Source organism: Pseudomonas sp. FR229a, from assembly GCF_030209115.1.
GTDB lineage: Bacteria > Pseudomonadota > Gammaproteobacteria > Pseudomonadales > Pseudomonadaceae > Aquipseudomonas > Aquipseudomonas moraviensis_A.
In genome coordinates, this window is sequence record NZ_JARVSP010000001.1 from 230,687 (window position 1) to 287,271 (window position 56,585).

The 56,585-nt window shown below is 60.1% G+C and carries 54 protein-coding genes (2 of these 54 running past the window's edge); 30 read left to right on the top strand and 24 right to left on the bottom strand.

What is annotated here, in order from left to right:
- Both pobA and QRN33_RS00970 read left to right on the top strand, forming a co-directional pair.
- Positions 1-1,097: the 3' portion of a 4-hydroxybenzoate 3-monooxygenase gene (gene pobA / locus QRN33_RS00965; protein WP_285406165.1), read on the top strand. Its footprint begins 97 nt before the window's first position; only the last 1,097 of its 1,194 coding nucleotides appear in the window; the start codon falls outside the window, past its left edge; the stop codon is at positions 1,095-1,097.
- 79 nt (positions 1,098-1,176) lie between these two features.
- Positions 1,177-2,694, top strand: coding sequence for an MDR family MFS transporter (locus QRN33_RS00970; RefSeq protein WP_285406167.1), 1,518 nt, complete (start codon positions 1,177-1,179; stop codon positions 2,692-2,694).
- A 124-nt stretch (positions 2,695-2,818) separates the two neighbouring features.
- Here QRN33_RS00970 and QRN33_RS00975 read toward each other — a convergent pair whose 3' ends face one another.
- The 4 genes from QRN33_RS00975 to QRN33_RS00990 all read right to left on the bottom strand — a co-directional run bounded on the left by QRN33_RS00975 (position 2,819) and on the right by QRN33_RS00990 (position 6,750).
- On the bottom strand, positions 2,819-3,667 hold the full coding sequence (locus QRN33_RS00975; protein WP_285406170.1) for a cache domain-containing protein: 849 nt from the start codon (positions 3,665-3,667) through the stop codon (positions 2,819-2,821).
- A 129-nt stretch (positions 3,668-3,796) separates the two neighbouring features.
- Positions 3,797-4,654 carry an ATPase gene (locus tag QRN33_RS00980; protein ID WP_285406173.1) on the bottom strand — a complete coding sequence of 286 codons (858 nt, stop codon included), beginning with the start codon at positions 4,652-4,654 and terminating at the stop codon, positions 3,797-3,799.
- Between the two features lie 116 nt (positions 4,655-4,770).
- The gene (locus tag QRN33_RS00985) at positions 4,771-5,763 is read right to left on the bottom strand and encodes an NAD-dependent epimerase/dehydratase family protein (protein WP_064365068.1); all 993 of its coding nucleotides are present in this window, start codon (positions 5,761-5,763) and stop codon (positions 4,771-4,773) included.
- A gap of 99 nt (positions 5,764-5,862) precedes the next feature.
- Complete coding sequence (locus QRN33_RS00990; protein WP_042607343.1) at positions 5,863-6,750, bottom strand: LysR family transcriptional regulator ArgP; 888 nt, start codon at positions 6,748-6,750, stop codon at positions 5,863-5,865.
- A 96-nt stretch (positions 6,751-6,846) separates the two neighbouring features.
- Between QRN33_RS00990 and QRN33_RS00995 the strand changes: the two genes are divergently transcribed.
- From QRN33_RS00995 to QRN33_RS01035, 9 genes are all read left to right on the top strand, one after another.
- Positions 6,847-7,449, top strand: a complete 603-nt coding sequence (locus QRN33_RS00995) for a LysE/ArgO family amino acid transporter (RefSeq protein ID WP_016773432.1) — start codon at positions 6,847-6,849, stop codon at positions 7,447-7,449.
- A 176-nt stretch (positions 7,450-7,625) separates the two neighbouring features.
- The gene (locus tag QRN33_RS01000) at positions 7,626-8,222 is read left to right on the top strand and encodes a superoxide dismutase (protein WP_016773431.1); all 597 of its coding nucleotides are present in this window, start codon (positions 7,626-7,628) and stop codon (positions 8,220-8,222) included.
- A 328-nt stretch (positions 8,223-8,550) separates the two neighbouring features.
- Positions 8,551-10,602, top strand: a complete 2,052-nt coding sequence (locus tag QRN33_RS01005) for a putative bifunctional diguanylate cyclase/phosphodiesterase (RefSeq protein ID WP_042607344.1) — start codon at positions 8,551-8,553, stop codon at positions 10,600-10,602.
- Between the two features lie 195 nt (positions 10,603-10,797).
- Positions 10,798-12,156, top strand: coding sequence for an imelysin family protein (locus QRN33_RS01010; protein ID WP_285406186.1), 1,359 nt, complete (start codon positions 10,798-10,800; stop codon positions 12,154-12,156).
- Positions 12,157-12,433: 277 nt separating this feature from the next.
- Positions 12,434-13,861, top strand: coding sequence for a di-heme oxidoreductase family protein (locus QRN33_RS01015; RefSeq protein ID WP_285406188.1), 1,428 nt, complete (start codon positions 12,434-12,436; stop codon positions 13,859-13,861).
- Between the two features lie 27 nt (positions 13,862-13,888).
- Positions 13,889-14,953, top strand: coding sequence for an imelysin family protein (locus tag QRN33_RS01020; protein WP_024014143.1), 1,065 nt, complete (start codon positions 13,889-13,891; stop codon positions 14,951-14,953).
- A gap of 14 nt (positions 14,954-14,967) precedes the next feature.
- Positions 14,968-16,068, top strand: coding sequence for a DUF1513 domain-containing protein (locus QRN33_RS01025; RefSeq protein WP_285406191.1), 1,101 nt, complete (start codon positions 14,968-14,970; stop codon positions 16,066-16,068).
- Positions 16,069-16,244: 176 nt separating this feature from the next.
- Positions 16,245-17,393 carry an efflux RND transporter periplasmic adaptor subunit gene (locus QRN33_RS01030; RefSeq protein ID WP_064365075.1) on the top strand — a complete coding sequence of 383 codons (1,149 nt, stop codon included), beginning with the start codon at positions 16,245-16,247 and terminating at the stop codon, positions 17,391-17,393.
- 13 nt (positions 17,394-17,406) lie between these two features.
- The gene (locus QRN33_RS01035) at positions 17,407-20,442 is read left to right on the top strand and encodes a multidrug efflux RND transporter permease subunit (RefSeq protein WP_285406194.1); all 3,036 of its coding nucleotides are present in this window, start codon (positions 17,407-17,409) and stop codon (positions 20,440-20,442) included.
- A gap of 159 nt (positions 20,443-20,601) precedes the next feature.
- Here QRN33_RS01035 and QRN33_RS01040 read toward each other — a convergent pair whose 3' ends face one another.
- The 5 genes from QRN33_RS01040 to colR all read right to left on the bottom strand — a co-directional run bounded on the left by QRN33_RS01040 (position 20,602) and on the right by colR (position 24,328).
- Positions 20,602-20,829: a hypothetical protein gene (locus QRN33_RS01040; RefSeq protein WP_042607350.1), complete on the bottom strand. Its 228-nt coding sequence runs from the start codon at positions 20,827-20,829 to the stop codon at positions 20,602-20,604.
- A gap of 2 nt (positions 20,830-20,831) precedes the next feature.
- Positions 20,832-21,548 carry a lipopolysaccharide kinase InaA family protein gene (locus tag QRN33_RS01045; RefSeq protein WP_042607351.1) on the bottom strand — a complete coding sequence of 239 codons (717 nt, stop codon included), beginning with the start codon at positions 21,546-21,548 and terminating at the stop codon, positions 20,832-20,834.
- A 3-nt stretch (positions 21,549-21,551) separates the two neighbouring features.
- Positions 21,552-22,220, bottom strand: coding sequence for a class I SAM-dependent methyltransferase (locus QRN33_RS01050; protein WP_042607352.1), 669 nt, complete (start codon positions 22,218-22,220; stop codon positions 21,552-21,554).
- A 151-nt stretch (positions 22,221-22,371) separates the two neighbouring features.
- Entirely contained in the window at positions 22,372-23,655 is a 1,284-nt protein-coding gene (locus QRN33_RS01055; RefSeq protein ID WP_042607353.1) for a sensor histidine kinase, read from the bottom strand.
- Positions 23,645-24,328, bottom strand: a complete 684-nt coding sequence (gene colR, locus QRN33_RS01060) for a two-component system response regulator ColR (protein ID WP_016773421.1) — start codon at positions 24,326-24,328, stop codon at positions 23,645-23,647. The genes QRN33_RS01055 and colR overlap by 11 nt, the downstream gene beginning before the upstream one ends.
- A 209-nt stretch (positions 24,329-24,537) precedes the next feature.
- On the opposite strand from colR, the gene QRN33_RS01065 reads away from it, so the two are divergent.
- Positions 24,538-25,281 carry a phosphatase PAP2 family protein gene (locus tag QRN33_RS01065; RefSeq protein WP_083353479.1) on the top strand — a complete coding sequence of 248 codons (744 nt, stop codon included), beginning with the start codon at positions 24,538-24,540 and terminating at the stop codon, positions 25,279-25,281.
- Between the two features lie 189 nt (positions 25,282-25,470).
- Here QRN33_RS01065 and groL read toward each other — a convergent pair whose 3' ends face one another.
- The 4 genes from groL to QRN33_RS01085 form a co-directional block, all read right to left on the bottom strand.
- Entirely contained in the window at positions 25,471-27,117 is a 1,647-nt protein-coding gene (gene groL / locus QRN33_RS01070) for a chaperonin GroEL (RefSeq protein WP_016773419.1), read from the bottom strand.
- Between the two features lie 50 nt (positions 27,118-27,167).
- Entirely contained in the window at positions 27,168-27,461 is a 294-nt protein-coding gene (locus QRN33_RS01075) for a co-chaperone GroES (protein WP_007916610.1), read from the bottom strand.
- A gap of 259 nt (positions 27,462-27,720) precedes the next feature.
- Positions 27,721-28,197, bottom strand: coding sequence for an FxsA family protein (locus tag QRN33_RS01080; RefSeq protein ID WP_016773418.1), 477 nt, complete (start codon positions 28,195-28,197; stop codon positions 27,721-27,723).
- 71 nt (positions 28,198-28,268) lie between these two features.
- Complete coding sequence (locus QRN33_RS01085) at positions 28,269-28,994, bottom strand: HugZ family pyridoxamine 5'-phosphate oxidase (protein ID WP_285406205.1); 726 nt, start codon at positions 28,992-28,994, stop codon at positions 28,269-28,271.
- A gap of 164 nt (positions 28,995-29,158) precedes the next feature.
- Here QRN33_RS01085 and QRN33_RS01090 point away from each other — a divergent pair, with 164 nt between their 5' ends.
- Positions 29,159-29,917, top strand: a complete 759-nt coding sequence (locus tag QRN33_RS01090) for an SDR family oxidoreductase (RefSeq protein WP_065616672.1) — start codon at positions 29,159-29,161, stop codon at positions 29,915-29,917.
- Positions 29,918-30,048: 131 nt separating this feature from the next.
- Here the strand turns inward: QRN33_RS01090 and apbC are convergent, their stop codons facing one another.
- Positions 30,049-31,143 (bottom strand): iron-sulfur cluster carrier protein ApbC, encoded by a 1,095-nt coding sequence (apbC, locus tag QRN33_RS01095; protein ID WP_064365081.1) that lies wholly within the window; start codon positions 31,141-31,143, stop codon positions 30,049-30,051.
- Between the two features lie 152 nt (positions 31,144-31,295).
- On the opposite strand from apbC, the gene metG reads away from it, so the two are divergent.
- The 8 genes from metG to QRN33_RS01135 all read left to right on the top strand — a co-directional run bounded on the left by metG (position 31,296) and on the right by QRN33_RS01135 (position 38,091).
- On the top strand, positions 31,296-33,347 hold the full coding sequence (gene metG / locus QRN33_RS01100) for a methionine--tRNA ligase (RefSeq protein WP_285406209.1): 2,052 nt from the start codon (positions 31,296-31,298) through the stop codon (positions 33,345-33,347).
- A gap of 113 nt (positions 33,348-33,460) precedes the next feature.
- Positions 33,461-34,030: an Rnf-Nqr domain containing protein gene (locus QRN33_RS01105; protein WP_285406211.1), complete on the top strand. Its 570-nt coding sequence runs from the start codon at positions 33,461-33,463 to the stop codon at positions 34,028-34,030.
- On the top strand, positions 34,027-35,031 hold the full coding sequence (rsxB, locus tag QRN33_RS01110) for an electron transport complex subunit RsxB (RefSeq protein ID WP_285406214.1): 1,005 nt from the start codon (positions 34,027-34,029) through the stop codon (positions 35,029-35,031). The genes QRN33_RS01105 and rsxB overlap by 4 nt, the downstream gene beginning before the upstream one ends.
- Positions 35,018-36,001 (top strand): RnfABCDGE type electron transport complex subunit D, encoded by a 984-nt coding sequence (locus QRN33_RS01115; protein ID WP_285406216.1) that lies wholly within the window; start codon positions 35,018-35,020, stop codon positions 35,999-36,001. The genes rsxB and QRN33_RS01115 overlap by 14 nt, the downstream gene beginning before the upstream one ends.
- On the top strand, positions 35,998-36,603 hold the full coding sequence (locus tag QRN33_RS01120; RefSeq protein ID WP_042607361.1) for an RnfABCDGE type electron transport complex subunit G: 606 nt from the start codon (positions 35,998-36,000) through the stop codon (positions 36,601-36,603). The genes QRN33_RS01115 and QRN33_RS01120 overlap by 4 nt, the downstream gene beginning before the upstream one ends.
- On the top strand, positions 36,600-37,172 hold the full coding sequence (locus tag QRN33_RS01125; RefSeq protein WP_285406221.1) for an Rnf-Nqr domain containing protein: 573 nt from the start codon (positions 36,600-36,602) through the stop codon (positions 37,170-37,172). Before QRN33_RS01120 ends, QRN33_RS01125 begins: the two co-directional genes overlap by 4 nt.
- Positions 37,169-37,807, top strand: a complete 639-nt coding sequence (gene nth, locus QRN33_RS01130) for an endonuclease III (RefSeq protein WP_016773410.1) — start codon at positions 37,169-37,171, stop codon at positions 37,805-37,807. The genes QRN33_RS01125 and nth overlap by 4 nt, the downstream gene beginning before the upstream one ends.
- 107 nt (positions 37,808-37,914) lie before the next feature.
- Positions 37,915-38,091 (top strand): PA3496 family putative envelope integrity protein, encoded by a 177-nt coding sequence (locus QRN33_RS01135; protein WP_285406225.1) that lies wholly within the window; start codon positions 37,915-37,917, stop codon positions 38,089-38,091.
- Between the two features lie 88 nt (positions 38,092-38,179).
- Here QRN33_RS01135 and QRN33_RS01140 read toward each other — a convergent pair whose 3' ends face one another.
- A complete protein-coding gene (locus tag QRN33_RS01140) occupies positions 38,180-38,806 on the bottom strand; it encodes a response regulator transcription factor (protein WP_064365088.1) in 627 nt (208 codons plus the stop codon).
- A 463-nt stretch (positions 38,807-39,269) separates the two neighbouring features.
- Between QRN33_RS01140 and QRN33_RS01145 the strand changes: the two genes are divergently transcribed.
- Complete coding sequence (locus QRN33_RS01145; protein WP_285406230.1) at positions 39,270-39,980, top strand: hypothetical protein; 711 nt, start codon at positions 39,270-39,272, stop codon at positions 39,978-39,980.
- Positions 39,981-40,102: 122 nt separating this feature from the next.
- On the opposite strand, the gene QRN33_RS01150 is transcribed toward QRN33_RS01145, so the two are convergent.
- Together QRN33_RS01150 and QRN33_RS01155 are read right to left on the bottom strand one after the other, a co-directional pair.
- Positions 40,103-41,320 carry an argininosuccinate synthase gene (locus QRN33_RS01150; RefSeq protein ID WP_011335737.1) on the bottom strand — a complete coding sequence of 406 codons (1,218 nt, stop codon included), beginning with the start codon at positions 41,318-41,320 and terminating at the stop codon, positions 40,103-40,105.
- A gap of 129 nt (positions 41,321-41,449) precedes the next feature.
- Entirely contained in the window at positions 41,450-42,364 is a 915-nt protein-coding gene (locus QRN33_RS01155) for a flagellar protein MotY (RefSeq protein WP_064365091.1), read from the bottom strand.
- Between the two features lie 160 nt (positions 42,365-42,524).
- Here QRN33_RS01155 and pyrC point away from each other — a divergent pair, with 160 nt between their 5' ends.
- Positions 42,525-43,571 carry a dihydroorotase gene (gene pyrC, locus QRN33_RS01160; protein ID WP_016773405.1) on the top strand — a complete coding sequence of 349 codons (1,047 nt, stop codon included), beginning with the start codon at positions 42,525-42,527 and terminating at the stop codon, positions 43,569-43,571.
- Positions 43,568-44,245: a ribonuclease T gene (rnt, locus tag QRN33_RS01165; RefSeq protein WP_016773404.1), complete on the top strand. Its 678-nt coding sequence runs from the start codon at positions 43,568-43,570 to the stop codon at positions 44,243-44,245. The genes pyrC and rnt overlap by 4 nt, the downstream gene beginning before the upstream one ends.
- A gap of 472 nt (positions 44,246-44,717) precedes the next feature.
- Here the strand turns inward: rnt and QRN33_RS01170 are convergent, their stop codons facing one another.
- Both QRN33_RS01170 and QRN33_RS01175 read right to left on the bottom strand, forming a co-directional pair.
- Positions 44,718-45,188, bottom strand: a complete 471-nt coding sequence (locus tag QRN33_RS01170; RefSeq protein ID WP_285406237.1) for a Panacea domain-containing protein — start codon at positions 45,186-45,188, stop codon at positions 44,718-44,720.
- A gap of 217 nt (positions 45,189-45,405) precedes the next feature.
- Complete coding sequence (locus QRN33_RS01175; RefSeq protein WP_042607367.1) at positions 45,406-46,008, bottom strand: peroxiredoxin; 603 nt, start codon at positions 46,006-46,008, stop codon at positions 45,406-45,408.
- A gap of 312 nt (positions 46,009-46,320) precedes the next feature.
- On the opposite strand from QRN33_RS01175, the gene QRN33_RS01180 reads away from it, so the two are divergent.
- Both QRN33_RS01180 and bfr read left to right on the top strand, forming a co-directional pair.
- Complete coding sequence (locus QRN33_RS01180; protein WP_003227725.1) at positions 46,321-46,539, top strand: bacterioferritin-associated ferredoxin; 219 nt, start codon at positions 46,321-46,323, stop codon at positions 46,537-46,539.
- A gap of 201 nt (positions 46,540-46,740) precedes the next feature.
- Entirely contained in the window at positions 46,741-47,214 is a 474-nt protein-coding gene (bfr, locus tag QRN33_RS01185) for a bacterioferritin (protein WP_042607368.1), read from the top strand.
- A 200-nt stretch (positions 47,215-47,414) separates the two neighbouring features.
- On the opposite strand, the gene grxD is transcribed toward bfr, so the two are convergent.
- The 3 genes from grxD to plzR all read right to left on the bottom strand — a co-directional run bounded on the left by grxD (position 47,415) and on the right by plzR (position 50,385).
- The gene (grxD, locus tag QRN33_RS01190) at positions 47,415-47,756 is read right to left on the bottom strand and encodes a Grx4 family monothiol glutaredoxin (RefSeq protein WP_016773402.1); all 342 of its coding nucleotides are present in this window, start codon (positions 47,754-47,756) and stop codon (positions 47,415-47,417) included.
- A 97-nt stretch (positions 47,757-47,853) separates the two neighbouring features.
- Positions 47,854-49,959 (bottom strand): molybdopterin oxidoreductase family protein, encoded by a 2,106-nt coding sequence (locus QRN33_RS01195; protein WP_285406243.1) that lies wholly within the window; start codon positions 49,957-49,959, stop codon positions 47,854-47,856.
- A gap of 135 nt (positions 49,960-50,094) precedes the next feature.
- Complete coding sequence (plzR, locus tag QRN33_RS01200) at positions 50,095-50,385, bottom strand: PlzR type 4 pili assembly inhibitor (RefSeq protein WP_042607370.1); 291 nt, start codon at positions 50,383-50,385, stop codon at positions 50,095-50,097.
- 405 nt (positions 50,386-50,790) lie between these two features.
- On the opposite strand from plzR, the gene argF reads away from it, so the two are divergent.
- Both argF and QRN33_RS01210 read left to right on the top strand, forming a co-directional pair.
- The gene (argF, locus tag QRN33_RS01205; protein WP_039758373.1) at positions 50,791-51,711 is read left to right on the top strand and encodes an ornithine carbamoyltransferase; all 921 of its coding nucleotides are present in this window, start codon (positions 50,791-50,793) and stop codon (positions 51,709-51,711) included.
- Complete coding sequence (locus QRN33_RS01210) at positions 51,708-52,817, top strand: ABC transporter ATP-binding protein (RefSeq protein ID WP_116658212.1); 1,110 nt, start codon at positions 51,708-51,710, stop codon at positions 52,815-52,817. The genes argF and QRN33_RS01210 overlap by 4 nt, the downstream gene beginning before the upstream one ends.
- Before the next feature lie 116 nt (positions 52,818-52,933).
- Here QRN33_RS01210 and QRN33_RS01215 read toward each other — a convergent pair whose 3' ends face one another.
- Both QRN33_RS01215 and ybaK read right to left on the bottom strand, forming a co-directional pair.
- The gene (locus QRN33_RS01215) at positions 52,934-53,716 is read right to left on the bottom strand and encodes a PhzF family phenazine biosynthesis protein (protein WP_285406255.1); all 783 of its coding nucleotides are present in this window, start codon (positions 53,714-53,716) and stop codon (positions 52,934-52,936) included.
- A gap of 99 nt (positions 53,717-53,815) precedes the next feature.
- Positions 53,816-54,286, bottom strand: coding sequence for a Cys-tRNA(Pro) deacylase (gene ybaK, locus QRN33_RS01220; RefSeq protein WP_042607373.1), 471 nt, complete (start codon positions 54,284-54,286; stop codon positions 53,816-53,818).
- 351 nt (positions 54,287-54,637) lie between these two features.
- Here ybaK and QRN33_RS01225 point away from each other — a divergent pair, with 351 nt between their 5' ends.
- Together QRN33_RS01225 and glpK are read left to right on the top strand one after the other, a co-directional pair.
- Positions 54,638-55,489, top strand: a complete 852-nt coding sequence (locus QRN33_RS01225; protein ID WP_285406260.1) for an MIP/aquaporin family protein — start codon at positions 54,638-54,640, stop codon at positions 55,487-55,489.
- 77 nt (positions 55,490-55,566) lie between these two features.
- Positions 55,567-56,585, top strand: the 5' portion of a protein-coding gene (gene glpK, locus QRN33_RS01230; protein WP_042607375.1) for a glycerol kinase GlpK. The gene runs 484 nt beyond the window's last position; only the first 1,019 of its 1,503 coding nucleotides appear in the window; it begins with the start codon at positions 55,567-55,569; the stop codon falls past the right edge of the window.

The window sequence follows — 56,585 nt, forward strand, 5'->3', positions numbered from 1 at the left end:
TCCTCGAACGCCAGACCCCTGATTACATTCTCGGACGCATCCGTGCCGGTGTGCTTGAACAAGGCATGGTAGAGCTGCTGCGTCAGGCCGGGGTCGGTCAGCGAATGGATGCCGAGGGCCTGATTCATGGCGGATTCGATCTGGCGCTGGACGGTCGTCAGGTGCACATCGACCTGCACGCGTTGACCGGTGGCAAAACCGTAATGGTCTACGGCCAGACCGAGGTCACCCGCGACCTGATGGCCGCTCGTCGGGAGGCCGGCGCGCCGACGATTTATCAGGCGAGCAATGTCGTTCCTCACGACATGAAAAGCGACGAAGCTTTTGTCACCTTCGAAAAGGACGGTGAATCGTGGCGCGTCGACTGCGATTACATCGCCGGTTGCGATGGCTTCCACGGCGTCGCGCGGCAGTCGATTCCTGCCGATTGCCTGAAGATCTTCGAGCGGGTTTATCCGTTCGGCTGGCTGGGCATTCTTGCCGACACACCACCTGTTCACGATGAACTGGTCTATGCCCGTCACGAGCGCGGCTTCGCCTTGTGCAGCATGCGTTCGGCCACCCGCACGCGTTATTACCTGCAAGTGCCGGCGGATGAAAACGTCGATGACTGGAGCGATCAGCGTTTCTGGGATGAGTTGAAAAACCGCCTGCCGGTGGCCCTCGCGGAAAAACTGGTGACCGGCCCTTCGATCGAAAAAAGCATCGCGCCGCTGCGCAGTTTTGTCGTTGAACCGATGCAGTACGGCCGGATGTTCCTGGTCGGCGACGCCGCGCACATCGTCCCGCCCACTGGCGCCAAGGGCTTGAATCTGGCGGCCAGCGACGTAAGCACCCTGTTCAACATTCTGCTGAAGATCTACCGAGAAGGTCGAAGCGATCTGCTGGAAAAATATTCAGAGATTTGCCTGCGCCGGGTGTGGAAAGCCGAGCGGTTTTCCTGGTGGATGACGTCGATGCTGCATCGCTTCGACGAGCACGATGAATTCAGCCAGCGCATCAGCGCTTCGGAACTGGACTACTTCGTCAGCTCGGAAGCCGGGCAGAAAACCATTGCAGAAAATTACGTCGGGCTCCCGTACGAGGCTATCGAATAGCCTGCTATCGACTTACACTGGCGAGCACTTACCCGCTCGCCTTGCTCCGAGCGGGTCAATCACTGCCCGCAGGTTTTCCGTGACCACTCTCAATCAGCCTGAAACGCCCAAACCGGCCATTCGCAGCGTGCTGGTCGCCTTGATGATGGCGATCTTTCTTGGTGCGCTGGACCAGACCATCGTCGCCGTGTCGATGCCGGCGATCTCCGCGCAGTTCAAGGACGTCAGCCTGCTGGCCTGGGTGATTTCCGGTTACATGGTGGCGATGACCGTCGCGGTGCCGATCTACGGCAAGCTCGGCGACCTGTACGGGCGACGCAAACTGATGCTGTTGGGCATGGGCCTGTTCACCCTCGCCTCGTTGTTCTGCGGCATGGCGCAAAGCATGGAGCAGCTGGTGCTGGCGCGCATTCTTCAGGGCATCGGCGCTGGGGGCATGATCTCGGTGAGTCAGGCGATCATCGGCGACATCGTCCCGCCGCGTGAACGCGGGCGCTATCAGGGTTACTTCAGCAGCATGTACGCCGTGGCCAGCGTTGCAGGGCCGGTGCTCGGCGGCTACATGACCGAATACCTGTCGTGGCGCTGGGTGTTTCTGATCAACCTGCCGCTGGGCCTCGGCGCGTGGTGGGTGGCGCGGCGCAACCTGCGCGGCTTGCCGATTCCGCAGCGCAAACCGGTGATCGATTACCTCGGCACGGTGCTGATGATCATCGGTCTGACTGCGTTGCTGCTCGGCATCACCGAAGTCGGCCAGGGCCATTCATGGCGCAGCAGCGAAGTGCTCGGCCTGCTCGCCTGCGCCGTGATCGTACTGGCGTTGTTCGTCTGGCATGAGCGCCGGGCACGCGAGCCGTTGCTGCCGATGCACCTGTTCGCCAACCGCAATGCCCTGCTGTGCTGGTGCACGATTTTCTTCACCAGTTTCCAGGCCATCTCGCTGATCGTGCTGATGCCGCTGCGCTTTCAAAGCGTCACCGGCGCCGGCGCCGACAGCGCCGCGTTGCACTTGCTGCCGCTGGCGATGGGCTTGCCGATCGGCGCCTATTTCGCCGGCCGCCGCACGTCGATTACCGGGCGCTACAAACCGCAGATTCTCACCGGGGCGATCCTCATGCCGATCTCGATTCTCGGCATGGCCTTCAGTCCGCCGCAAGCCACGTTGCTCAGCGGGTTGTTCATGTTGCTCAGCGGTATTGCCGGCGGCATGCAGTTCCCGACCTCGCTGGTCGGTACGCAAAACTCAGTGGAACAACGGGACATCGGCGTCGCTACCAGCACCACCAACCTGTTTCGCTCACTGGGCGGTGCGGTAGGCGTGGCGTTGATGTCGGCGCTGTTGCTCGCATTGCTGCACGACTCCAGCTTCGCCCACCTGGCGAACAGTTCGCTGATCAGCGAAGGGCATTCTGGCAATGTCCTGCTCGATGGCCTGAACGCCGCGCCGGGGGATGCACAGAACGCTTTGCGAGCAGAACTGCTGGTGACCTTCCGACACTTGCTCTGGGTCAGCACGGCAGTCTCGCTGCTGGGGCTGGCGGCGGCGATTGCGATGCCGAACAACCTGCTGCGCGGGCGCGAGCACGGCGCGAAATAGCACAAGCACCGCAAAACCCTGTAGGAGTGAGCCTGCTCGCGATGACGGTATGCCTGTCGACATCATTGTTGTATGAAACACCGCATCGCGAGCAGGCTCGCTCCTACAGAGGAACGGCGTTCGCTCAAGGGCTGTAGTAACCCACCGCGACGAGGAAGTGCCCGACCTTTTTCAGGTAGGCATGCTTGTCCTCGATCTTGCCGGTCACCGGGTTTTTCCAGCGGTATTCGTATTCGCCTTCATCCTGTTTGCCGATCAGCGCCAGAATCGGCTCGCCCACCGGCTTGCCTTCCGGGTCCTTGACCTTGCCAAAATCAGTGTTGATCAAGCGCAGGTTGGTGCCGTGTGCGACGTAACGCTGGTTGTTCAGATCGACCACGAACACATACAGATCGTCCTGCAGATAACCGCCCTTGAGCGAGTTGATCGCGGTCAGCGTGCCCTTCTCGTCCTTGCCCAGATCCGTCGCGGCTTTATCCAGCAAGGCCTTGGCCTGCTCGGCAGAGGCCCGCGGCAAGTAGTAACCGACGGCAAGAATGCGCTGGCCGACGCGCTGATAGAACACATGCTTGCGCTCGACCTTGCCGTCGGCCCAGTTCTGCCAGCGGTATTCGGCCTGCTGGATGCCGTTGCCTTCCGGCACCTTCAGCGCGTCCTTGAACGCCTTCTGCAGATCCGGCCCGAGCACTTCGCTGACATCGCGGCCGATCAGCGCCGAAGACGGCCCGCCGCTGGCAAGCATGACGCCCTTGGTGTCGAGGACGAAGACATAGCGATCCTTGTCGACGAACTCGCCCTGACGGCTGAATGCGGCGAACGCCTTGTCGCCATTGTCGTGGTAGTAGGCCAAGGCTTTTTCCAGCAGGGCGATGGCCGCGTGACTGTCATCCTTGGCGGCGGTGGCGGCGCTGGCCTGGCCGAAACCGGCCAACAACAGCAGGCCGAGCCAGGCCACCTTATGCAAAAACCCCATAGCGCATCCCTCGTTCTTTTCGGTGTTTCAAGAGCGTAGACGGCTTGCGGTCATGTCGAGATATTCAGAGCGTTTCTGAACATTGCGCCGTGAGGCTGACAAGCAATGCTCTCCAGCCTCGATCAGCGCTTACGGGCGGGAATTGATCTGTTGCTGCAGGTTCTGGATCTGCGCCTGCAAGGTATTCAGGTTGCGGGTCATCTGCGCGCGGAACGCATCGAACTCGGCGGTATTGCCGCCACCCTGTGGCGCGGCCGGGCGATTGTCCTGCTGACTTTTCAACACCACGATGTCCTGCTCCAGACGATCGATCGCCGCGCTCGGGTTGCCCTGTTTCTTCAGCGCCGCGATATCGGCACCGAGGCTTTTGAACTGGGCGTCGAAGGCCTTCAGCTGCGCATCGACCTTGCTGGTATCGGCCGGCGTGCTTTTGATGGTCGCCAGTTCGGCGCTCAGGACTTTGACCTGCGCCTGCAACTGCGTGTTGGCGTTCTGCTGTTCGGTGGTCTGCGCGGTCATCTGCGCCAGACGCTTGTCCAGCTCGCTGGCCTGACCGGCCACGCCTTGCTGCTGCTTGCTCTGGTCGAGCAACTTGCCTTCAAGCTGTTTGATCTGCAACTTCAGCGCTTCGCTGTCGCTGCTGACGTTGCTCTGGCTGGCGACGACCTTGCCGGAAATATCCTGCAGGCGCCCCGCCGCTTCTTCGCTGATGCGCGCAAAGCTTTCCTGGGTGGCGACCAGTTGCTGCTCCATCAGCGAAATCTGCTGGAAGCTCCACCAGGCCAGACCGATGAAGGCGAAAAACAACGCGCCGACCAGCGCCCACAGCGGCCCGGTGCTGGCAGTCTTGACCTTGACCACGGGCGCGGTACGCGAATGCACGGAAGTGCGGGGGCCGGGCGCGATGTCATCGTCATCGAACGGGTCAGCGCGCAGGCTTGGCACGTTATCGAAATCGTCGTCGTGGGCATCGTTTCGCATGGACATTGAGGCAACCTTTGGCAAACGCGGTGATGGCTAAATGCTGCGAAGTATAACCGCCGCAGCCGCAGGCATTGACCCTCAAGCCGCAACGCGGTTCATTGCCGCCCGGCCGAATCGTTTCAACGAATGTCCTGAGCTTTCCACCACGCGCAGAACTCATCGAGGGCAGCCCACAGGCTGACTTTCGGGTCGTAGTCGAGATAATGCCGGGCGCGGCTGATATCCAGGGTGAAATTTTTCTTCATGACTTGCATGCCCAGGCGCGACAGGGTCGGCTCCGGACGTCCGGGCCAGAGCATGCACGCGCCCTCATTGAGCGCCGCGACGCTGTAGGCCAGACCGTAAGAGCGATATTTGCGCACCTGATCGACGTCCATCCGCCGCATCACGTAGTTGACCACGTCCCACAGCGGCACCGGCGTACCGTTGCTGATGTTGTAGGCCTTGCCCAGCGCCGAGCCAGCCGCCAAGAGGCTGCTGAGCATGACTTCGTTGAGGTTCTGCACGCTGGTGAAGTCGACCTTGTTCAAACCGTCGCCGATGATCGCCAGACGGCCCTTGCGCTGCATCTTCAGCAGTCGCGGGAAGATGCTCATGTCACCGGCGCCGGTCACGAAACGCGGGCGCAGGGCGATGGTTTCCAGACCGAATTCCTGGGCACCGAAGACTTTTTGCTCGGCCAGATATTTGGTCGCGGCGTAGGGATGCTTGAAGCGCTTGGGCACTTGCTCTTCGGTCAGGCCAAGATGGTCACGGCCATCAAAATAGATCGACGGCGACGACAGATGCACCAGCCGCCGCACGCGCTGCTTGAGGCAGGCTTCGACAACGTTTTCGGTGACTTGGACATTGCCCTGATGGAAGTCCTGATAACGCCCCCACACGCCGACGGCACCGGCGCAATGCACCACCGCTTCGACGTCGCGGCAGAGGTCGCGTACCAGATCGGCGTCGGTCAGATCGCCCGGCACAAACTCCGCACCCCGGCGCACCAGATGCTCGACGCTCTCGGCCCGGCGACCGTTGACCCGCACTTCAAGGCCCTGCTCCAGGGCGAAACGCGCAAAGCGCCCGCCAATAAAGCCGCTGGCGCCGGTAACCAAAATCTTCATCAAAAACTCCAGGGAAGCAGCTGCAAGCTTCGAGCTTTCAGCTGCAAGTTGAAACGGTGCTTGTTCTTGCCGCTTGCAGCTTGACGCTTGCCGCTGCGTTCAAGCCACTAGCCATTGCTTTGAGGCGCGCAGCAGTTGTTCGGTGAGCAGGTTCAGCAACTGGCCGCCGTTGCGCCAATGATGCCAGTACAACGGCACGTCGATCGGTTTATCTGGCAGCAATTCGCGCAGCACGCCGCGCTCCAGCTGTTCGCGCACTTGCAGTTCCGGCACCAGCCCCCAGCCCAGGCCGGCTTCGGTCAGGCGAATGAAGCCTTCGGAGGACGGGCATAAATGGTGCTCGAACGCGCCATCGACGCCCAACAGCGCCAGGTAGCGATGCTGGAGGAAATCGTCCGGGCCGAATACCAGTGCGGGGGTGCGTGGCAGCTGTTCGGCGCGTACGCCATCGGGAAAATGCCGGGCGATGAAGGCCGGACTGGCGAGCGCGCGATAGCGCATGGCACCGAGCAACACGCTGCGTGCGCCGGCCACCGGGCGCTCGCTGGCGCACAGGCATGCGGCCACTTCACCGGCACGCATGCGCTTGAGGCCGACGGTCTGGTCTTCGACGATCAGATCGAGTAACAAATGCTGCTCGGCGCAGAAATCGCCAACGGCGCCTGCCCACCAAGTGGCAAGGCTATCGGCGTTGAGGGCGATGCGCAGGCGATCCGGCAGGCCTTCTTCGTCCAGCGCCGGTACCGCCGATTGCAAGTCGCGCTCAAGCAAACGCACCTGCTGCACATGGTTGAGCAAGCGCCGGCCGATTTCGGTCGGCGATGGCGGTGTTTCGCGTACCAGCACCGGCTGGCCGACGCGCGCCTCGAGCAACTTGATGCGCTGGGAGATCGCCGACTGCGACAGGCCGAGAACCTGTGCAGCGCGATCGAATCCGGCCTGCTCGACCACCGCGGCCAGCGCAGAAAGCAATTTATAGTCGAACATCATTTTTCCTAATGGGCGATCAGCACTATTGGTTTTTCTTATACAGCGCCACACCGGAGAATAGCCAGCAAGCACTCTCTTTCAAGGATATTTTCCATGTGGCAAAGCTATGTAAACGGCCTGTTGGTGGCGTTCGGCCTGATCATGGCGATCGGCACGCAGAACGCGTTTGTATTGGCGCAGAGCCTGCGCCGTGAACACCATTTGCCCGTGGCGGCATTGTGCGTGGTGTGTGACGCGATTCTGGTGGCGGCCGGGGTGTTCGGCCTGGCGACGATTCTGGCGCAGAACCCGACCCTGCTGGCGATTGCCCGTTGGGGCGGCGCGACCTTTTTGATCTGGTACGGCAGCCAGGCGCTGCGCCGGGCCTGCTCCAAGCAGAGCCTCGAGCAAGGCGAGAACCAGACCGTACGCTCCCTGCGCGCGGTCATGCTCAGCGCGTTGGCGGTGACATTGCTCAATCCCCACGTTTATCTGGATACGGTTTTATTGATCGGCTCGCTGGGCGCGCAGCAATCGGTGCCCGGCGCTTATGTAGTCGGCGCGGCGAGCGCCTCGCTGCTGTGGTTTTTCACCCTGGCTCTCGGCGCCGCATGGCTGGCACCATGGCTGGCCCGGCCGAGCACCTGGCGCATTCTCGATCTGGTGGTGGCGTTGATGATGTTCGCTGTGGCCGCGCAGTTGATCATCGCCGGATGAATTAATGCTGAAGGCTCTGGAACCTCTATCCCACACAGTTGTTGCGTGGTTAAGGCGCGACCCCGGTGCTATGATCCGAACCCTGCGCCGCAAAGAGTAAAAACTCGCCGGTGCATTTCCGGCCGCCCGTGATCGGCCTTGCGCTCACCGCAACAGACCTGATTAGGAGAATCATCATGGCTTTCGAATTGCCGCCGCTGCCCTACGCACACGATGCCCTGCAGCCGCACATCTCCAAGGAAACCCTGGAGTTCCACCACGACAAGCACCACAACACCTACGTCGTGAACCTGAACAACCTGGTGCCAGGCACCGAGTTTGAAGGCAAGACCCTGGAAGAGATCGTCAAGACTTCCTCGGGCGGCATCTTCAACAACGCCGCTCAGGTCTGGAACCACACCTTCTACTGGAACTGCCTGGCGCCAAACGCTGGCGGTCAGCCAACCGGCGCACTGGCAGATGCCATCAACGCAGCGTTCGGTTCGTTCGACAAGTTCAAGGAAGAATTCAGCAAAACCTCGATCGGCACCTTCGGTTCCGGCTGGGGCTGGCTGGTGAAAAAGGCTGACGGTTCCCTGGCCCTGGCCAGCACCATCGGCGCCGGCAACCCGCTGACCAGCGGCGACACCCCGCTGCTGACCTGCGACGTCTGGGAACACGCTTACTACATCGACTACCGCAACCTGCGTCCGAAGTACGTTGAAGCGTTCTGGAACCTGGTCAACTGGAAGTTCGTGGCCGAGCAGTTCGAAGGCAAGACCTTCACCGCTTAAGCTGCGCGCCAGACAGGAAACCCGGCTTCGGCCGGGTTTTTTTATGCCTTGCGCATGGCGTTTGTCGCACGGCAAAAACAGCTTCGCGCCGTTTGCTGCCAGCCGACAGCCGACTACCATCAGAGACAGGAAAAAATCTTTGACCCGGTGCTCAAGTTGCGGGCCACTGCAACCGACACAGTAATTCAGAGCTATTACTCAAATGACGACATCGCGGCCAGGATACCGGCGAATTTTCCCGTGCCTGATTGTCCCTTTGACTGCCAACCCGGGATTGCCAATACTCATGGCAACTTGACGCTACCCGCACGGAACAAGGAATAACCCTTTGAAGCTGGAACTCAAGAACAGCTTGTCGGTGAAGTTGCTCCGGGTCGTGCTCCTGTCGGCATTGATCGTAGGCGTAGTCTTGAGCTGCGCGCAGATTGTCTTCGATGCCTACAAGACCCGTCAGGCGGTGGCCGGTGACGCCGAGCGGATCCTCGACATGTTCCGCGATCCTTCGACCCAGGCGGTCTATAGCCTGGACCGGGAAATGGGCATGCAGGTGATCGAGGGGCTGTTCCAGGACGACGCCGTGCGCCAGGCCTCGATCGGCCACCCCAATGAAGCGATGCTCGCGCAGAAATCCCGCGAATTGCAGCATTCCAACAGCCGTTGGCTGACCGACCTGATTCTCGGTCAGGAACGCACCTTCACCACGCAATTGGTCGGCCGTGGCCCCTACAGCGAATACTACGGCGACCTGAGCATCACCCTCGACACCGCAACCTATGGCGAAGGTTTCATTGTCAGCTCGGTGATCATCTTCATTTCCGGCGTACTGCGCGCACTGGCCATGGGACTGGTGCTGTATCTGGTCTATCACTGGCTGCTGACCAAACCGCTGTCGCGGATCATCGAACACCTTACCGAGATCAACCCGGATCGTCCCAGCGAGCACAAGATTCCGCAGCTCAAGGGCCACGAAAAAAACGAGCTGGGCCTGTGGATCAACACCGCCAACCAGTTGCTCGAGTCCATCGAGCGCAACACCCACCTGCGCCACGAAGCAGAAAACAGCCTGCTGCGCATGGCCCAGTACGACTTCCTGACCGGTCTGCCGAACCGCCAGCAATTGCAGCAGCAACTGGACAAGATTCTCGTCGATGCCGGCAAGTTGCAGCGCCGCGTCGCGGTGTTGTGCGTCGGCCTGGATGATTTCAAAGGCATTAACGAACAATTCAGCTACCAGACCGGCGACCAGTTGCTGCTGGCCCTGGCCGATCGCTTGCGCGCCCACAGCGGTCGCCTCGGCGCCCTGGCCCGCCTGGGCGGCGATCAGTTTGCGCTGGTGCAGGCCGACATCGAACAACCTTACGAAGCAGCGGAACTGGCGCAGAGCATTCTCGATGACCTGGAGGCGCCCTTCGCCCTCGACGATCAGGAAATCCGCCTGCGCGCGACCATCGGCATCACCCTGTTCCCGGAGGACGGCGACAGCACCGAGAAGCTGTTGCAGAAAGCCGAGCAGACCATGACCCTGGCCAAGACCCGCTCGCGCAACCGCTATCAGTTCTACATCGCCAGCGTCGACAGCGAGATGCGCCGCCGTCGCGAGCTGGAAAAAGACCTGCGTGATGCGCTGATCCGCGACCAGTTCTACCTGGTCTATCAGCCGCAGATCAGTTATCGCGATCATCGCGTGGTGGGTGTCGAAGCGCTGATTCGCTGGCAGCACCCCGAACACGGCCTGGTGCCGCCGGACCTGTTCATTCCGCTGGCGGAACAGAACGGCACGATCATCGCCATCGGCGAGTGGGTGCTCGACCAGGCCTGCAAGCAATTGCGCGAGTGGCATGATCAGGGGTTCGTCGATTTGCGTATGGCGGTCAACCTGTCGACCGTGCAACTGCACCATGCCGAGCTGCCGCGGGTGGTCAACAACCTGCTGCAGATGTACCGCCTGCCGCCGCGCAGTCTGGAACTGGAAGTCACCGAAACCGGCCTGATGGAAGACATCACCACCGCCGCCCAGCATCTGCTCAGCCTGCGCCGCTCCGGCGCGCTGATTGCGATCGACGACTTCGGCACCGGCTATTCATCCCTCAGCTATCTGAAAAGCCTGCCGCTGGACAAGATCAAGATCGACAAGAGCTTCGTCCAGGATCTGCTGGATGACGACGATGACGCCACCATCGTTCGCGCGATCATTCAACTGGGCAAGAGCCTGGGCATGCAGGTGATTGCCGAAGGCGTGGAAACCGCCGAGCAGGAAACCTACATCATTTCCGAGGGTTGCCACGAAGGTCAGGGCTACCACTACAGCAAACCGCTGCCGGCGCGGGAGCTGGGCATCTACCTCAAGCAGGCGCAACGCAGCAATGCGGCGATTCTTTAAAGATCAAAAGATCGCAGCCTCGTTGCACTCGTCAGCTCCTACAGTGCAACGAGGCTGCGATCTTTTGATCTTCATGCGCAAATAAGAAATATTTCCACCCACGCCTTTACACATAATGCGAAAGATTTGCATTATGTCGCAGTTTTGCGCGCCCCCGGCGCCAGTCCACTCAACTACCGAAGCAGGATGTTCGCCATGATTCGTATGCCTCTGGCTACCGCCAGTCTGCTGGCCATCGCTATTTCCCTCGCCGGTTGCGGCGAAGGCAAGGACAAAGAAAAAGCCTCCGAAATGACTCCGGCTTCCAGCAGCGCTGCTCCAGCCCCGGCGCCGGCCGCTGCCCCTGCTCCTGCTGCCGGTAAAGTTGACGATGCCGCCGCCAAGGCTGTGGTCGCGCACTACGCCGACATGGTCTTCGCCGTTTACAGCGATGCCGAATCCACCGCGAAAACCCTGCAAACCGCCGTCGACGCGTTCCTCGCCAAGCCGAACGCCGACACCCTGAAAGCCGCCAAGGCTGCCTGGGTTGCCGCGCGCGTGCCGTACCTGCAGAGCGAAGTGTTCCGCTTCGGCAACACCATCATTGACGACTGGGAAGGTCAGGTTAACGCCTGGCCGCTGGACGAAGGCCTGATCGACTACGTCGACAAATCCTACGAGCACGCACTGGGCAACCCGGGCGCCACCGCCAATATCATCGCCAACACCGAAGTTCAGGTCGGCGAAGACAAGGTCGACGTGAAAGAGATCACCCCGGAAAAACTCGCCAGCCTCAATGAGCTGGGCGGTTCCGAAGCCAACGTTGCGACTGGCTACCACGCGATCGAATTCCTGCTCTGGGGCCAGGACCTCAACGGTACCGGCCCGGGCGCTGGCAACCGTCCGGCCTCGGACTACCTGGAAGGCGCTGGCGCCACCGGCGGTCACAACGAGCGTCGTCGTGCCTACCTGAAAGCCGTGACCCAACTGCTGGTCAGCGATCTGGAAGAAATGGTCGGCAACTGGAAGCCGAACGTGGCCGACAACTACCGCGCCACACTGGAAGCCGAGCCAGGCGAAACCGGCCTGCGCAAAATGCTCTTCGGCATGGGCAGCCTGTCCCTGGGTGAACTGGCGGGCGAGCGCATGAAGGTTTCCCTGGAAGCCAACTCCCCTGAAGACGAGCAGGATTGCTTCAGCGACAACACCCACTACTCGCACTTCTACGATGCCAAAGGCGTGCGTAACGTTTATCTGGGCGAGTACACCCGGGTTGACGGCACCAAGCTGACCGGCGCCAGCCTGTCGTCGCTGGTGGCCAAGGCCGACCCGGCCGCCGACAGCGCACTGAAAGCCGATCTGGCCGCGACCGAAGCGAAAATCCAGGTCATGGTCGATCACGCCAACAAGGGTGAGCACTACGACCAGTTGATCGCCGCCGGCAACACCGCTGGCAACCAGGTTGTTCGCGACGCCATCGCCGCGCTGGTCAAGCAGACCGGTTCGATCGAAGCCGCTGCCGGCAAACTGGGCATCAGCGACCTGAACCCGGACAACGCCGATCACGAGTTCTGATCACCGCGTCCGCGTCAAAAAGAGGCGCCCTTCGGGTCGCCTTTTTCATACCTGGCACACCGCTGTTCCTGTGGGAGCGAGCCTGCTCGCGAAGGCTTAATCCGGCGCGGCATTTTCAGCGCGTCGGGCGTCGCTTTCGCGAGCAGGCTCGCTCCCACAGTGTTGGCATGCGCTTCAAGGCTTGCGCTGTATCAAGCAAACGATAATTCCTCTTATTCAAACTCCCCTGCCCTGTTAGACTTTGCGCCTTTGTTTTCGCCCGTTTGCAGGATGTCTGATGCCGTCGTTGCCGCTTCGCTTGTCCGCACTGTTGCTGGCCCTGGGCCTGAGTGCCTGCGATGACGCCCCGCGTTTCACCAAAGCCGAGCCGGGTGAAGCGCGATCGGGCGGTGCGGCGACCGTGCGCAAGAGTGATCAGAACGCGTTCTCCCTGCCATCGGCCAACCTGCCGCCGTCGCGGCGGGTGGATTTCAGTGTCGGCAACAGCTTCTTCCGCAGCCCGTGGGTGATTGCGCCGTCGACCACCACGGCGCGCGACGGCCTCGGCCCGTTGTTCAATACCAACGCCTGCCAGAACTGCCACATCAAGGACGGTCGCGGTCATCCTCCGTCCCCCGATGCGACCAATGCGGTATCGATGCTGGTGCGCCTGTCGATTCCCGACGCGCCGCCCTACGCCAAAATCATCGAACAGCTCGGCGTGGTGCCGGAGCCGGTGTATGGCGGGCAGTTCCAGGACATGGCCGTGCCCGGCGTCGCCCCGGAAGGCAAGGTGCGCGTCGACTACACGCCAGTGCCCGTACGGTTCAAGGACGGCACGCAAGTGGAGTTGCGCAAACCGACCCTGCAGATCACTCAACTCGGTTACGGCCCGATGCATCCGGACACGCGTTTTTCCGCGCGGGTGGCACCGCCGATGATTGGTCTGGGCCTGCTCGAAGCGATCCCCGAAGAGGCGATCCTCGCCAACGCCGCCGCCCAGGTGAAAGAGAACAACGGCATCAATGGCCGGCCCAACCGGGTTTGGGATGACCAGTTGCAGAAAACCGTGATCGGCCGGTTCGGCTGGAAAGCCGGGCAGCCGAATCTCAACCAGCAGAATGTTCACGCGTTCTCCGGTGACATGGGCCTGACCACCAGCCTGCGGCCTTTCGACGACTGCACCGAGGCGCAGACCGCCTGCAAACAGGCGCCGAACGGCAATGGCCCGGACGGCGAACCGGAAGTCAGCGACAACATCCTGCGTCTGGTGCTGTTCTACAGCCGCAATCTGGCAGTGCCGGCGCGCCGTGGCGTCAACGACCCACAGGTGATGGCCGGCAAGAACCTGTTTTTCCAGGCCGGTTGCCAGTCGTGCCACACGCCCAAATACACCACCGCCGCCAACGCCGCCGAACCTGAGCTGGCCAATCAAGTGATTCGTCCGTACAGCGATTTGCTCCTGCACGACATGGGCGAAGGACTGGCGGACAACCGCACGGAATTTCAGGCCTCCGGCCGCGACTGGCGCACGCCGCCGTTGTGGGGGATTGGTCTGACGCAAGCGGTCAGCGGTCACACGCAGTTTTTGCACGACGGCCGCGCTCGCAACCTGCTCGAAGCGGTGCTCTGGCATGGCGGCGAAGCGACGGCTGCGCAGCAACAGGTTTTGTCTTTCAATGCCGAGCAGCGCGCTGCGTTGCTGGCATTTCTGAACTCACTTTAAATACTGAAAACGCATCGGGAGCCCGACATGTTCCGTCCCAAGTTACTGTTCACCAGCCTTGCCGCGCTCGCCCTCGGCGCCTGCTCGCCGCAGGATCCGCAAGCGGTCACCTCGGCGGCAATCGCCAAATCGGTGATCCTGCCGACCTACACCCGCTGGGTCGAAGCCGACCGGCAACTGGCGGTCAGCGCCCTCGCCTACTGCCAGGGCAAGGAAAGCCTGGAAACCGCCCGCGCCGATTTTCTCCACGCGCAGAAAGCCTGGGCCGAGCTGCAACCGCTACTGATCGGCCCGCTGGCCGAGGGCAATCGTTCGTGGCAAGTGCAGTTCTGGCCGGACAAGAAAAACCTCGTCGGCCGTCAGGTCGAGCAACTGGTCGTCGCCCAGCCGCAGATCGATGCCGCCGCGCTGGCCAAATCCAGCGTCGTGGTGCAAGGCCTGTCGGCTTACGAATACATCCTTTTTGACGCCAAGCCTGACGTCGCCAACGATGCGCAGAAAGCCAAGTACTGCCCGCTGTTGATCGCCATCGGCGAACGCCAGAAGCAACTGGCCGAGGAGATCCTGCAGGGCTGGAACAACACCGACGGCATGCTCGCGCAGATGAGCAAGTTCCCCAACCAGCGCTACGCCGACTCCCACGAAGCGATTGCCGATCTGCTACGCGTACAAGTCACTGCACTGGATACCCTGAAGAAAAAACTCGGTACGCCGATGGGCCGTCAGAGCAAAGGCGTGCCGCAGCCGTTCCAGGCGGATGCGTGGCGCAGCCAGTCGTCGCTGACCGCACTGGAAGCCAGCCTTGCCGCGGCCAAAACCGTTTGGGAAGGCGTCGACAACAAAGGCCTGCGCGGGCTGTTGCCAGCCGAGCAGAAACCCCTGGCGGACAAGATCGACGCCGCGTACGCCGCCTCGCTGAAGCTGTTCGACAGCACTCAGCGCTCGCTCGGCGAAATGCTCGAGGACGACGCCGGTCGCCAGCAACTCAACGATATCTACGACAGCCTCAACGTCGTCCATCGCCTGCATGAAGGCGAGCTGGCCAAGGCGCTGGGCATCCAACTGGGCTTCAATGCCAACGACGGTGACTGATGAGGGCGAGTGCCATGCTGCGACGTCAGGTTCTGACTTTAGGTAGTGCACTGCTGGGAGCAGTGACGCTGGGCGGCTGGACGCTGTTCAAACGCAAGGATCAGAGCCCGTTGCTGTTGTCGGCGCGCGATGACAGCGACGGCAAGCATTACGCCGTCGGTTATCGGCTCGACGGCACGCGGGTGTTCGCCACCCAGGTCGGTCAGCGATGCCACGACATCATCAATCATCCGACGCAGCCGCTGGCGCTGTTCGTTGCGCGGCGTCCGGGTACCGAGAGTTACCTGATCGATCTGCGCGACGGCAAGTTGCTGCAGACAGTGACGTCGCAACCGAACCGGCATTTTTACGGCCACGCCGTGGTGCACAAGGACGGCGAATACCTCTACGCCACCGAGAACGACACCACCGATCCCGGCCGTGGCCTGCTCGGCGTGTACAAGTTCGAGGGCGAGCGACTGGTGCACACGGGCGAGATCTCCACCCACGGCCTCGGCCCGCATCAAGTGTCGTGGATGCCCGATGGCGAGACGCTGGTGGTGGCCAATGGCGGGATTCGTACCGAGGCGGAAAGCCGCGTCGACATGAACCTCAACGCCATGGAGCCGAGCCTGGTGCTGATGCAGCGCGACGGCACGTTGCTGAGCAAGGAAACCCTCGCCCAGCAGATGAACAGCGTGCGCCACCTGGGCATCGCCAGCGATGGCACCATCGTCGCCGGCCAGCAATTCATGGGGCCGTCCCACGAGCGCTCGGAGCTGCTGGCGATCAAACGGCCGGGGCAACCGTTCGTGGCGTTCCCGGTGGCCGAGCAACAGTTGCAGGCGATGGGGCACTACACCGCCAGCGTCGCGGTGCACAGCGATCTGCGTCTGGTCGCGTTGACCGCGCCGCGTGGCAACCGCTTCTTTATCTGGGATCTGGACAGCGGCGAACTGCGCCTCGACGCGCCGTTGCCTGATTGCGCAGGCGTCGGTGCGGTGAAGGATGGCTTTGTCGTGACCTCGGGTCAGGGCCGTTGCCGCTACTACGATTGCCGCCAGGAACAACTGCTGGCCAAGCCGCTGGAATTGCCGGCGGGGCTCTGGGATAACCATCTCCATCTGATGGCCTAGAGCCGTTGAAAAGATCGCAGCCTTCGGCAGCTCCTACTTTGGAATGCAATCCCCTGTAGGAGCTGCCGAAGGCTGCGATCTTTTGCTTCACCCTGTAATAACTGCCAGTTGGAATCCCCCCTGTACTCGGAGTAATGTGCCCGCCTGTCTCATGATTTATCCAAGGAACTGGACATATGCTGCGTCGCCGCATGCTGATCATGTTGGGTGTTGTTTTGCTGCTCGTCCTGGTGCTGGGCGGATACAAGGCCTTTTCGATCTACACGATGATCCAGGGCTTTTCCAAACCGAAACCACCCATCAGCGTCGCCGTGGCCACGGCCGGCGAACAGCCGTGGCAGATGCGTTTGCCCACTGTCGGTTCGCTCAAGGCGCTGCAAGGCGTTGACCTGAGCCTGGAAGTCGCCGGCACCGTCACTGAACTCAAATTCGAATCCGGGCAGAAGGTCAAGGCCGGCCAACCGTTGTTGCAACTCGACAGCGCCGTGGAAACCGCCCTGCTGGAAACCGCCCGCGCCGATCTCGGCCTGGCGCAACTGGATTTCGGCCGTGGCGCGCAACTGGTCGACAGCCGCGCGATCTCCAAAGGCGAATACGACCGCCTCTCCGCCGTGCTGCAAAAGAACAAGGCCACGGTCAATCAGCTCAACGCGTCACTGGCGAAAAAGCGCATCCTCGCGCCATTCAGCGGCACCATCGGCATCCGTCAGGTCGACGTCGGCGACTACCTCGCCAGCGGCACCAAAATCGCCACGCTGCAAGACTTGAGCAGCCTCTACGCCGACTTCTACGTACCGGAACAAGCGGTGCCGAAACTCGCCATAGGCCAGCCCGTGCAGTTCACCGTTGCCGCTTACCCGGGGCAGAACTTTACCGGCAAGATCAGCGCGATCAACCCGATCGTCGAAAGCACCACGCGCAACATCCTCGTCCGCGCCACCCTGGCCAACCCCGACGGCAAGCTGTTGCCGGGGATGTTCGCCAGCCTTGAGGTGCTGCTGCCCGATCCGCAGAAACACATCGTGGTGCCGGAGAGCGCGATCACCTACACCCTGTACGGCAACTCGGTGTACGTGGTCGGGCAGAAAAAAGCCGAGGACGGCAGCGTCGCCAAGGATGACAACGGCCAACCGCTGCTGATCGCCGAACGTCGTTTCGTCGAGACCGGTGAACGCCGTGATGGCCTGGTGATGATCAACAAGGGCGTGCAGAGCGGCGAACAGGTGGTGACGGCTGGCCAGATCAAACTGGACAACGGCGCCCACATCGCCATCAGCGACGACAAGACCCTCGGCGAGCAGAACAGTCCGCCTCGCGCCGACTGATCAAGGAATCCCCATGGCTTTTACCGATCCGTTCATCCGCCGCCCGGTGCTCGCCACCGTGGTCAGCCTGCTGATTGTGCTGCTGGGCTTCCAGGCCTGGAGCAAGCTGCCGCTGCGCCAGTACCCGCAAATGGAAAACGCCCTGATCACGGTGACCACGGCTTACCCCGGGGCCAACGCCGAGACCATTCAGGGCTACATCACCCAACCGATGCAACAGAGCCTGGCCAGCGCCGAGGGCATCGACTACATGACCTCGGTCAGCCGGCAGAACTTCTCGGTGATCTCGATTTACGCGCGCATTGGCGCCAACACCGACCGCTTGTTCACCGAGTTGCTGGCCAAGGCCAACGAGGTCAAGAACAAGCTGCCGCAGGACGCTGAAGACCCGGTGCTGAGCAAGGAATCTGCCGACGCTTCGGCGCTGATGTACATCAGCTTCTTCAGCAAGGACCTGAGCAACCCGCAGATCACCGACTACCTGTCGCGGGTCATCCAGCCGAAACTGGCGACGCTGCCGGGCATGGCCGAAGCGGAGATTCTTGGCAATCAGGTATTCGCCATGCGCCTGTGGCTCGACCCGGTGAAGCTCGCCGGCTTCGCCCTCAGCGCCGCCGACGTCACCGCCGCGGTGCGTCAGTACAACTTCCTCTCCGCCGCCGGTGAGGTGAAAGGCGAGTACACCGTCACCAGCATTAATGCCAACACCGAACTGAAATCCGCCGAAGCCTTCGCGGCGATTCCGCTCAAGGTCGACGGCGACAGCCGCGTGCTGCTGCGCGATGTCGCGCGGGTGGAAATGGGCGCGGAAAACTACGACTCGATCAGTTCGTTCGGCGGCACGCCGTCGGTGTACATCGGCATCAAGGCCACGCCGGGGGCCAACCCGCTGGACGTGATCAGGGAAGTGCGCAAGCTGATGCCCGAGCTGGAAGCGCAGCTGCCACCGAACCTGAAAAGCGAAATCGCCTACGACGCCACACTGTTCATTCAAGCCTCGATCGATGAGGTGGTGAAAACCCTGTTCGAAGCGGTACTGATCGTCATCGTCGTGGTGTTCCTGTTCCTCGGCGCACTGCGCTCGGTGGTGATCCCGGTGGTGACCATCCCGCTGTCGATGATCGGCGTGATGTTCTTCATGCAGATGATGGGTTACTCGATGAACCTGCTGACGCTGCTGGCAATGGTGCTGGCCATCGGTCTGGTGGTGGACGATGCGATCGTCGTGGTGGAAAACATCCACCGGCACATCGAAGAAGGCAAGACGCCCTTCGATGCTGCCCTGGAAGGTGCGCGCGAGATCGCCATGCCGGTGGTGTCGATGACCATCACCCTGGCGGCGGTGTACGCGCCGATCGGTTTTCTCACCGGGCTGACCGGAGCACTGTTCAAGGAGTTCGCCCTGACCCTGGCCGGCGCAGTGGTGATTTCCGGCGTCGTCGCCCTGACCCTGTCGCCGATGATGTGCGCGTTTCTGCTGCGTCACGAAGAGAATCCCAGCGGACTGGCCCATCGTCTCGACCGGGTTTTCGAAGGCCTCAAGCGTCGTTATCAGAGCATGCTGCACGGCACGCTCAATACCCGGCCGGTGGTGCTGGTATTCGCGGTGATCGTGCTGTGCCTGATTCCGGTGTTCCTCAAGTTCACCAAGTCGGAACTGGCCCCGGACGAGGACCAGGGCATCATTTTCATGATGGCCAGCGCGCCGCAGCCGACCAACCTCGACTACCTGAGCACCTACACCGACCAATTCATCACCATCTTCAAAGAGTTCCCGGAGTACTACTCTTCGTTCCAGATCAACGGCTACAACGGCGTGCAGGCCGGCATCGGCGGTTTCCTGCTCAAGCCATGGAACGAGCGCAGCCGCACGCAGATGGAAATCCTCCCCGAGGTGCAGAGCAAACTGGAGAGCATTCCCGGCTTGCAGATCTTCGGCTTCAACCTGCCCTCCCTGCCCGGCACCGGTGAAGGGTTGCCGTTCGAATTCGTGGTCAACACCGCCAATGACTACGAGTTGCTGCTGCAAGTTGCCGAGCGCATCGAGAAGCGCGCCATGGAGTCGGGCAAGTTCGCCTTCGTCGACCTCGATCTGGCGTTCGACAAACCGGAAGTGGTGGTCGATATCGACCGCGACAAGGCTGCGCAGATGGGCGTATCGATGCTCGATCTGGGCGGCACGCTGGCGACCTTGCTTGGCGAGGCGGAGATCAACCGCTTCACCATCGACGGGCGCAGCTACAAGGTCATCGCCCAGGTCGAACGGGCCTACCGCGACAACCCGGACTGGCTGAACAACTACTACGTGAAAAACACTCAGGGCGAATTGTTGCCACTGTCGACCTTGATCAAGGTCAGCGACCGCGCACGACCGCGCCAGCTCAACCAGTTCCAGCAGCTCAACGCGGCGAAGATTTCCGGTTTCCCGCTGGTGAGCATGGGCGAAGCCATCGATACCGTGCTGCAGATCGCCCGTGAAGAAGCACCGGCAGGATTTGCCTTCGATTACGGCGGCGCCTCGCGCCAGTACGTGCAGGAAGGCAGTGCCTTGTGGGTCACGTTCGCCCTGGCGTTGGCGATCATCTTTCTGGTGCTGGCCGCGCAGTTCGAGAGCTTCCGTGATCCGCTGGTGATTCTGGTGACGGTGCCGCTGTCGATTTGCGGCGCACTGATTCCGCTGTTCCTTGGCTGGTCGAGCATGAACATCTACACCCAGGTCGGGCTAGTGACGTTGATCGGCCTGATCAGCAAGCACGGCATCCTGATCGTCGAGTTCGCCAACCAGTTGCGCAAGGACAAGGGCCTGACTGCCCGCGAAGCCGTGGAGGAAGCGGCGGCGATTCGCTTGCGTCCGGTACTGATGACCACGGCGGCGATGGTGTTCGGCATGGTGCCGCTGATTCTGGCGACAGGGGCGGGAGCGGTCAGCCGGTTTGATATCGGCATGGTGATTGCCACGGGGATGTCGATTGGCACGTTGTTTACGTTGTTCGTGCTGCCGTGTGTCTACACCTTCCTGGCGAAACCGGATCCCAAACCCACCACATAGCTCCTTGTAGGAGTGAGCCTGCTCGCGATAGCGGTATGTCAGTTTCCATAATGTTGACTGACACACCGTTATCGCGAGCAGGCTCACTCCTACAGGGGGAGCGGTGTGTAAAAAAAAGGCCTCGCATTTGCGAGGCCTTTTATTTGGGCTTCATTCGTTTCAACTGGCTGGCCTCATTCCCTGGGACAGTCCGAACATGAACAACAACAAATCATGATCGGGCTGGGTCGCCACGGAGGCCTTGGCCACCCGTGGAACCGAACAGAAAGCGTCGTTCCCGGACGCTCCTATGACCTGCATGCGCGGCTGCTCCCAGGCAGCCACCGCCAGTGAAGCAACTGCCAAGGCCCCAACCAGGAACAAACCTCGTGCAATTTCGAGTTTCATCGCTATAAACCTTTGATAGCGCTGCCAAACGCCGTCTCATAAAAGTAGACGAGTTTTTTCCAGTCGGCATCGCGGAACGACGAATGGCGACGCAGCTGCTTCATGTCATGCTGCGCGGCGCGATAGGCGGTCAGGCGCTGGCGGCACTTCTCCAGATCGATCAGCGCCACTTCAACCTGCGCCGCTTCGCCTTCACCGATCACCCGCACGAACACGTGCTTGATGTAGATGCAGCTGTGCTGCCAGCGACCCTTGTGCATGCGCGCCAGGTTCTCGGCGAGGTCCTTGAGGACACGCTCGTAAACCACGTCGCCACATTGATCGCGGCCACCAGCAGCGGCCAGCCAGTGTTCCAGTTCCTGAAAGCCGTCGAGCGATCTGGTGACAAGCAGGGCCCGCCACTTGTGCTGCGGATCCGGTTGAGCGCCGCAAAAAACGATCTGCGGAACCCGCACACCGAGCTTGCTCACGCCGGTCAGTGCATCGAGTTCACGCAATACGGTCGGGCGACCGAACGGGTGCAACCAGCTGCGATAGATGTGCCCGGTCTGGCGCTTGGCGTACAGCAACTGGCCGTCACGGCCGACGATACGCTGCACACCACTTTCACCGCCGCGGCGCACGTTGGGCTCTTCAACCCATTCGCCGCGCTGGGCCCAGTAATAATCGAAACCATCCTGTGGAGCGACACCCGCTCCAACCGCTGCTTGCACTGCCATCCTCTACCTCTTGCGTAATACGTAAACCCGCCACATCGCATAGAGCGGTATAAAGTCCAGTTGTTCCTGAATGCGGAAACCCGCCTGTTCAAATTCTTTCTCGATCGTCGTTGCCGGAATCAGAAAGCGATTCTGGTAATCGCGATTTGGCCGGTCCAGCTCAGCACGTTTGCGCTTCCAGGCTTTGAAGTTGCCGTCGACCCACAATGAAACAATCACGCTGTCACGGGTGACCCGCTCGAATTCACGCAGGATCACCTTGCGGTGCTCGGCTTCACCGATATGGTGAAGAAGGCGCATGCAGAAGATGCTGTCGACCGCGTTATCCGGCAGCGCAATATCGAACGCCGAGGTGTGCAGCGGTTGTACGCGCTTGACCACCTCGGCCGGCTGACCTTGCAGCGCCGTATTGATCATCGACTCGGAATTGTCCGCACCGATAATTACCCGATTGGGCTTTTCCGCGAGCATCGGCCAGAAGCGCCCTGCACCGCAGGGCAGGTCCAGCACCAGCCCGGGATCCCCCGCCAGCGCCAGGGCCTTGCGCCCCAATTGCTCGTCGCGCCAGTGCGACAGGCGGCGGCCAAGGCTCTCCTTGTGCTTGCGCAGGTAGCGTTGTGCGTGTTGGTCGTCGTACTTTTCGGAAAAATCGAGCTTGATCGGGCCGGCCATCGTCTGGACTCCTGAGTTCTGATGACGTCACCTTAGGCAGCGACGTGTCAGCGTCAGGTCATCCAATTGTGAAAATTCTGTCAGGTAAATCTGCAAAGTATTACAACGTTATACAGGATTTAGACAGGTGGGCGGGAGTAGGCTCGAGACACTATTTGCCTGCATTCACGCCAAGATCTACCTCGAATCGGCAGCCATTGGGCTCCATTGTGCTCAGGCTGACCGTCCAGCCCTGGTTTTCGCAGATGCGCTGCACCAGCGATAACCCCAGGCCCAGACCCTCGCCCCGCTTCTCGCTGCCGCGCACAAATGGCTCGAACATCGCCTCGCGTTTTTCCTCGGGAATGCCCACGCCCGAGTCCTCGACGGCGAAGCCGTTGGCGGTGAGGGTCAGGCGAATGAAACCCTGCTCGGTGTAATGCAGTGCATTGCGCAGCAAATTGCCCATCACCGCGTTGAGCAAGGTCGCGTTGTAACGGGTGTCTGGAGGGTTGCCTGCCTCGAACATCAGCGTCAGGCCCTTGCGCTCGATCGGCTCGCGCCACAGGCACAGCAGGCTTTCGGCCACTTGCGTGAGGTTCTGCTGCGGCGCGGCCCCGGCCTCTTCGTTCTGCGCGCGCGCCAGCGTCAGGAAGGTCTGCACCAGCTCGCGCATTTCCTCACTCGCGCGGGCGATACGCTCGACCTGGGCGCGACCGCGCTGATCGATGCCGGGGTTTTCCAACAGCAGTTCGCAGGAACTGGCGAGGACCATCAGCGGCGTGCGCAATTCATGGCTGACGTCGCTGGTGAACAGCCGCTCGCGGGTCAACGCCTGACGCAACCGGCCCAGCGTGGCATCGAACGCCACTGCCAGTTCACCGACTTCATCCGCGGCGTAATCCGGTGCCAGGGGTGGCGCCAGGCCGAGCAACTGATCGCGATGGCGCACCTGCCGGGCCAGCCGCACCACCGGCGCCATCACCTTGCGCGCGAGCACCCAGCCGAGAAACACCGCCAGCGCCAGACTGAGCACGAAGCCCACCAGCACCACGGCGAACAGCACGCGCTCGCGCTCTTCGAAATCGCTCTGATCCTGCAGGAGCACGTAGCGCCGGCCATCGACCACTTCGACCATGGCGTGATAGGACAGCTGCTCGCGAAACACTTCGTGGAAACCTGCATCGAGATGACGCAAATCCTTGGGCAGCTCGAAATCCCCGGGCCCGCCGCTGAAATAGAACAGCTGATCCGGCTCCGGGCGATGGCTCCAGTCCGAGACGTTGTCCATCAGCAGCAGGCGTTGCAGGTCGCCGCCCAGCCCTGCGGAAATCAGTTTCTCTTCCACCAGGTGCACCGTCGCCACGATGCCCATGGCGAAAGCGCCGGCCACCAGTGCGCTCATCAGCGCAAAGGCGATGATGATCCGCTGGGAAAGGCTCTGCTTAAACTCCATCTCGGCCCTCGGCCAAGCGATAACCGACACCGTGCACGGTGTGCAGCAGTGGCTTGGCGAATGGCTTGTCGATCACCTGGCGCAACTGGTGAACATGGCTGCGCAGGCTGTCGCTGTCCGGGCAGTCGTCGCCCCATAGCGCTTCTTCGAGAATCTCCCGACGCAGGACGTGCGGGCTCTTCTGCATCAGCACCGCGAGCAACTTGAGGCCGACCGGGTTGAGCTTGAGCAGCTTGCCTTCACGGGTCACTTCCAGGGTGTCGAGGTCGTAACTCAGATCACCGACCTGCAACGCGCGGCGACCGCCGCCCTGAGCACGGCGCATGACCGCTTCGACGCGCGCCGCCAGTTCGGACAGGGCGAACGGTTTGATCAGGTAATCGTCGGCACCGGACTTGAAGCCCTGCAGCCGATCGTCGAGTTGATCGCGCGCAGTGAGCATGATCACCGGAGTGTCGCGCCGGGCATCTTCACGCAGGCGTTTGCACAAGGTGTAGCCGTCGATGCCGGGCAGCATGATGTCGAGCACGATCAGGTCGTAATGCTCGGTTGCCGCCAGATGCAGACCGGACAGACCATCCTGGGCGCAATCGACGGTATAGCCTTTCATGCCCAGGTAATCGGCCAGATTGGCCAGGATGTCACGGTTGTCTTCGACCAGCAGAATTCGCATGGGCACCTCCTCCGAACGGGGTAATGGCCGTCTTGGCCCGCGCAGCTTACGGCCAAGTGTGGCTCAGGGCTAGGGGCCGTTGGATAAACCCGCGCATTGCGCTACCCGACGTTTTTTTCACTTTCGATTAACGAATCGCCAACGCCACCGCGCGCAGACTCCGCGCGATCTCGCTCTCTCCACTCCCTTCATCGACCAAGGAATCTGCCATGGTGTCGACCTCTGCCCTTCCCGCTTCAAGACCACTGAACGGGTGGTTGTGTCTGGGCATTCCCGCAGCGGCGGCGATCATTCTGCTGTTGCTGGAACTGACCGATCTGGACATGGTTCTGGCGCGAATGTTCTACGACCCGGTCGCCGGTGATTTCATCGGGCGGCACAGCTATTTTCTCGAAGACATCCTGCATGACCGGGCGAAACAGGTGGTGATCGGCTTCTCGGTATTTGCCATCCTCGGTTTCATCGGCGCGTTTTTCATCGAACGGCTGAAACCGTTCAAGCGTGAATTGGGCTGTCTGGTGCTATCGCTGGGACTGGCCACTTCGTTCGTCACTCCGGTCAAAGCCGTTACCGCGGTGCAGTGCCCATGGAGTCTGGAGCAATTCGGCGGCCACGAAACCTACAGCAAACTGATGGAGCATCGTCCCGCCACCGACAAGCCCGGACGTTGCTGGCCGGGTGGCCATGCGGCGACCGGGTTTACCTTGTTTGCGTTGTTCTTCGTGCTGCGCGACCGCCGTCCCCGGCTGGCACGGCTGGCGTTTGTATTTGCCTTCGCGCTGGGCTCGGTGTTCTCGATCAGCCGCATGATGCAGGGCGCGCACTTCTTTTCGCACAACGTATGGACGGCGATCTTCTGCTGGCTGATTTGTCTGGGGGCCTATTACTGGGTGCTTTATCGCCCGGCAGGCAAGACTTCGACGGTTTTGAATCCGCAGCCAATCAACGCCTGAAATACAAATCCAATGTAGGAGTGAGCCTGCTCGCGATAGCGGTGTGTCATTCAAATAGCCAGTGACTGACATACCGCTATCGCGAGCAGGCTCACTCCTACAGGGGGCGGTGCAACTCCGGAATTCGGGCAATAAAAAACCCCGCTGACTTTCGCCAGCGGGGTTTTGCGTTACAGGGCCAGGGCTGGCTTACATCATGCCGCCCATGCCACCCATGCCGCCCATGTCTGGCATGCCGCCGCCCGCTGCACCTTCTTTCTTCGGTGCGTCGGCAACAGCTGCTTCGGTGGTCAGGATCAGACCGCCGATCGAAGCTGCGGCTTGCAGAGCCGAACGGGTTACCTTGGTTGGGTCCAGGATGCCCATCTCGATCATGTCGCCGTATTCGCCGGAAGCAGCGTTGTAACCGAAGTTACCTTTGCCGTTCTTCACTTCGTTGACGACTACGCTTGGCTCGTCACCGGAGTTGGCAGCGATCTGACGCAGCGGCGCTTCAACAGCGCGACGCAGCACAGCGATACCGACGTTCTGGTCAGCGTTGTCGCCGGTCAGCTCGGTCAGTGCTTCCAGAGCACGGATCAGCGCCACGCCACCGCCAGGTACCACGCCTTCTTCAACGGCTGCGCGGGTTGCGTGCAGGGCGTCTTCAACGCGGGCTTTCTTCTCTTTCATTTCAACTTCGGAACCAGCGCCAACCTTGATCACTGCAACGCCGCCGGACAGCTTGGCCAGACGCTCTTGCAGTTTTTCACGGTCGTAGTCCGAGGACGTTTCGGCAACCTGGGCGCGGATCTGAGCGATACGGCCTTCGATGTCTGCCTGTACGCCAGCACCGTCAACGATGATGGTGTTTTCCTTGGACAGGGTCACGCGCTTGGCGTTACCCAGGTGCTCCAGGGTGGTGCTTTCCAGGCTCAGACCGATCTCTTCGGAGATCACGGTACCGCCGGTCAGAACAGCGATGTCCTGCAGCATGGCCTTGCGACGGTCGCCGAAGCCCGGTGCCTTGACGGCAGCGACTTTGACGATGCCACGCATGTTGTTCACAACCAGAGTCGCCAGGGCTTCGCCTTCAACGTCTTCGGCCACGATCAGCAGTGGACGGCCGGCTTTGGCAACGGCTTCCAGCACTGGCAGCATTTCGCGGATGTTCGAGATCTTCTTGTCGACCAGCAGGATCAGCGGGCCGTCGAGCTCGGCAACCATGGTGTCCGGCTTGTTGACGAAGTATGGCGACAGGTAGCCACGGTCGAACTGCATGCCTTCTACAACCGACAGTTCGTTTTCCAGGCCCGAGCCTTCTTCAACGGTGATCACGCCTTCTTTACCGACTTTTTCCATGGCTTCGGCAATGATGTCGCCGATGGAGTTGTCGGAGTTGGCCGAGATGGTGCCTACCTGAGCGATGGCCTTGAAGTCAGCGCATGGCTTGGACAGGGCTTTGAGCTCTTTGACAATGGCGATGGTCGCCTTGTCGATGCCGCGCTTGAGGTCCATCGGGTTCATGCCGGCAGCGACGGCTTTCAGGCCTTCGTTGACGATCGACTGAGCCAGAACGGTAGCGGTGGTAGTACCGTCACCAGCGTCATCGTTGGCACGGGAGGCAACGTCTTTGACCAGCTGCGCGCCCATGTTTTCGAAGCGGTCATCCAGTTCGATTTCTTTGGCGACGGAAACGCCGTCCTTGGTGATGGTCGGAGCGCCGAAGCTCTTCTCGATAACCACGTTACGGCCTTTCGGGCCCAGGGTCGCTTTTACCGCGTCAGCCAGAACGTTGACGCCTTTGAGCATCTTGGTGCGGGCGGCATCGCCGAACTTAACTTCTTTAGCAGCCATGATCGATATTCCTTAAATACTTTGTAGTAACGGGAAAATGAACGGGAGTATCAGCCTTCGATAACCGCGAGAATTTCGTTCTCGCTCATTACCAGCAGGTCTTCGCCATCGACTTTCACAGTGTTGCTGCCGGAGTAGGGACCGAACACAACCTTGTCGCCTTCCTTCACGGACAGTGCACGCACTTCACCGTTTTCCAGAGCTTTGCCCGGGCCTACAGCGAGAATCACACCGTGGTTGGCTTTTTCAGCAGCCGAACCTGGCAGGACGATACCGCCAGCGGTTTTCTTTTCTTCTTCGCTGCGACGGATAACGACGCGGTCATGCAGAGGACGAAGCTTCATTGTCGATCTCTCCTAATTGTGGTTTTCATCGGCCGGTGTAGTCCCGGCGGGTTTAACAAATCCGGCCTGCGCCGGTCGCGATTCGTCGAGCGAACCGCGGAAGTCTGTCCGGTTCAAATACCGGAAACCTTTCGGTGACCGATACATAGGGGCGTACAAGCCGATTACAAGGGCTGGCGGAAAAAATTTTTCATCCAGACACGGTAAATAACAGCCATAAACAAGCACGGCACCCGCAGGTGCCGTGTCGATGCTGATGTCACTTGTTGTCGCGGTGCTCGAACTCGCCTTCGATCACATTCGGCTCTCGTCCCAGCGGCTCGCGCGGTGCCGGGCCGCCACGGGGTTGCAGGTCGTCGGCGAAGGCGCGCTGGCGCATGGCCTGGTCTTCGGCGCGCTGGCGCATCTTGTTTGCCAGCAGACGGCGGGTGACCGGCAACAGCATCACCAGACCGACCACATCACTGATGAAGCCCGGGATGATCAACAGGCCGCCGGCCAGCGCCAGCATCAGGCCTTCGAGCATGGTCTGCGCGGGCAATTCGCCGCGGTTCAGGCTTTCCCGGGCACGCAATGCGGTGGCCAGACCGGCGACGCGCAGTACGAACACACCGAACATCGAGCCGAGAATGATCAGCAGCAGGGCCGGGAAAAACCCGATAGAGCCTGCCACTTTGACGAATACGAACAGCTCCAGCACTGGAAACAGCAGAAAGAGCAACAGAAAAGGGCGCATCAAAGTTTCCTCAACGCAAGAAATGCCTTGCAGTAAGCCTTAGATGACGTCGCCCTTGCGTGAATTCAACCTTAAGAATCCGGTTTTTTTGGCCAGACCTCGGCGTGAGCCAATGAAACCAAGGCCTCGCGCACTTGTGTCGGCGTGTTACATGGCGCCGCGAAGGATAACCAGTACAGCGCCTGACCGATGCGCAGGTGCATGCCTTCGCTGTCGATGCCGGCCAGTTGCGCCGGCTCGCTGTTCGGCAGCCCCGCCAGCGCGACGTAATGGGCGATGGCTTTGGCGTGGTCGCTGTTCATGTGCTCGACCATGCTGATTTCCGCCTTGCCGGCGAACGGGTTGGCCAGGGTCAGATGGTCGACCCAGTGGATCGCGCCAAACCCGCCGATATAGCGATGGCGCACCGGCTCGAGCACCCAGAAATCGAAATCATGAGCCTGGTGATAATTCTGCGAGTCGGGGAAATAGCGGTAATAACGTTCGGCGGCGGCCTCGATGGCTGCCGGGTCTTCGAGCTTCTGCGCTTGCGCCAGATAGGTCAGACGCCCGACCGCCTGCACATCGTCGGCCTCGCGCTCGCCCACCAGCATCGAGCACTTCGGATCCTTCTGCAGGTTGTGGGTGTGCTGGGCGATGCGGCTGATCAGAATCAGCGGCCGGCCCTGCTCGTCCAGACAATACGGCACAACCGAGCCGAAGGGAAAACCGGGCATCGATCTGGAATGGGTCGACAGCACTCCACGGTATTCCTTGAGAAGCAATTCTCGGGCATTCTTCGCCACTTCAGCGCTCAATTTGTGACTCCTTAAATAGGTTCCGTCTAGAAAACGGACAGGCGCGCAGCGAAAAGTAACCGGCGCGCATCGGGCAAATGTTCTTGTGCAACCAGCCCCGGACCGATGCCGATCGAGCGTTGCCGACAACAAAAACAACTCAGACCTGCCAGCGGGACATGCGAATGCAACTCAACGACAAAGTAATCATTATCACCGGCGGTTGCCAGGGTTTGGGCCGCTCCATGGCCGAGTATTTCGCCGGCAAGGGCGCGAAACTGGCCCTGGTCGATCTGAATCAGGAAAAACTCGACGACGCCGTGGCCGCCTGCAAAGCCAAGGGTGTCGACGCGCGCAGCTACCTGTGCAACGTCGCCAATGAAGAACAGGTCGAGCACATGGTCGCGCAAGTGGCCGAAGACTTCGGCGCCATCCACGGCTTGATCAACAACGCCGGGATCCTGCGCGATGGTCTGCTGCTGAAGGTCAAGGACGGCGAGATGAGCAAGATGAGCCTCGCCCAGTGGCAGGCGGTGATCGACGTCAACCTGACCGGCGTGTTCCTCTGCACCCGTGAAGTCGCGGCGAAGATGGTCGAGCTGAAGAACAGCGGCGCGATCATCAATATTTCGTCGATCTCCCGCGCGGGTAACGTCGGCCAGACCAACTACTCGGCAGCCAAGGCTGGCGTAGCGGCGGCGACCGTGACCTGGGCAAAAGAGCTGGCGCGTTACGGCATTCGCGTCGCGGGCATTGCGCCGGGCTTCATCGAAACCGAGATGACCCTGGGCATGAAACCGGAAGCGCTGGAGAAGATGACCTCGGGTATTCCGCTCAAGCGCATGGGCAAGCCGGAAGAGATCGCCCATTCGGCGGCGTATATCTTCGAGAACGACTATTACACCGGGCGGATTCTGGAGATGGATGGCGGGTTGCGTATCTAAGTCCCACCACAAAACCACTGTAGGAGTGAGCCTGCTCGCGATAGCGGATTAACATTCAACAGATGCGTTGAATGAACGACCGCAATCGCGAGCAGGCTCACTCCTACAGGGTTATCGGTGTTGCGAATTGATCAATCGTCGCTGATGGTGATATTCGGCATCGCCGGCGTAACGGCTTCCTGCAACACAATGCGCGCGCCGACGTGGCGGGCCAGTTCCTGATAGACCATGGCGATCTGGCTGTCCGGCTCGGCGATCACGGTTGGCTTGCCGCCGTCGGCCTGTTCGCGGATCAGCATCGACAGCGGCAGCGAGGCCAGCAGTTCGACGCCGTACTGGGTGGCCAGTTTCTCACCGCCACCTTCACCGAACAGATGCTCGGCATGCCCGCAGTTCGAGCAGATGTGCACGGCCATGTTTTCCACCACGCCCAGCACCGGAATGTTGACCTTGCGGAACATTTCCACGCCTTTGCGTGCATCGAGCAGCGCCAGATCCTGCGGCGTGGTGACGATCACCGCGCCCGCCACCGGGACTTTCTGCGCCAGGGTCAGCTGGATGTCGCCGGTGCCTGGTGGCATGTCGATGACCAGGTAATCCAGATCGCCCCACGCAGTCTGCGTGACCAATTGCAGCAGCGCCCCGGAAACCATCGGCCCGCGCCAGACCATCGGCGTGTTGTCGTCGGTCAGGAATGCCATCGACATGACTTCCACACCGTGGGCCTTGAGCGGCACGAACCACTTCTGATCCTTGATTTCCGGGCGGGTGCGCTCGGGGATGCCGAACATGATGCCCTGGCTCGGGCCGTAGATATCGGCGTCGAGGATGCCGACCTTGGCGCCTTCGCGGGCCAGTGCCAGTGCGAGGTTGGCGGCAGTGGTGGATTTGCCCACGCCGCCCTTGCCGGAAGCGACAGCGACGACGTTCTTGACGTTGGCCAGCCCCGGAATCTGCGCCTGGGCCTTGTGCGCGGCGATCACGCTGGTGACCTCGACTTTCGCTGCCGTGACGCCGTCGAGATTTTCGATTGCCAGTTGCAGCATCTGCGCCCAACCGCTCTTGAACAGCCCCGCGGCATAGCCGATTTCCATCTGCACATTGACGCGGTCACCGATGATCTCGATGTTTTTCACGCAACCGGCGCTGAGCGGGTCCTGGTTCAGGTAAGGGTCGGTGTATTGGCTGAGGACGGCTTCCACCGCTGCGCGAGTGACGGCGCTCATGGGCAACTCCGATAACAAGACTGGAAAGGATGGCGGCTATCCTACCCCTTCTGCCCTCCAGACGGCATGCCCGGCAACCATTTGCAGGGGTGAAATATCTTTGCCGGCGCTTTATAGTGGCCGACCTCCGTTTCATCAAGTAGCGAAGCCCCATGTCCGAGCCACGCAAGATCCTCGTCACCAGCGCCCTGCCCTACGCCAACGGTTCGATCCACCTTGGCCACATGCTGGAATACATCCAGACCGATATGTGGGTGCGCTTCCAGAAGCATCGCGGCAACCAATGCATCTATGTCTGCGCCGACGACGCCCACGGTTCGGCGATTATGCTGCGCGCGGAAAAGGAAGGCATCACCCCGGAACAACTGATCGCCAACGTGCAGGCTGAACACAGCGCCGACTTTGCCGATTTCCTGGTTGATTTCGACAACTTCCACTCCACTCACGCCGAAGAAAACCGTGAGCTGTCGAGCCAGATCTACCTCAAGCTGCGTGACGCCGGGCACATCGACCAGCGCTCGATCACCCAGTATTTCGACCCGGAAAAGAAAATGTTCCTGGCCGACCGCTTCATCAAGGGCACCTGCCCGAAGTGTGGCACCGAAGACCAGTACGGCGACAACTGCGAAAAATGCGGCGCGACCTACGCTCCGACCGACCTGAAGGATCCGAAGTCGGCGATCTCCGGCGCCACCCCGGTGCTCAAGGATTCCCAGCACTTCTTCTTCAAGCTGCCGGATTTCCAGGACATGCTCCAGGCCTGGACTCGCAGCGGCACCCTGCAGGACGCCGTGGCCAACAAAATCGCCGAATGGCTGGACGCCGGCCTGCAACAGTGGGACATCTCCCGCGATGCGCCGTACTTCGGTTTCGAGATTCCGGGCGAGCCGGGCAAGTATTTCTACGTCTGGCTGGATGCGCCGATCGGCTACATGGCGAGTTTCAAGAACCTCTGCGACCGTACGCCTGCGCTTGACTTCGACGCGTTCTGGGGCAAGGACTCGACCGCCGAGCTGTATCACTTCATCGGCAAGGACATCGTCAATTTCCACGCGCTGTTCTGGCCAGCGATGCTCGAAGGCGCCGGCTTCCGCAAGCCGACCGGCATCAACGTGCACGGCTACCTGACCGTCAACGGCCAGAAAATGTCGAAGTCGCGCGGCACCTTCATCAAGGCCCGCACCTATCTCGATCACCTGTCGCCGGAATACCTGCGCTATTACTACGCAGCCAAACTCGGCCGTGGCGTCGATGACCTCGACCTGAACCTCGAAGACTTCGTGCAAAAGGTCAACTCCGACCTGGTCGGCAAAGTGGTCAACATCGCCAGCCGTTGCGCCGGTTTCATTCACAAGGGCAACGCTGGCCTGCTGGTCGACAACAATGCCGCCCCGGAACTGACCGAGGCCTTCCTCGCCGCTGCGCCGAGCATTGCCGACGCCTATGAAGCCCGCGACTTCGCCCGTGCCATGCGTGAAACCATGGCCCTGGCCGACCGCGCCAACGCGTGGATCGCCGACAAGGCACCGTGGTCGCTGAACAAGCAGGAAGGCAAGCAGGATGAAGTCCAGGCAATCTGCGCCACCGGCATCAACCTGTTCCGCCAGTTGGTGATCTTCCTCAAACCGGTGCTGCCGCTGCTGGCCGCCGATGCCGAGGCGTTCCTCAACGTCGCGCCGCTGACCTGGAACGACCACACCACGCTGCTGGCCAACCATCAGCTGAACGAATTCAAACCGTTGATGACCCGCATCGACCCGGTAAAAGTGCAAGCCATGACCGACGCCTCGAAAGAAGACCTGACCGCCAGCCAGACCGACACCGGCGAAGCCAAGCCGGCGGGCAACGGCGAGCTGGCCAAGGATCCGCTGTCGCCGGAAATCGATTTCGACGCGTTCGCCGCCATCGACCTGCGCGTCGCGCTGATCGTCAAGGCCGAACACGTGGAGGGCGCCGACAAACTGCTGCGCCTGACCCTCGATATCGGTGACGAGCAACGCAATGTGTTCTCCGGGATCAAGAGCGCTTACCCGGATCCGTCGAAACTCGACGGTCGCCTGACCATGATGATCGCCAACCTCAAGCCACGGAAAATGAAATTCGGTATTTCCGAGGGCATGGTGATGGCTGCAGGTCCCGGCGGTGAAGAGATCTACCTGCTGAGTCCGGACAGCGGCGCCAAGCCGGGTCAGCGCATCAAGTAAGACGTTGCCGTAAAACGATCCCACCGACGTGCCCCGCATGCCGGTGGGATTTTTCATATCCGGCCGGATAGTGCCTAACCTTATGGATACCCGCCCGTTTCGCTGGCAGAACCATGACCGAACTCGTGTTAACGCTGATCAGTGCTGCGCTGCTCAACAACTTCGTGTTGCACTGGCCGCTGGGCGTCGCTCCGCTGCTGGCGGGTAGCCGACGGCAAGTGCATGCGCTGGGGTTGGCGACGTTGGGCCTGATGATGATCGTCGGCGTCATCGGTCAGGCGATCTGGCAGTGGATGCTGGTGCCACTGCAGCTTGAAGCGCTGCGTCTGTTCGTGTTCCTGCCGCTGAGTGTGTTATTGATCGCCCCGCTGCTGAAACTGCTGGCGCACGGGCTGCCGGATTGGCCCTTCGAGGGCTTGTGGCCACTGTTGCTCGGCAATGCCGGGGTACTCGGGCTGGCCTTGATCAATGCGCAAAACGATCATGGCCTGCTGCACGCGACAGCTTTGAGTTTGGGTGCAGGGCTGGGTTTCTGGCTGGTGCTGAGCGTGTTCTGCGACCTGCGTGAACGCACGGCCGCCAACTATATTCCCCTGCCCTTTCGCGGCCTGCCGATCGACCTGATCAGCGCCGGACTGATCGCAGTGATTTTTCTCGGATTCAGTGGATTGATCAAAACATGAGTCTGATTCAACGCATCGATGCCCTGCTGCCGCAGACCCAATGCGGCAAGTGCGGCCATCCCGGATGCAAACCCTATGCGCAAGGCATCGTTGATGGCGAGCCGATCAACAAGTGCCCGCCGGGCGGCGAGGAAACCATCGCTGCCCTCGCCGAGCTGTTGAAAATACCGGTGCTGGAACTGGACATCAGCCGGGGCCCGGCACCGCCGCAGGTGGCGTTCATCCGCGAGGCCGAATGCATCGGCTGCACCAAGTGCATTCAGGCCTGCCCGGTCGACGCCATCGTCGGCGCGGCAAAACTGATGCACACGGTGCTGATCGACGAATGCACCGGTTGTGACCTGTGCGTCGCGCCGTGCCCGGTCGATTGCATCGAAATGCATCCTCTGCCTGCGAACACGATCCCGGTGGTTGGCGGTCTCGCATTCGATCTCGAAGAACAGCGCGCCCGCGCTGAAAAGCGTGACCATGCGCGCCAGCGTTTCGAGCGCCGCAACCAGCGCCTGCTGCGTGAAGAACAGCAAAAACAGGCCGAACGTGAGGCGCGCGCCGAGCGTGCGGCACAGCCGCAAGTTTCCACCGCCGACCCGGTGCAGGCCGCCCTTGAACGGGTGCGTGCGCAAAAAGCGGCGAACGCTGATGCGGCACTGAAGAAGGCCAAGGTCGATGTGGCGATGAGTCGTGCGCAGCTGCACAAATCCCTGAAAGCCTTTGGTCATCCGCCGACGTTCGAGCAGCAGGCGCAATTGATCGTGCTGCAGCAACAATTCGAAGTCGCCGAGCAAGCACTGGCGAAGCTGGAAAGCAGTCAACCGGCTATTCCCGCCGTCCCTGCCCCGAGCAACGACGCAGAGTTGAAGCGGGCGAAGATTCAGTTGGCCATGCGCCGCGCCGAATTGAAAAAGGCCCAGGCCGCGGAGGCTGCGCCGGAGCAGATCGCCGCACTGGAACACGCCGTGACCGATGCCGAGCGCCGGGTGCAAGACCATGCCGCCCCTTGAGGCAGCGGACGCTCGCCTGCAACAGGCGATGAATAGCGTGCTGCTCGCAGCTCTGCCGGGGCTGCTTGCTTTGTTCTGGCTGTATGGCTGGGGCGTGTTGATCAACCTGCTGCTGGCGGTTGTCAGCGCTTTGCTCGTCGAGGCTGGCGTTGCCCGTCTGCGTCGGCAAGCGCTGCAACCTGCGTTGCTCGATGGCAGTGCTCTGGTCAGCGCGATGTTGCTGGCCGTTGCGCTGCCCGCTTATTGCCCTTGGTGGCTGACGGTCACCGCAACCGCCTCGGGTTTGTTGTTCGGCAAGCACCTGTATGGCGGCGTCGGCAAGAACCCGTTCAACCCGGCCATGCTTGGCTTTGCCTTGAGCATCGCGCTGTTCCCGCAAGCGATGACGCACTGGCCGGGTCATGGCCTTGATTTCCTTTCAGCGCTGCAACAGGTTTTCAATACAGCACCAGCGCCGGACGCCTGGGTGCAGGCCACGGCACTGGACAGCTTGCGCATCAATAAAAGCCTGACCATGGATGAGCTGTTCGCCGGCAATCCGGCCTTCGGCCGTTTTGGCGGGCGCGGTGTGGAGTGGGTGAATCTGGCGTTCCTGCTCGGCGGCCTGTTCCTGTTGCAGCGGAAGGTCTTTTCCTGGCACGCGCCGGTGGGCATGCTTGCCAGTCTGTTCGTCATCAGCCTGTTGTGCTGGAACGGCTCGGGGTCGGATTCCCATGGCTCGCCGCTGTTTCACCTGCTCAGCGGCGCCACGATGCTCGGTGCATTCTTTATCGTCACCGAACCGGTCTCCGGTGCAAAAAGCCCCCTCGCCCGCCTGTTGTTCGGCATCGGCGTCGGCCTGCTGACTTATCTGATTCGCACGTGGGGTGGTTACCCCGACGGCGTCGCGTTCGCGGTATTGCTGATGAATCTTCTGGTACCGGCACTGGAGCGCTTCGCCGCCAGGCGTCAGCCGCCGGTGAGCGCATGAACCGCTCGGCCAGTGTTGTGACGGTTGTGCTGCTCGCACTCGGCGGCGTCAGCGCGACCTACCTGCTGCAACGCAGCAGCGCGCCGCAGATCAGCGCCGAGCAACGCTTGCTCGACAGCCGCAAACTGCTCGATGTGCTTCCTGCCGGGTATTACGACAATCAACCGCTGGAACGGCCGCTAGCCCTCGGCAAGGTGACGTTGCGCCATAGCATTTTGTCGGGCGGCTATCGGGCGATGCGATCCGGACAAACGGTAGCCGTGCTGTTGCGCAGTCGCAGTGAGGGTTACGCAGGCACGCTCGAACTGCTGATCGCCATCGATGCCAACGGCAGACTCCTTGGTGTGAAAACCCTGGAGCAGCGCGAAACGCCGGGATTGGGTGGCTACCTTGGTGAATGGCCGAATGCTTGGCTGCAGCGTTTCACCGGTAAATCTCGCAATGAACCGACAGACCCCGGTTGGGCGCTGAAAAAGGATCAAGGGCAATTCGATCAGATCGCCGGCGCGACCATCACCTCCCGTGCCACCCTCCATGCAATTCATGACGCACTGCGCTATTTCGATGAGCATCGGGAGCGGCTGTTGGGGGCTGGCCCATGAAACACACGGTGAGTTTATTGATGCTGGTGCCGCTCCTGGGTGCCACACCCACGTTGGACGCGGCGCTGGGGATGACCATAATGCTCGGCGCTGTGCTCGGCGTTTTTGCTGTCTGCATGTCGCCGTTGCGCAGGCGTGTGAAGGGCATGAGCGCGTTGCTGATCAGCCTGATCGTCGCCGCGACATTGACCAGTTGCGCGGATCTCGCCGCGCAACGCTGGTTTTTGCCATGGCAGCAGAAAACCGAGCTCTATATAGGGTTGATCGCCTTGTACTGCGTCGTGCTTGAGTACCACGGCTTCTTTGGCGAGCCCGTCGCTGCCCGCGTCAAACGCTGCGCCCTATTCGGCGCGCTAATGCTGTTGTTCGGCGGGCTGCGGGAGATTATCGGTCACGGCACCCTTGGCCGAGGACTGACGGCACATTGGCAAGGTCTGGTTTTATTTCCCGAAGGGCTGCATCTGATTACGCTGGTTCCCGGCGCTTTTGTTTTACTGGGCGTGCTTCTCGCCATTCGTCAGGCGTGGACACGCCGCAACTCTGTCACCAAGGAAACGCATCGCCCATGAATGCTGCAAAACGTCTTGAGATATTTCGCCGCCTGCACGAAGACAATCCCGAGCCGAAAACCGAACTGGCCTATTCTTCGCCCTTCGAGTTGCTGATTGCGGTAATTCTTTCGGCGCAGTCCACCGATGTGGGGGTCAACAAGGCCACTGCCAAACTCTTCCCCGTCGCCAACACACCCGCCGCGATTCACGCACTGGGCGTCGAGGGGCTGTCGGAATACATCAAGACGATCGGCCTCTACAACAGCAAGGCGAAAAACGTCATCGAAACCTGTCGCCTGCTGGTAGAACGCCATGGCGGCGAGGTCCCGCAGACCCGTGAGGAACTGGAAGCCTTGCCGGGCGTCGGGCGCAAGACTGCCAACGTGGTACTCAACACGGCTTTCCGTCAACTGACCATGGCGGTCGACACGCACATTTTCCGCGTCAGCAACCGCACCGGCATCGCGCCGGGGAAAAACGTGGTCGAAGTTGAAATGAAGTTGATGAAGTTTGTACCGAAAGAATTCCTGCTGGACTCGCACCATTGGCTGATTCTGCACGGCCGTTATGTGTGCCTGGCGCGCAAACCGCGCTGCGGCAGCTGCCGCATCGAAGATCTGTGCGAATACAAACACAAAACTTCCGACGATTGATCCGCCATCAGTTTTTTGCATCCATCGATTGAAAAAATCTTTTTTACCCGCCGCAGTAATGTCGATATAAGGAGCGCCAAAGGCAGTCTTAGCCGGGAGTTGACTTCATGAGTACCGACACAGAGCAACTGGATGTAGAAGAGCATATTTCCACCGATACCGATGAGGTCGAACCGGTGGTTGAAGTGGCCAAGACCAACCTCAGCAAGCGTCGCACAATCGACAACCTGCTTGAGGAGCGCCGACTGCAAAGGCAATTGGCCGACTACGATTTTGATTTCTGATATCTGAAGGCCTCCCTTGACGGAGGCTTTTCATTTTATGCGGCAACTGAGCTTGATCGGCCCATGACGGTCTCAGCTGTCGAATCGTTCAGACCAGGCCATTGCGCTGCGCCAGCTCGATCAGATCAACCAGAGAGCGGGCATTGAGTTTCAGTAACAGGCGAGTCTTGTAAGTGCTCACTGTCTTGTTGCTCAGAAACATGCCATCGGCGATTTCCTTGTTGGTCTTGCCGCGCGCCAACTGTTGCAACACCATCATTTCCCGACCGGACAGGCGATCGACCATGTCCGCTTCACTCGCATTGCCCAGACTGGTTCGCACGGTGTGCAGGGCCTGGTTGGGAAAGTAACTGTATCCCGAGAGCACTGCTTTGATTGCACTCAGCAATTCGGTCAGATCCTGTTGCTTGCACACATAACCTGCTGCGCCCGATTGCATGCAACGCATTGAAAAGTGTCCGGGCGCCTGGGAAGTCAGCACCAGAACTTTCACCGGCATCACGGTGGACGTCAGGCGTGCAATAACTTCCAGCCCGTCGAGTTTGGGTATTCCGATATCCAGAATGACAAGATCCGGCATTTGTTCGCGAGCAATTTGTAGTGCATCAACGCCATTATCCGTTTCTGCAATGACTTCGTAGCCATGCCGTTCCATCAGCATACGTACCGCAAGTCGAATGACGGGGTGGTCATCCACGATCAGCACTTTATTCATGGGCAAGTCCAGTTTTCGCTGTTCGAATTTTTAGAACACGCACGATATCCCAGTCACTTGCTCGATCGCATAACAACTTTTACACGCACTTGCATCGAGAGACATTCCCTACAGGCATTGAGGATAATTCCCACAAATCGAGCCTCGATGCGCTGTTTATTCGGCTAATTCCTTCACCCCGGTGTGAGGATTTTCAATTCCATGGCGACAGCGCCCTACGCCAACCGTTAACGGACTTGTCGACGCCCGCCCTCAGTAGCGGGGAGGCATGGAGCACTGGAACTCTGGCGGTACTAATGCGGCATTCATCATGGAAACATTACGCAGTAGCGCCTGAATCCTTTAGAGCACCCTGTGCTTGAGCGGGAATTTAAAACTTGAAACAACAGCCGCATACTTAAATTCTTGCTTTTGCTATAAATAGAAATACAACCTTCCAAACAACCCTATCGAACTCAAGACAATGCTCAAGATAAAAAAAAAGATAACCAACCCAATGACGGTCATCGCAATATTTGCGATTATTTCGGAAACATCGGCTGCCGTCTCACTGCCATTCCTTGACAATAAGGATCGGGAAATCTACGTCTGGTTTCTGATCAGTTTTCCCTTCTACTTGTTGTTTCTTTTTTTTATTACCCTCAACTTCAACCACCGCTCGCTCTACTCACCCTCGGATTTTGGCAAAGACAAAAGCTTTTTAAGGGCAACAGAGCAGCATGAGCGCGTCAACAAACGAAACGGACCGCCGCACGAGACAGGCGCACCGTGCGCTTTCGAAATAACCAGCAGCATCGTGGGTAAAACGGGTGATGGCAGGTTTCAACGGCCATGCCGAATACACAACTCACCAGATCCGCCAGCCGATATGGGCGACCCACCCAGTCCGGTTGTACAGACCATCAAGTTGTCACCCTTGATCAGCGAACTGAACATCATCGACACGCGGGATATTGATGCATCGAGGGAATTCGATGCGATTCTCGAGACTTTGCGCAGAACCGATAAAAAACACCCGCGCGTGCTGGTGTTTTTGTCCAACCATGTGTCGGACTCGCTGGCTCACACCGCATTGCAGCAGATCCGGCAAGCGAAGAAAGGCTCAGGTGCGACGCTGTGTATCGTTTACAACCTGTGCTCACAGACAGTCACGTTGTTGGGAAGAACAAGCTGACAGATGAGTCATGCGCCGCACGCGCACAGACGAGAGACCAGCCTGATGAATCAGACAAAAATTCCAAAAAAAAGGCGGCCCCGAACAGGCCGCCTTTTTTATTGCGCGTCGTTCTGAATCGATCAGAACAACTTGCGGCCCTTGTTGGCAGCAATGCGCATGCGCAAGGCGTTGAGCTTGATGAAGCCCGCCGCGTCCGCCTGGTTGTAGGCGCCGCCGTCTTCTTCGAAGGTCGCGATATTGGCGTCGAACAGCGAATCGTCGGACTTGCGCCCGGTGACGATCACGTTGCCTTTATACAGTTTGAGGCGCACCACACCGTTCACGTTGACCTGCGAAGCGTCGATCATCTGCTGCAGCATCAGACGCTCAGGGCTCCACCAGTAGCCGGTGTAGATCAGGCTGGCGTACTTCGGCATCAACTCGTCCTTGAGGTGAGCGACTTCGCGGTCCAGAGTGATCGATTCGATGGCGCGGTGAGCGCGCAGCATGATGGTGCCGCCCGGGGTCTCGTAGCAGCCACGGGACTTCATGCCCACGTAACGGTTTTCGACGATGTCCAGACGACCGATGCCGTGTTCCCCGCCGATCCTGTTCAGCGTCGCCAGTACGGTGGCCGGGGTCATTTCGACGCCGTCCAGCGCGACGATATCGCCGTTGCGGTAGGTCAGTTCCAGATATTGCGGGGTGTCGGGAGCCTTCTCCGGGGAGACTGTCCAACGCCACATGTCTTCTTCGTGCTCGGTCCAGGTATCCTCCAGCACGCCGCCCTCGTAAGAAATGTGCAGCAGGTTGGCGTCCATCGAGTACGGGGATTTTTTCTTGCCGTGGCGTTCGATCGGGATCGCGTGCTTCTCGGCGTAGTCCATCAGCTTCTCGCGGGACAACAGGTCCCACTCGCGCCATGGCGCAATCACTTTAACGCCTGGCTTGAGCGCGTAGGCGCCCAGTTCGAAACGCACCTGGTCGTTGCCCTTGCCGGTGGCGCCGTGGGAAATGGCGTCGGCGCCGGTTTCGTTGGCGATTTCGATCAGACGCTTGGCGATCAGCGGACGGGCGATGGATGTGCCCAGCAGGTACTCGCCTTCGTAAACGGTGTTGGCGCGGAACATCGGGAACACGAAATCACGCACGAACTCTTCGCGCAGGTCGTCGATGTAGATTTCTTTGACGCCCATGGCCTGAGCCTTGGCGCGGGCCGGCTCGACCTCTTCGCCTTGACCGAGATCGGCGGTGAATGTCACCACTTCACAGTTATAAGTATCCTGCAGCCACTTGAGGATCACCGAAGTGTCCAGGCCGCCGGAATACGCCAGAACGACCTTGTTTACGTCCGCCATGCCATCACTCCACGGGGTTCTACGGAAAGCCGGGGAGTCTACCGCTCAAACGCGATAATTTACAGAGGCGCGACAGCTTAAGACGACAAAGCGACAGAATCTGTCGAGAGCGCGACGATGACCGGTGAGTCAGGAAGTCGTTGCGGCGGTGGCTGGCGTACTCGCTTGCGGTGCTGGCGCAGGGGCTGTGGTCGGTGCCACACGCGACAATTTCACGTTGACCCGACGATTCTTCGCACGATTGGCCTTGCTGGTGTTCGGCACGATCGGATACTGCTCGCCGTGGAAACGCACGGTGATCTGCGATTCCTGGATGCCGTTGGCCTTGAAGAAATCAACCACCGCCAGCGCCCGGCGGCGCGACAGTTCGCGGTTGGTCAGGCGATTGCCGCTGTTGTCGGAATGGCCATCGAGTTCGATGTGGTTCACCGTCGGATCGGCCTTCATGTAATCGAGCATCACCTGCAGTTTGGCCTTGGCAGCCGGGTCCAGATCAACGCCTTCGCCGGGGAAGCCGATCTGCGACTGTTTGATCTGGTCGAAATTCTGCGGCAGCAACTTCGCCACACAGGTCTGGTAATCGTTGAACGCCTTGCTGAATTTCACCGGCAACAGGCGCACTTCGGAGACGCGGCCATCGCCAGAAGCACGGCGTACCACCGGGCTGCGGCCGTCCAGCAGGCCGCTGATCAACCCACCGGCCTGCGATTGCGAGCTGTTGAACAACACGTTGCCACTGCCCAGGCGCACCGAGCCCAGATTGATGTCGCCACGCCCCGGCTGCCACGGTGCAGCCGCCGCGAGCAAGGTTGCCGAACCGCCGCCAAGCATGGCGTTGTAGGCGTTCAGACGAAAGATCGCCTGCTCACCGGCCTTGCGCACGAACTCGCCCGAGCCGAAATCGGTGATCGGCTGGGTCAGGCGGCATTCGAACTGGTCGCCGGCGACCGTCCACTCAATGTTCTCCAGACGGGTCTGGTAGGTCAGCGCCATCGCGGGGAGGCTGGCAAACACACTGAGCAGGGCTAAATAACGCTGGCGCACGGGAGGCTCCATTGGCTTGTGAAACACAAACACCGATTCACACAATGTTTACGGCATACCTTCGGGATATCGGACGCTCGTGGCAAAACTTGATAGCGGGTGCCTGCAAGAGTCTTTTCCGGTAGCATTCGCCTCAGTTTGACCCGCCTGGAATCCCCTCATGTCCGACCGCCTGACCCTGCTGCGTCCCGACGACTGGCACATTCATCTTCGCGATGGTGCCGTGTTGACCAATACCGTTGCCGATGTGGCCCGCACCTTCGGCCGCGCGATCATCATGCCGAACCTGGTACCGCCGGTGCGCAACGCCGCCGAAGCCGACGGCTATCGTCAGCGCATTCTCGCTGCCCGCCCGGCCGGCAGTCAGTTCGAACCGTTGATGGTGCTGTACCTCACCGACCGCACCCAACCGGAAGAAATTCGTCAGGCCAAGGCCAGCGGTTTCGTGTACGCCGCCAAGCTGTATCCGGCCGGCGCCACCACCAACTCCGATTCCGGCGTAACCAGTATCGACAAGATCTTCCCGGCGCTGGAAGCCATGGCCGAAGTCGGCATGCCGCTGTTGATCCACGGTGAAGTCACCCGTGGCGACGTCGATGTGTTCGATCGCGAAAAGATCTTCATCGATGAGCACATGCGCCGCGTGGTCGAGCGCTTCCCGACGCTGAAAGTGGTGTTCGAACACATCACCACCGGCGACGCCGTGCAGTTCGTCAACGAGGCCTCGGCCAATGTTGGCGCGACCATCACCGCGCATCACCTGCTGTACAACCGCAACCACATGCTGGTAGGCGGGATTCGGCCGCACTTCTACTGCCTGCCGATCCTCAAGCGCAACACCCACCAGGAAGCCTTGCTCGACGCCGCCACCAGCGGCAGCGCCAAGTTCTTCCTCGGCACCGACTCGGCACCCCACGCCCAGCACGCCAAGGAAGCCGCTTGCGGCTGCGCCGGTTGCTACACCGCCTACGCCGCCATCGAGATGTACGCCGAAGCGTTCGAACAACGTAACGCGCTGGACAAGCTCGAAGCCTTCGCCAGCCTCAACGGCCCGCGCTTCTACGGCCTGCCGGCGAACACCGATCGCATCACCCTGGTCCGCGAAGAATGGACCGCCCCGACCAGCCTGCCATTTGGCGAGCTGACCGTTATCCCGCTGCGCGCCGGTGAAAAACTGCGCTGGCGCCTGCTGGAGGAACACGCGTGAGTGAAGACAATTTCGACGATGAGCTGGACGGTCAAGGTGGCGGCGGCGGTTCCCGTCACCCGATGGCAGCACGTTTTCGCGGCTACCTGCCGGTTGTCGTCGACGTAGAAACCGGTGGCTTCAACGCAGCCACCGACGCCCTGCTGGAGATTGCCGCGACCACCATCGCCATGGATGAAAAGGGTTTCGTGTACCCGGATCACACCTACTTCTTCCGCGTCGAGCCATTCGAAGGTGCGAACGTTGAAGCGGCAGCGCTGGAGTTCACCGGAATCAAGCTTGATCACCCGCTGCGCATGGCCGTCAGCGAAGAAACCGCGCTGACCGACATCTTCCGTGGCATCCGAAAGGCGCTGAAAGCCAACGGCTGCAAACGGGCGATTCTGGTCGGGCACAACAGCAGCTTCGATCTGGGCTTTCTCAACGCGGCAGTCGCGCGGCTGGACATGAAGCGCAACCCGTTCCACCCGTTCTCCAGCTTCGACACCGCGACCCTGGCGGGTCTGGCATACGGTCAAACCGTGCTGGCGAAAGCCTGTCAGGCGGCTGGCATCGATTTCGACGGTCGTGAAGCGCACTCGGCGCGCTACGACACCGAAAAGACCGCCGAGCTGTTCTGCGGCATCGTCAATCGCTGGAAGCAGATGGGCGGATGGGAAGACTTCGACGACTGATCCTCGTCGAGCAAATCCCGCGCATGAAAAAACCGGCCACATGGGCCGGTTTTTGGTTTAGTGCTTATAGAGCTTGAATTCTCGATCAATCCACACGACGTGAAAAACCCGATGGTTCTTGTAACCCACCATCGCTACGCGTTCGAAAGCCCGAAACACCAGCAATCGGACATCACCTGTTAAAAAAGCAGGTATCCCTACTTTAAGGCTGTTTCTCTCAATCGTTTCACATCCATACCGGTGCCTATGCTCCCTGCGCAGCTCTCTCCAGGGCATCTTTCCCAGGATCCTGAGGCGCTCAAGCATTTTCGACCGTTCGACAGCCTCACAATCCTGGATGCACCAGCCATTCTGCAAATACTCAAATGAGAAAACCGGAGGTCGCGCTTCGGATGAATCCATTTCGATGGTGGACGTCCGTGCCGTTAGTGTAACCGCCGCATCGCGTTCCCTGCGTTTGAACCTGGCCATTTCAGTTCACCAAATGCTCCCGGAAATACTCCTGCATGTCGCAGGCGGGAATTTCCCGGCTGAACTCCCCTTCCTTGAAGTTTCTGCGCCAGGGAGCTTCTTCATGCGTCAATTGGCGTAGTTTCCATGCCGAGAATTGGCCATAAACGTCGAACACTTCGTTCAGCAGACTTTGTTGTTTAGCACTGAAAACATCAGGGTTGAAATCATTTGGAGGAGGAATGGCACTCGATCCAAATTGGCTGAATCTTCGATATAGATCCGGAACCACCGGCCCGTGCATCCACGCCTCCAGCTTTTCAGGGAAGAGAGCCTCGCCATGGACGGCCAGACTGAACCCTTGAGCGTAATAAACCAATTTTTGAATTTTGAGATTGGAGATCTCCCCTTCATGCCCTTCCAGGCAGAGGAAATAATCCGCAACGTCCAAGCTACTCGGCATTTGAATCCCCTTCTGCATCATGCAATCCATTGCACAGTCCTTACTGAGGTGAGGCGCAATTCAGGCCAAGGCAATTGCCCTTGTGGCCCGTTATCGCTTGACTACAACCCTATCCAACCACTGTTCAGCCATCCAGCATTATTTCCCAGGCATTTGAGACAAATGATGCCAAAGACTCTTTTTCGGTATTCTGCGCATGAAAAAACCGGCCACATGGGCCGGTTTTTTTGTACCTCGACGTTGCGCCTTACAGGGCAGCAGCGTTCTCGGTCAGGTAAGCCGCAACGCCTTCTGGCGAAGCGTTCATGCCTTTGTCGCCTTTCTTCCAGTTGGCCGGGCAGACTTCGCCGTGCTCTTCGTGGAATTGCAGAGCGTCGACCAGACGGATCAGCTCTTCCATGTTACGGCCCAGCGGCAGGTCGTTGATGATCTGCGAACGGACAATGCCTTTGTCGTCGATCAGGAACGCGCCACGGAAAGCCACGCCGCCTTCGGACTCAACATCGTAGGCCTTGGCGATGTCGTGCTTCATGTCGGCAGCCATGGTGTATTTCACCTGGCCGATGCCGCCATTGTTCACTGGAGTGTTGCGCCAGGCGTTGTGGGTGAAGTGCGAGTCGATCGACACAGCGATCACTTCCACGTTGCGTGCCTTGAAGTCAGCCATGCGGTTGTCCAGAGCGATCAGCTCGGACGGGCAGACGAAGGTGAAGTCCAGTGGGTAGAAGAACACCAGGCCGTATTTGCCTTTGATGGCCGAGGACAGGGTGAAGCTGTCAACGATCTCGCCATTGCCGAGTACGGCCGGGACGGTGAAGTCTGGGGCTTGTTTGCCTACGAGTACGCTCATTGATATCTCCTGGTGTAAAAACTTGAAGTTCAGGGTCCGGGCCAGCCTGTCACCCTCAGGCGACAGCCCTGTGACACGAACCCTCTTCGCAAGGGACGACCATCATACACTGCGTGTTTGGCCTGTCCGTAACGGATTTTCCCTGTTCGGTTATCCACTACGTATTCATTGGGTAAAGCGAGCGCCTGGAAAATACCGTTCGTCAGGCGCAGGCAAATTGGCTGGGAAGCGTTCCGAAAGCACTTTGACAATCATTCTCGTTAACATTAAGATCCATCGCAATTGAGTCACAACCAGCGACGGTTCTTACTTATGTATGTTTGCCTCTGCACTGGCGTCACCGACGGACAGATCCGCGAAGCGATCTATGAAGGTTGCTGCAGCTATAAAGAAGTTCGCCAGGCCACCGGCGTCGCCAGCCAGTGCGGCAAATGCGCTTGCCTTGCCAAGGAAGTGGTGCGCGAAACCCTGACCAAGCTGCAAACCGCCCAGGCAGCGATCCCCTACCCGGTAGAATTTACCGCCGCGTAATGGCCCCCTTTTCAAAGAACCGGACTTCGCGTCCGGTTTTTTTATGCCTGAAAATCAATTGCTTAGCGTCCAGACGCGGAACACAAACATTCTTATTCCGATTAATTTTCATTTATTATTCAATAACTTAGGTTTGACACTTATAAATACCAAGCTCAAACTCCGCCTTATATACGGTTAATACAGGGCAGGACTCCGATCATGAAAGGCGACATTACAGTCATCCAGCATCTCAACAAGATCCTTGCCAATGAGCTGGTCGCGATCAATCAGTACTTCCTGCATGCGCGCATGTACGAAGATTGGGGTCTGAACAAGCTTGGCAAGCACGAATACAAAGAATCCATCGATGAGATGAAGCACGCGGACAAGCTGATCAAGCGCATCCTGTTCCTTGAAGGCCTGCCGAACGTGCAGGACCTGGGCAAGCTGCACATCGGCGAACACACTCGCGAAATGCTCGAATGCGACCTGCGCATCGAAAAGACCGGCCACGCTGACCTGAAAGCCGCCATCGCGCATTGCGAAACCGTTGGCGACTTCGGCAGCCGTGAACTGCTCGAAGACATCCTCGAGTCGGAAGAAGAACACATCGACTGGCTGGAAACCCAGCTCGGCCTGATCGACAAGATCGGTCTGGAAAACTATCTGCAATCGCAGATGGGCGAAGAATGATCTGACATTCGTCGAATCGAGACACTAAAAAAGCCCCGCCCTCTTTGGAGGTGCGGGGCTTTTTTATGCCTGGTGCGATGCAGGCAACACCACAAATCACTTGTAGGAGTGAGCCTGCTCGCGATGGCGGTGTGTCAGTCGATAGTTCAATACCTGACAGAACGCTATCGCGAGCAGGCTCACTCCTACATTGAAGCGAATCAGGCTTCGGACTTGTTCGCCGCTGCCGCTTCGACAGCCGCCTTGATGGTGCTTTGCAGCGAACCGTCTGCTGCCATCTCGGTCATGATGTCGCTGCCGCCGACCAGCTCACCGCCGACCCACAGTTGCGGGAAAGTCGGCCAGTTGGCGTATTTAGGCAGGTTGGCGCGGATTTCCGGGTTCTGCAGGATGTCCACGTAAGCGAACTTTTCACCACAGGCCATCACAGCCTGCGCAGCTTTTGCGGAGAAGCCGCACTGCGGGGCATTCGGCGAGCCTTTCATGTAAAGCAGAATGGTGTTGTTGGCAATCTGCTCTTTAATCGTTTCGATGATATCCATGGAGCACCTCGGCTGAACTTTCCGACTCAGAGGTCGGCACGGTGGCGCATTGTAACGGAATCCCGAGCGCCATGCTCGGTCTCCCCGACAGACCCGCTCAAGCCGCCGCCACCGTCACCGGTACGCCATTCAATGCCGCGTTGCCCGACAATTCGTCGAGCTGACACTCGTCGGTCAGGTCGTTGGCGCTCGACCCCGGCTGGCTGCTGGCGATCACCATCTGCACGCCGGGGCGCGCGTGGCCCCAACCGTGTGGCAGGCTGACCACGCCTTTCATCATGTCGAGACTGGCGAGCACTTCCACCTCGATCTGCCCGACCCGCGAGCTCACCCGAACCCGTTGCCCGTCGACCAGACCACGGCTGGCCAGATCATCCGGATGCATCAGCAACTGATGCCGCGGCTTGCCTTTCACCAGACGATGAAAATTGTGCATCCACGAATTGTTGCTGCGCACATGGCGGCGGCCGATCATCAACAACTCATCGGCAGCTGGCGCCCGCAAAGCGGCAAAGCGTGCGAGGTCGGCGAGGATCTCCAGCGGTGCGGCCTGAATATGCTGATTCGGCGTTTTCAGTCGCGTCGCCAGATTCGGCTTCAGCGCCCCCAGATCGATGCCGTGCGGATGATCGAACAGCGTCGCCAGCGACAGCTTGTGCTCGGACGCATCGCCATAGCGGCCCATGCGCAGGCCCATGTCGATCATCTTCGCCGGCGGCATGGTCGGTTTCAGCTCTTTGCCGGTTTTCTCGGCGAACGCCTTGGCCAGCCCGACGAAGATCTCCCAGTCATGCAGCGCGCCCTCGGGCTTGGCGAGAATCGCGCGATTGAAGCGGGTGACATTGCGCACCGCGAACAGGTTGAAGGTGGTGTCGTAGTGATCGTTTTCCAGCGCCGAGGTCGACGGCAGGATCAGGTCGGCATAGCGCGTGGTTTCGTTGATGTACAGGTCGATGCTGAGCATGAACTCCAGGCCATCCAGCGCCTGTTCCAGCTGCCGGCCGTTGGGTGTCGACAACACTGGATTGCCGGCCACGGTGATCAACGCGCGGATCTGGCCCTCGCCGTCGGTGAGCATCTCTTCGGCCAGCGCCGAGACCGGCAACTCACCACCGTATTCAGGCCGCCCGGAAACGCGGCTCTGCCATTTGTTGAAATGCCCCCCCGAGGTCGACGCCACCAGATCCACAGCGGGTTCGGTGCACAGCGCGCCGCCGACGCGGTCGAGATTGCCGGTGACCAGGTTGATCAGTTGCACCACCCAATGGCACAAGGTACCGAAGGCCTGGGTCGAGACGCCCATTCGGCCGTAGCAGACAGCACTCGGTGCGGCAGCGAAGTCGCGCGCCAGTTGGCGAATCTGTTCGGCCGGCACGGCGCACAATGGACTCATGGCTTCGGCAGTAAACGACGCCACAGCAGTGCGCACCTCGTCCAGGCCTTCGACTGGCAGATGGCTGTCGCGGGTCAGGCCTTCGCTGAACAGCGTATTGAGCATGCCGAACAACAGCGCCGCGTCGCCGCCCGGGCGGACGAATACATGCTGATCGGCCATCGCTGCGGTTTCGCTGCGCCGCGGATCGACCACCACCACTTTGCCGCCGCGTGCCTGGATAGCCTTCAGGCGTTTCTCGACATCCGGCACGGTCATGATGCTGCCGTTGGAGGCCAGCGGATTGCCGCCAAGGATCAGCATGAAATCGGTGTGGTCGATGTCCGGGATCGGCAACAGCAAACCGTGGCCGTACATCAGGTAGCTGCTGAGGTGATGAGGCAGTTGATCGACTGAAGTGGCCGAGTAGCGATTGCGCGTTTTCAGCAAACCGAGGAAGTAATTGCTGTGGGTCATCAGCCCGTAGTTGTGCACGCTCGGGTTGCCTTGATAAACCGCCACCGCGTTCTGCCCATGACGCTCCTGAATCGCCGCGAGCTTGTCGGCCACCAGCGCAAACGCTTCTTCCCACTCGATCGGCAGCCATTCACTGCCGACCCGACGCATCGGTTGGCGCAGGCGATCCGGGTCATTCTGGATATCCTGCAGGGCCACGGCTTTCGGGCAGATATGCCCGCGACTGAAGGTATCAAGGGCGTCCCCCTTGATCGAGGTGATTGCGACGTTGCCATCGGTTTCTGTGGTTTCGATGGTCAGGCCGCAAATGGCTTCGCACAGGTGGCACGCACGGTGGTGAAGAGTCTTGGTCATGGCCAGTCTCTGTCTTGTTCGGAGGCAGGCAATCACGCCCGCGGGAACAAAACTATGGCCCGTGCACAGAGGCGGCGCCAGCGACGTTCGTCTTGTGAATCGACGGTTATCAGGGCAGCCGATAAACCGCTGCGATCAGTTCGAAGGCAACTGCGGCGGTGCGGCCAGCTGGATTTCCTGGATGGTTTCGATCTGCTCGTGGGCGACATGCACGCCGGTGAGTTCGCCGATCAATCGCCAGTGTTCGTCGAGCCCGGCGCTGATGGTGGCCATGCGATCGATCATGTGTCGACCGGCGGATTTGACCACTTCGTCTTCACTGCGCAACAACTCGAAAGACATCGAGGTCACCGAGGCGGTGAGATGGGTCAGAGAGCGAGCCGTGTGGCCCAGCAGTTCCATTAACAGTTGTTCTTTCGATTCCATGCGGAGGCTTCCTGCGTCGCTCGAAACTTATTTATAACCCAGCACTTTGCTTTAGCAAATGTTTCAGTCTGAACATCCGACCAAGCGAATCCGTGGCACAGCGAGCGCAAAGCGACCAAAGCCGCGCCGTTGCCGTCGCGGCACATTGCCAAGCGCGGCGGCGCCAGTGTACAAAGAAGCTCGCTGCTGTACTGAACCCGGCTTCACAATGCGCGATCGAAACCCTCGCTCCGCGCTCCGCATCCCGTTGAAACCGTAGCCTATTGGCGTAACGCGACATTTAATGTCAATATCGCGCCTTCCCCTATTTCGTCGCCCCGTGCGGCTTACGCCGCAGGTCTCGCCCGTTGTTCCGTTAAACAAGGCTTTGAGCATCTGCGGTCTGTAGCAAAAAGGTAGTCAATGATGAGCGCAAGGCACTTTCTCTCCCTGATGGATTGCACGCCCGAAGAGCTGGTCAGCGTGATCCGTCGAGGCGTTGAGCTCAAGGACCTGCGTAACCGCGGCGTACTGTTCGAGCCTTTGAAAAACCGCGTGCTGGGGATGATCTTCGAAAAATCCTCGACCCGCACCCGGATCTCCTTCGAGGCCGGCATGATCCAGCTCGGCGGCCAGGCGATCTTCCTGTCCCCGCGCGACACCCAACTGGGCCGTGGCGAGCCAATCAGCGACTGCGCCATCGTCATGTCGAGCATGCTCGATGCGGTGATGATCCGCACCTTCGCCCACAGCACCCTGACCGAATTCGCCGCCAACTCGCGCGTGCCGGTGATCAACGGCCTGTCCGATGATCTGCACCCGTGCCAGTTGCTCGCCGACATGCAGACTTTTCTTGAGCACCGTGGCTCGATCCAGGGCAAGACCGTGGCCTGGATCGGTGACGGCAACAACATGTGCAACAGCTATATAGAAGCGGCGATCCAGTTCGACTTCCAGCTGCGCGTCGCCTGTCCGGAAGGTTACGAGCCGAACCCTGAGTTTGTCGCCAGGGCCGGTGATCGCGTGACCATCGTCCGCGACCCGCAGGATGCCGTACGCGGCGCGCATCTGGTCAGCACCGACGTCTGGACTTCGATGGGTCAGGAAGAGGAAACTGCCAAGCGCCTCAAGCTGTTCGCGCCGTTCCAGGTCAACCGTGCCCTGCTCGACCTCGCTGCCGAGGACGTGCTGTTCATGCACTGCCTGCCGGCGCACCGTGGCGAAGAAATCAGTCTCGACCTGCTCGATGATCCGCGCTCAGTCGCCTGGGATCAGGCAGAAAACCGTCTCCACGCACAGAAGGCCCTGCTCGAGTTCCTCGTTGAACCGGCATATCACCACGCATGAGCCATGAATTACTGCTGAACCTGCGCAACCTCGCTTGCGGCTATCAAGATCAACGCGTGGTGCAGAACCTCAATCTGCACCTCAACGCCGGCGACATCGGCTGCCTGCTCGGCTCGTCCGGCTGCGGCAAGACCACCACCCTGCGCGCCATTGCCGGTTTCGAACCGGTGCATGAAGGCGAGATCACCCTGGGTGGCGAAACCCTCTCCAGTGCCGGTTTCACCCTGGCGCCGGAGAAACGCCGGATCGGCATGGTGTTTCAGGACTACGCGCTGTTTCCGCACCTGAGCGTGGCCGACAACATCGCCTTCGGCATTCGCAAGCACCCGCACAAGACGCGCGTGGTCGAAGAGCTGCTGGAACTGGTCAACCTGAAAAACCTCGGCAAGCGCTTTCCTCACGAATTGTCCGGTGGTCAGCAACAGCGCGTCGCCCTCGCCCGTGCGTTGGCGCCGGAGCCGCAACTGCTGCTGCTCGACGAGCCCTTCTCCAACCTCGACGGCGAGCTGCGCCGCAAGCTCAGCCATGAGGTCCGCGACATTCTCAAGGCCCGGGGCACCAGTGCGATTCTGGTCACCCACGATCAGGAAGAAGCCTTTGCCGTCAGCGACCACGTTGGCGTATTCAAGGAAGGTCGGCTGGAACAATGGGACACGCCCTACAATCTTTATCACGAACCGGCGACGCCGTATGTCGCCAGCTTCATCGGTCAGGGTTACTTCATTCGCGGCCAGCTCGTCAGCCCGGAGTCGGTGCAGACCGAGCTGGGTGAACTGCGCGGTAATCGTGCTTATACCTGGCCGATAGGCGGCGCGGTGGATGTGTTGCTGCGCCCGGATGACATTGTCTATGCGCCGGACAGCGCATTGCAGGCGCAGATTGTCGGCAAGACGTTCCTCGGTGCGGCGACTTTGTACCGCCTGCAACTGCCGACCGGCGCGCAATTGGAATCGATCTTCCCCAGCCATGCCGATCATCTGGTCGGCGCGCAGGTCGGGATTCGCGTAGCGGCGGATCACCTGGTGCTGTTCCAGGCTTCGGGCAGCACGGCGGCGCAGATACCAGCGGTGGAAAACGGCGTACGTCGGTTCAGTACCAGCCTCTGATCGAACATATATTCCTGTAGGAGTGAGCCTGCTCGCGATAGCGGTTAATCAGTCGCCGAAGATGTTGACTGATAGACCGCTATCGCGAGCAGGCTCACTCCTACAAGGGATTGCGGTCAGCTCAGATGCAGGGTGCCGCTGGCCACCAACGTCGCTTTGCCACCAATTTTCACCCGCTCCCCTTCCAGCCGACAGAACAATTCACCGCCCCGCGCCGAGCGCTGGCACGCGGTCAGGTTCGATTTGCCCAGGCGCTTGGCCCAGTACGGAATCAGACTGCAGTGCGTCGAACCGGTCACCGGGTCCTCGTTGATGCCGATCGCCGGGGCGAAATAGCGCGAAACGAAGTCGTGCTGATTGCCGCGCGCAGTGACAATCGCACCCAGCCACGGCAGTTTCGCCAGCGCAGCCATATCGGGTTTGCAGTCGAGCACGGCCTGTTCCGACTCCAGCACCACGAACAGTTCGTTCGAGCCCAACACGTCGACAGCCTCAACACCGAGCGCCCGCTCGACATCCAGCGTCACGCCGATTTCCGAAGGTACGATGGTCGGGAAATCCAGCCATAACCGGCCGCCCTCACGGCTGACACTCAGCGCACCAGACTTGCAAGTGAAGTCGATGCGCGCTGCACTTTCCTTATGGATTTCATACAGCACAAACGCGCTGGCCAACGTCGCATGCCCACAGAGCGGCACCTCAGTAGTCGGCGTGAACCAGCGGATATGCCAGGCCTGCCCTTCGCGCACCAGAAATGCGGTTTCCGCAAGATTGTGTTCGGCGGCGATCTTCTGCATCAAGTCATCGGCCAGCCAGCTGTCGAGCCGGTAGACCATCGCCGGGTTGCCACTGAACGGCCGATCACTGAACGCGTCGACCTGATGAAACGCAAGCTGCATGGTTTTCCCCCTGAATTGGTCGACCGAGCATGCAACGGCGGCCCGGATCAGTGCCAGTGACAGAAACGCAATTTTTTCTTCATACAGCGAGCGCTCTTGTTACGCCCGGCCGATATCGGCGAACGTCGCCTGGGTGTGCTCGGCTAAAACCGCTGGCGCCAGTTCCACCTCCAGCCCCCGCCGCCCGGCACTCACATAGATAGTCGCAAAACCCTGAGCGGAATTATCGATGAAGGTGCGCAGGCGTTTCTTCTGCCCGAGCGGGCTGATACCGCCCAACAGGTAGCCGGTCGAACGTTGCGCGGCAGCCGGGTCGGCCATTTCGGCTTTCTTCACTCCGGCGGCATGCGCGAGCCCCTTGAGGTCGAGCGTTCCGACGACCGGCACTACGGCGACCAGCAATTCGCCTTTCTCACTGGCGGCCAGCAGGGTCTTGAACACCTGCGCCGGTTCGAGCCCGAGCTTCTCCGCTGCCTCCAGCCCATAAGACGCGGCCTTCGGATCATGTTCGTAACTGTGCACGCGATGTTCGGCACGAACTTTTTTCAACAAGTCCAACGCAGGGGTCATGGCAGCTCCGGGTTCGGCAATCTCAGAAAAAACCTGCGGCCGATTCTAGGTCATCGTGGGTTAAAAGGCTCTATTCCAAGCCGCGATTCCCGTGGTCTGCAGGTCCATGCACCCGGGGAGCCGCGCTAATCATTCATGCGGCGAATAGTTATATTGTGACTGACAGTTCACTTTCGACCTTTGACAGGTTTGTTTCTTGTCTATATTTTTTCGAATCTGAATAATGTAAGAATCATGCTCCGCGCAGTACCCAGCAGTAACCCGGGAAGCGAATGGGGATTCCGACCCGGTGAAGATCGCGCCTTGCTCCGTTGGCAAGGCGCCACACAAGAAAAAGAACCGAGGTTTTCAATGACAGCTGCTTTTCCGCAACCTTCGCTTTCCGGCCAATGCATGGCCGAGTTTCTCGGCACCGCCCTACTGATCTTCTTCGGCACCGGTTGTGTCGCCGCGCTCAAAGTCGCGGGCGCCAGCTTCGGCCTGTGGGAAATCAGCATCATCTGGGGTGTCGGCGTGAGCATGGCGATCTACCTCACCGCCGGGGTATCCGGCGCGCACCTCAATCCGGCCGTGAGCATCGCTCTGGCAATCTTCGCCGACTTCGAAAAACGCAAGCTGCCGTTCTACATCCTCGCGCAAATTGCCGGCGCCTTCTGCGGCGCGCTGCTGGTTTACACGCTGTACAGCAACCTGTTCTTCGATTACGAACAAACCCACCAGATGGTTCGTGGTTCGGCCGCCAGCCTTGAACTGGCATCGGTGTTCTCCACTTACCCGAACCCGGTGCTGTCGACGGCTCAGGCCTTTCTGGTCGAGATGATCATCACCGCAATCCTGATGGGCGTGATCATGGCCCTGACCGATGACAACAACGGTCTGCCAAGAGGCCCGATGGCACCGCTGCTGATCGGCTTGCTGATTGCCGTGATCGGCAGTGCGATGGGCCCGCTGACCGGTTTTGCGATGAACCCGGCGCGTGACTTCGGTCCGAAACTGATGACTTTCTTTACCGGTTGGGGTGAAATTTCCTTCACTGGCGGTCGAGATATTCCGTATTTCCTGATTCCGATTTTTGCACCGATTGTCGGTGCCTGCCTCGGCGCTGCCGGGTATCGCGGGCTGATCGCCCGTCACCTGACCGGCGCCACACCTGCTACAAAGGATGCAGAACCGGCCATTGACGGCAAACCAAGAACTTCTTGAAACAGTCGGCGCCGGCTCCTGCCCATCCGAGCCTGCGCCATGGCCCACTCTCGTTTTTTTCGTCCAAGGCAATCGACATGACCGACATTCAGAACAAGAACTACATCATTGCCCTTGATCAGGGTACGACCAGCTCCCGCGCAATCATTTTCGACCGCGATGCGAACGTGGTCTGCACCGCCCAGCGCGAATTCGTTCAGCACTACCCGCAGGCCGGTTGGGTCGAGCACGACCCGATGGAAATCTTCGCCACCCAGAGCGCAGTGATGGTTGAGGCACTGGCCCAGGCCGGCCTGCATCACGACCAAGTGGCCGCGATCGGTATAACCAACCAGCGTGAAACCACCGTGGTCTGGGACAAGACCACCGGCCGTCCGGTGTACAACGCGATCGTCTGGCAGTGCCGCCGCAGCACCGAGATCTGCCAGCAGCTCAAGCGCGATGGCCATGAAGACTACATCCGTGACACCACCGGTCTGGTCACCGACCCGTACTTCTCCGGCACCAAACTGAAGTGGATCCTCGACAACGTCGAAGGCAGCCGCGAGCGTGCACGCAATGGCGAGCTGCTGTTCGGCACCGTCGATAGCTGGCTGATCTGGAAATTCACCGGCGGCAAGGTACACGTCACCGACTACACCAACGCCTCGCGCACCATGCTCTTCAACATTCACTCGCTGGAGTGGGATTCGAAGATGCTGGAGATTCTCGACATCCCGCGCGAGATGCTCCCGGAAGTCAAAGCCTCTTCGGAAATCTACGGTCGCACCAAGAGCGGCATCGCCATCGGCGGTATTGCCGGCGACCAGCAGGCGGCACTGTTCGGGCAGATGTGCGTCGAGCCGGGCCAGGCGAAAAACACCTACGGCACCGGTTGCTTCCTGCTGATGAACACCGGCGACAAAGCGGTGAAATCCCAGCACGGCATGCTCACCACCATCGCTTGCGGCCCGCGCGGCGAAGTTGCCTATGCTCTGGAAGGTGCAGTGTTCAACGGCGGTTCGACCGTGCAATGGCTGCGCGATGAACTGAAAATCGTCAACGACGCCCACGACACTGAATACTTCGCCAACAAGGTCAAGGACAGCAACGGCGT

Coding starts and splice junctions, on each gene's coding strand:
- QRN33_RS00975 (WP_285406170.1), bottom strand. CDS start 3,667: ATGGGGTTTTTGCATAAGGTGGCCTGGCTCGGCCTGCTGTTGTTGGCC.
- QRN33_RS00980 (WP_285406173.1), bottom strand. CDS start 4,654: ATGTCCATGCGAAACGATGCCCACGACGACGATTTCGATAACGTGCCA.
- QRN33_RS00985 (WP_064365068.1), bottom strand. CDS start 5,763: ATGAAGATTTTGGTTACCGGCGCCAGCGGCTTTATTGGCGGGCGCTTT.
- QRN33_RS00990 (WP_042607343.1), bottom strand. CDS start 6,750: ATGTTCGACTATAAATTGCTTTCTGCGCTGGCCGCGGTGGTCGAGCAG.
- QRN33_RS00995 (WP_016773432.1), top strand. CDS start 6,847: ATGTGGCAAAGCTATGTAAACGGCCTGTTGGTGGCGTTCGGCCTGATC.
- QRN33_RS01000 (WP_016773431.1), top strand. CDS start 7,626: ATGGCTTTCGAATTGCCGCCGCTGCCCTACGCACACGATGCCCTGCAG.
- QRN33_RS01010 (WP_285406186.1), top strand. CDS start 10,798: ATGATTCGTATGCCTCTGGCTACCGCCAGTCTGCTGGCCATCGCTATT.
- QRN33_RS01015 (WP_285406188.1), top strand. CDS start 12,434: ATGCCGTCGTTGCCGCTTCGCTTGTCCGCACTGTTGCTGGCCCTGGGC.
- QRN33_RS01020 (WP_024014143.1), top strand. CDS start 13,889: ATGTTCCGTCCCAAGTTACTGTTCACCAGCCTTGCCGCGCTCGCCCTC.
- QRN33_RS01025 (WP_285406191.1), top strand. CDS start 14,968: ATGCTGCGACGTCAGGTTCTGACTTTAGGTAGTGCACTGCTGGGAGCA.
- QRN33_RS01030 (WP_064365075.1), top strand. CDS start 16,245: ATGCTGCGTCGCCGCATGCTGATCATGTTGGGTGTTGTTTTGCTGCTC.
- QRN33_RS01035 (WP_285406194.1), top strand. CDS start 17,407: ATGGCTTTTACCGATCCGTTCATCCGCCGCCCGGTGCTCGCCACCGTG.
- QRN33_RS01040 (WP_042607350.1), bottom strand. CDS start 20,829: ATGAAACTCGAAATTGCACGAGGTTTGTTCCTGGTTGGGGCCTTGGCA.
- QRN33_RS01045 (WP_042607351.1), bottom strand. CDS start 21,548: ATGGCAGTGCAAGCAGCGGTTGGAGCGGGTGTCGCTCCACAGGATGGT.
- QRN33_RS01050 (WP_042607352.1), bottom strand. CDS start 22,220: ATGGCCGGCCCGATCAAGCTCGATTTTTCCGAAAAGTACGACGACCAA.
- QRN33_RS01055 (WP_042607353.1), bottom strand. CDS start 23,655: ATGGAGTTTAAGCAGAGCCTTTCCCAGCGGATCATCATCGCCTTTGCG.
- colR (WP_016773421.1), bottom strand. CDS start 24,328: ATGCGAATTCTGCTGGTCGAAGACAACCGTGACATCCTGGCCAATCTG.
- QRN33_RS01065 (WP_083353479.1), top strand. CDS start 24,538: ATGGTGTCGACCTCTGCCCTTCCCGCTTCAAGACCACTGAACGGGTGG.
- groL (WP_016773419.1), bottom strand. CDS start 27,117: ATGGCTGCTAAAGAAGTTAAGTTCGGCGATGCCGCCCGCACCAAGATG.
- QRN33_RS01075 (WP_007916610.1), bottom strand. CDS start 27,461: ATGAAGCTTCGTCCTCTGCATGACCGCGTCGTTATCCGTCGCAGCGAA.
- QRN33_RS01080 (WP_016773418.1), bottom strand. CDS start 28,197: ATGCGCCCTTTTCTGTTGCTCTTTCTGCTGTTTCCAGTGCTGGAGCTG.
- QRN33_RS01090 (WP_065616672.1), top strand. CDS start 29,159: ATGCAACTCAACGACAAAGTAATCATTATCACCGGCGGTTGCCAGGGT.
- apbC (WP_064365081.1), bottom strand. CDS start 31,143: ATGAGCGCCGTCACTCGCGCAGCGGTGGAAGCCGTCCTCAGCCAATAC.
- metG (WP_285406209.1), top strand. CDS start 31,296: ATGTCCGAGCCACGCAAGATCCTCGTCACCAGCGCCCTGCCCTACGCC.
- QRN33_RS01105 (WP_285406211.1), top strand. CDS start 33,461: ATGACCGAACTCGTGTTAACGCTGATCAGTGCTGCGCTGCTCAACAAC.
- rsxB (WP_285406214.1), top strand. CDS start 34,027: ATGAGTCTGATTCAACGCATCGATGCCCTGCTGCCGCAGACCCAATGC.
- QRN33_RS01115 (WP_285406216.1), top strand. CDS start 35,018: ATGCCGCCCCTTGAGGCAGCGGACGCTCGCCTGCAACAGGCGATGAAT.
- QRN33_RS01120 (WP_042607361.1), top strand. CDS start 35,998: ATGAACCGCTCGGCCAGTGTTGTGACGGTTGTGCTGCTCGCACTCGGC.
- QRN33_RS01125 (WP_285406221.1), top strand. CDS start 36,600: ATGAAACACACGGTGAGTTTATTGATGCTGGTGCCGCTCCTGGGTGCC.
- nth (WP_016773410.1), top strand. CDS start 37,169: ATGAATGCTGCAAAACGTCTTGAGATATTTCGCCGCCTGCACGAAGAC.
- QRN33_RS01135 (WP_285406225.1), top strand. CDS start 37,915: ATGAGTACCGACACAGAGCAACTGGATGTAGAAGAGCATATTTCCACC.
- QRN33_RS01140 (WP_064365088.1), bottom strand. CDS start 38,806: ATGAATAAAGTGCTGATCGTGGATGACCACCCCGTCATTCGACTTGCG.
- QRN33_RS01145 (WP_285406230.1), top strand. CDS start 39,270: ATGCTCAAGATAAAAAAAAAGATAACCAACCCAATGACGGTCATCGCA.
- QRN33_RS01150 (WP_011335737.1), bottom strand. CDS start 41,320: ATGGCGGACGTAAACAAGGTCGTTCTGGCGTATTCCGGCGGCCTGGAC.
- pyrC (WP_016773405.1), top strand. CDS start 42,525: ATGTCCGACCGCCTGACCCTGCTGCGTCCCGACGACTGGCACATTCAT.
- QRN33_RS01170 (WP_285406237.1), bottom strand. CDS start 45,188: ATGGATTGCATGATGCAGAAGGGGATTCAAATGCCGAGTAGCTTGGAC.
- QRN33_RS01175 (WP_042607367.1), bottom strand. CDS start 46,008: ATGAGCGTACTCGTAGGCAAACAAGCCCCAGACTTCACCGTCCCGGCC.
- QRN33_RS01180 (WP_003227725.1), top strand. CDS start 46,321: ATGTATGTTTGCCTCTGCACTGGCGTCACCGACGGACAGATCCGCGAA.
- bfr (WP_042607368.1), top strand. CDS start 46,741: ATGAAAGGCGACATTACAGTCATCCAGCATCTCAACAAGATCCTTGCC.
- grxD (WP_016773402.1), bottom strand. CDS start 47,756: ATGGATATCATCGAAACGATTAAAGAGCAGATTGCCAACAACACCATT.
- QRN33_RS01195 (WP_285406243.1), bottom strand. CDS start 49,959: ATGACCAAGACTCTTCACCACCGTGCGTGCCACCTGTGCGAAGCCATT.
- plzR (WP_042607370.1), bottom strand. CDS start 50,385: ATGGAATCGAAAGAACAACTGTTAATGGAACTGCTGGGCCACACGGCT.
- argF (WP_039758373.1), top strand. CDS start 50,791: ATGAGCGCAAGGCACTTTCTCTCCCTGATGGATTGCACGCCCGAAGAG.
- QRN33_RS01210 (WP_116658212.1), top strand. CDS start 51,708: ATGAGCCATGAATTACTGCTGAACCTGCGCAACCTCGCTTGCGGCTAT.
- QRN33_RS01215 (WP_285406255.1), bottom strand. CDS start 53,716: ATGCAGCTTGCGTTTCATCAGGTCGACGCGTTCAGTGATCGGCCGTTC.
- ybaK (WP_042607373.1), bottom strand. CDS start 54,286: ATGACCCCTGCGTTGGACTTGTTGAAAAAAGTTCGTGCCGAACATCGC.
- QRN33_RS01225 (WP_285406260.1), top strand. CDS start 54,638: ATGACAGCTGCTTTTCCGCAACCTTCGCTTTCCGGCCAATGCATGGCC.